Source organism: Erythrobacter sp. JK5 (assembly GCF_018205975.1).
GTDB lineage: Bacteria > Pseudomonadota > Alphaproteobacteria > Sphingomonadales > Sphingomonadaceae > Erythrobacter.
Window position 1 is genome coordinate 3,215,771 of record NZ_CP073577.1, and the last position, 54,108, is coordinate 3,269,878.

The window sequence follows — 54,108 nt, forward strand, 5'->3', positions numbered from 1 at the left end:
GCGATCTCTACCGCGCCGATCTGCGACAGGTAGGACTGGCCGAGCAGCGATACCCCGAGACCTTCGGGTATGATCACCGCCGAAACGTCGCGGCGAGTCATGCCGCCGATCTCGACCTCGTCGAGCCGGGTCGGAACGCCGAACACCGCGCCGTTGGCGCCCTGGCCGATATGGGTGACGTCGTCGTCGTCCCAGTACAGCCCGATTGCGGAAGCATCGCTGCCGGTCAGCGCAATCACGCTCGCTCCGGTATCGACCATCATCCGCACCGGCACTCCGTCGATCGTAGCCGAAGCGTAGAAATGCCCGTCGGACTGGCGCCGCAGCGTGTGGTCGCCAGCGAACCAGTCCGCGCTGGCGCTGGCACCCGAGGCCCCGGCTTGGGTCAAACCATCGCCCGCCGCGTCGTCCGCTTCCTCGTCGGACATCGGAACGACCAGCGCGACGAAGCCGAATACGGCAGCGGCAAAGATGAGCGTACGCCCGAGCATGCCCGGTGCCTATACCTTCAACCTTAAGGCTCCCTAAAGGGCGGGTGAAATCGCCGAGAGGCGGGCGTTTTCTTCCGCCATCGCCAGCATCGAGCGCGCGTGACGCTGGGCGACTTCGCGCTGGTCATCGCCGTATCCGCCGCCGAGCGCAGAGGCGATCGGAAGGCCCCGCTTGCGGGCCTGCGCAACGACGAAGCGGTCGCGCGCGGCAAGGCCTTCATCGGTCAGCGCGAGCCGCCCCAGCTTGTCGTTGACATGCGGATCGACGCCGGCCTGATAGAGGACGAGGTCGGGCGCAAATCGCTCGACCACGCCGGGCAGGTGGCGGTCGAGCATCTCCATGAAGCCATCGTCGTCCAGCCCGTCCGGCAGATCGACATCGAGGCTGGAGCGCGCCTTGCGCACGGGGAAGTTCTTCTCCGCGTGGAGAGACAGGGTGAAGATGTCCTCGCGCCCGGCGGTGAGGCTGGCGGTGCCGTCGCCCTGGTGGACGTCGCAATCGACGATCAGGATGCGCCTGGCGTCGCCTTCGGCGATCAGGCGGTTCGAGGCGACCGCGAGATCGTTGAACACGCAATAGCCCGCGCCGGTATCGTGCAGCGCGTGGTGGCTCCCGGCGGCGGAGTTGGCAGCGTAGCCGTGGCGTTTCGCGAGCTGGGCCGCGAGCCACGTCCCGCCATTGGTGTGGCGCACACGGTCGCGGATACGCTCGGTCACCGGGAAGCCGATCCGCCGCTCCTTGTCGCGTGGGACGTCGGCGCGGAACACCTCGTCGACATAGTTCGGGCAATGCACCGCCTCGAGCCATTCGCGCGGCATCGGCTCGGGCGCATGCTCGGTGATGGGAGAGCCGCTCTCGCGCAGCGCCTCCATGACGAGGTAGTACTTGTCGAACTTGAAGGTCCCGCGCTCGGGGCGGGGAGCCATGTAATCGGCGTGATGGACGACGTGAAGCAGGGTCAGACCGCCTTGTCCGACAGCATTGCAAGCTCGTCGTAAATCGCATCCTCCTCGCGGCTGGCCGCATCGCGCCATGTCGTGGCGGTTTCGGCGTTCACCAGCTTGCCATCGCCCGTCAGCACCAGAAGGTTGGGTGTGCCGGGCAGCTCCTTCAGCCCAAATCGCTGTGCGATGCCGAGATTGTGCCCGTCGCCCCGCTGCGGCATGCCGATATTGACGAAGACCAGTTCGTATTCGCGCTCGATCAGCGCCGTGAACCGCTCGGTGCTCAACCAACCGGCAAGCGCCCGGCTGTCGTGGCACCAGTTGGCGCCCATCACCAGCAGCACGCGTTTGCCGTTCTCCGAAGCGCGGGCAAGCGCGGCGTCGACATCGGCTTCGGCGTCGTCCGACACGAGATAGGATTCTGCTTCCGGGTAATCGTGCGCGCCGCCTGCGACCTTTCCCGCTACGGTCGCACAGCCCGCAAGCAAGAGTGCCGCGAATACGCCAGACAACAGCGCCTTGATCACTCGGCGATGGTCCCTTCGTCGATTTCCAGCCTGCCGACGCGAAGGCGGTCGATCCGGGCCTCGCGAATGCGCAGCCTGCCGATCGTCAGGCGACCGATAGCCAGCGCGCCGATTGCGAGCGCGCCCAGTGCCAGCGCCCCGACAGCCAAGGCTCCGACTGCTGCCGCGCCACTCGAAACGGCACCTGTCGAGACACGTTTCAGCACCGGTCGATCGCTCTGCACCAGCAGCGCTTCATCGCCGTTCTCCGGCTTGGTCGCAATCACTGGCGAAGCGGTGTCGGTGATCATGCTACTCTGCCGCCTCCGCGGCCCGCGCATGCGGATCGAATGCCACGGCCTCGCCCGCCTCGATCGCTGCGGCCTTCTCCTCGACCAGCTTGACGATGTGGTCGAGCATGTCCTCGTCCTCGATCGCGTGCGCCTTCAGGCCCGAGAGGTAGACCATGTGCTTGCCATTGCCGCCGCCGGTAAGGCCGATATCGGTCTCGCGCGCTTCGCCCGGCCCGTTGACCACGCAGCCGAGCACCGAAAGGCTCATCGGCGTCTTGATGTGCTCGAGCCGTTTCTCAAGCGTTTCGACTGTGCGGATCACGTCGAAGCCCTGTCGCGAGCAGCTGGGGCAGGACACCACGCGGACCCCGCGCGTGCGCAGGCCCAGTGCCTTGAGCATCTCATAGCCTACCTTGACCTCTTCCTCCGGCTCGGCGGAGAGCGAGACGCGGATCGTGTCGCCGATCCCGGCCCACAGCAGGCTGCCCATGCCGATCGAGGACTTGACCGTCCCGCCGATCAGCCCGCCTGCCTCGGTGATGCCGAGATGCAGCGGGCAATCGACCGCGTCGGCCAGCCCGTGATAGGCGGCAACCGCGAGGAATACGTCCGAGGCTTTCACCGCGACCTTGAATTCGTGAAAGTCGTGATCCTGCAGCAGCTTGATATGGTCGAGCGCGCTTTCGATCAGCGCTTCGGGGCAGGGCTCGCCGTACTTCTCGAGCAGGTCCTTTTCGAGCGAACCGGCGTTGACCCCGATCCGGATCGCGCAGCCATTGGCCTTGGCCGCACGCACCACTTCGGCCACGCGGTCCGAGGAGCCGATATTGCCCGGATTGATGCGCAGGCATGCCGCGCCGCCATCGGCGGCCTCGAGTGCGCGCTTGTAGTGGAAGTGGATGTCGGCAACGACCGGGATGTTCGACGCGCGCGTGATCAGCGGGAAGGCGGCGGTCGCTTCCTCAGTCGGGCAGGAGACCCGGATGATGTCGCAGCCGACTTCTTCGCAGCGGCGGATCTGGTCGATCGTCGCGGCGGCATCCTCGGTCGGGGTGTTGGTCATGGTCTGCACCGTGATCGGCGCATCGCCGCCCACCGGCACATTGCCGACCATGATCTGGCGGCATTGCCGCCGTTCGATATCGCGCCAGGGTCTTACGGACATGTGCCGCATATAGGCCCCGGCGCATCAAGGGGCAATGACACGGGCATCGGGTTGAGGCATGAAGCGCGGATGGAACAGCTCGCAACCGATGCAACCGAGGGGATGGACCCGCTGATTTTCGGCCGGGTGCTGGATGGCAAGGGCGGGGGGCGTGCGATCGGACGGCACGAGGTCGACGACTGGAAACCGGCGGCTCCGGGAGAGGTCCTGTGGCTTCATCTGCGCCGCCATGCGCCAGAAGTGCTGCCGTGGCTGGAGAACGACCTCGGCATACCGGAGCCGACCGCCGAATTGCTGGTGTCGAGTTCGACCCGGCCGCGCGCGCTGCGCGAAGGCGATTCGCTGGTTGCGACCCTGCGCGGCATCAACTTCAATCCCGATGCCCAGCCCGAAGACATGATCTCGCTGCAATTGTGGTCCGACGGCACGCGCCTGATTACCCTGCGCAAACTGCCGATGCAGACTCCGCGCGATGTTCTGGCGATGCTCGATCGCGGAAAGGGGCCGACCGATGCGGGCAGCGCAATCACCGAAATCGTCGAGCAGCTGGTGGTGCGGATGAACGAGACGATCGTCGATATGAATACCAAGATCGACGAACTCGAGGAAATGGATGTCGAGGAGGATTACGAGCAAATCCTGCCCAAGATCACCACGATCCGCCGCAATTGCCTCGCGCTCAAACGCCACATGTCGCCGCAGCACGAAGCGCTGGAGCGGATTGCGCGCGACGCGCCTGACTGGTTCGAGGAACACGACCGGCGCGAGATTGCCGAATCGATCGACCGGCTGCGACGCTATCTCGACGATATCGATATCAGCAAGGAAAGCGCCTTGGTCCTTCAGGACGAGCTGCGCGCGCGCAGCCTCGCGTCGAACGAGCATGCGACCTACATGCTGACGATCGTCGCCGGGATCTTCCTGCCGCTCGGCTTTCTGACCGGTCTGATGGGGATCAATGTCGGGGGGATGCCGGGAGTGAACGACGGGCAGGCGTTCTGGGTGGTCGTCGCCATCTGCCTCAGCATCATGGCCTTGCAGCTGTTCCTGTTCTGGCGCTGGAAATGGTTGTGAGCCCGCGCGCAGGCGGGCTCGCTCTCTTTACCAGCGGATCAGCGGCGGGACCGCGATACGGCCCAGGATCGCACCGATCGCGACCGGCGCGATATGGACGATGCCGACGTGGGTCACGGTATCGAGCGGGCAGGTGATACCGTAGGCGAGCGATCCGAGAGAACCAGCGGCGATACCCGTCAGCCACCCCGCACGCTCCAGTGAAACCGGCGCTCCGCGACGCAGGAAATGCACCGCAGCCCCGGCCACCAGCAGGCCCGCGACCAGGCCATAGGCCGAGCATTCCCAATACCACATGACGGGTCCGGCGCGCCTGCTCGTCACGGTCGACAGCAACGAGAGCAGACCCGCAACCGGCAAAACGCCGATCATCGCGGCAGCCCAGACGGTCGATTCCGCGCGCGAACCCACGCGCGGCAGAGCCGAAGCGACCAGCGCCGCCGTACTTGCCGCGCCCAATACGGTCAGCAGCCCGTTGGCGATCCAGAAGTATCCCGATGCTTCGCCCGAAACCATGCCGGTCCAGAACCCGAAATAGGCGATTGAAGCGACCCCCGCGATCAACGTCGCAAGGCCGACAAACGTCGCTCCCTGAACCGGTTTGACCCGTACGACGGGGGTCAGATCATCCGTCAGAGCGGCAATCAGGTCTTCCCTGCTTCCTGTACGGTATGCGTGCTTTTCCATATCAATCTGCTTTCTCGACCAGGGTGGCCAGTTTCTTGAGGCCACGATGGATATTTACTTTGACCAAGCTCTCGCTCTGGCCGGTCTTTTCTGCGGCTTCGCGGATCGACAGTCCCGCGATCTTGACCAGCTCGATTACTTCGGCCTGCTTTTCGGGTATGAGGCCAAACAGGCGATCGAGACTCACGCGCGCCATGACGAGTTCTTCCTCGCTGTCTTCGACCGCATCGTCTTCCATCAGCTCCTTGCTGTCGTGCTTGTAGACCTTGCGCAGGTGATCGACCCAGCGATAGCGCGCGATGGCCGCAAGCCACGGCAGGAACGGGCGGGCCGGATCCCAGGTCGCGCGCTTGGTGTAGAACGCGGTCAGCACCTCCTGAACCAGATCGTCGATCTGGTGATGCGGGACCCGGCGGCTGAAATACCGTTCGAGCCACACCCCCACCTCGGTCAGCAGCACGTTGGCAGCGGCCTTGTCGCCACCTTGCGCTGCCACCATGAGGCGGGACAATGTGGGTTCGTCGGCGACCATCTACGCGGCCTTCGGCCCCGCGAACCTGGCAACCAGCGCATCGAGCGAGAACATCCCGCCGCCGCGGCTGATCAGGATCGCGGCGAGCGCGATCACGGTGATGGCCCAGCCGAAGAAGTGTGCCGCATCGGGAAACACGAACAGCTGAATGACGATCGCCATGATCATCAGGGCAAGCGCCGAGAACCGCGTGGCGAGACCTGCGACCAGCAGGATCGGAAACAGGAATTCCGCATAGGTCGCCATCGGCACCGCCAGATCGGTCGGGATGGGCAGCCCCGAAAATTCGTTCTCGAAGATAAAGTACTGGGTTTCATCGATCTGCAGCCACGTGCCCTCGATCACCTTGGTCTGGTACGAGCGCCAGAAGATTCCTGCCAGCGCAACGCGGGTGAAAAGCAATGCGATGCTCTCCGCAAGCCTGCCGGACAGAAACCCGGTCAGGCGCTCGTACATTGAAACGATACCGCTCATAGTGTCCTCCTAATTTGCCTGAGTGCGCGTCCTAGCGCTCGATCGGCTTGAGCGATCCTTTGCCCTTGGGCGTTTCGATCGTCACGCAAGTGCCCTTGTCGACGTATTTCCACGCGTTGCCCTGATAGTCGCGGGTCGACGTGCCGGAGCAGCTGGTGCCCGGACCTGCGGCGCAATCGTTCTTGCCGGCCTTGGCAACGCCGTAGCATTTTTCCTTGGCTGGCGCCTTCTGCGCGGCGGCGGGGCTGGTGGCGAGACCCGCGGCGATTCCCGCAGTAAGGGCAACGCCGGCGAGATTGGCGAAAGTCTTGGCATTCATGTCGTGTCTCCAGAAAACTCTGTTGGGTGTCGTCCGGTTCTTTGCCGGAACTGACCGGTGGTTCGCATGCGATGGCCACGTGGTTACAAACTTTCGCAATTTGTCGCCGCCGAACCGCCTCAACTCTCAACTGTAACCCGTCATAAGGAAATGACGAACCCGTCAGCGTGAGTTTGGACACCGGTTGGAGCGACCCCGTTCGGATCGGTCAACGCATATGGCGGCGCGCGAGATTCATGCTGCGCTCGTCAAGACAGTCCGGAAATGCCGATCGCGACGTGGTCACGATATCTGACCCCCTCCAGTGGACGCGGCACGAAAAGCATTCCGGACTGTCAACCATTTCGCCCGACTTCTGCTATGGAGACCCCGATGACGCAGCAGCATGATTCCATCGAGCCTTTCGGCGGTTTCGGTCTCGGCCTTCGGCGTACGCATTACGAGGATTTTCTCGAGCACGACGTAGCGGTCGATTTCGTCGAGGTGATCAGCGAAAACTACATGATCGAGGGCGGGCGGCAGCTGCGCATCCTCGAAGCCGTGCGCGCCCGGTTTCCCGTCATCATTCACGGCGTGTCGATGTCGATCGGATCTGCGGAAGGGCTCGATCCCGACTACCTCTCCAAGCTCAAGCGGCTGGAGCGGCGGATCGATCCGCTGTGGGTCTCCGACCACCTGTGCTGGACCCGCACCAGCGCGCACAACAGCCACGATCTGCTGCCGATGCCGCTGACCGAAGAAGCACTCACGGCAGTGTGCTCCAATATCGACCAGGCTCAGGAAACGCTGGGCCGCGCGATGCTGTTCGAAAACCCTTCGAGCTACCTGACCTTCCCGGAAGACGAACTGACCGAGTGGGAATTCCTGACCGAGATGACCCGGCGCACGGGTTGCTACCTGCTGCTCGACGTCAACAATATCTATGTCAGCGCGGCCAATCACGGATTTTCGTCGGAGAAATACCTCGCCGGATTGCCGCTCGACCGGGTGCGGCAGATTCACCTCGCCGGCCACGATCCGGCAACGCCCGAACGCGACATCATCATCGACACGCATGACCGAGAAGTCGCCGACGATGTGTGGGCGCTGTATGCAAAGACGCTGGCGATGCTGGACGAGCCGGTCGCGACGATGATCGAGCGCGACGCCCACATCCCGCCACTTGCCGAATTGCTGACCGAGCTTGACCGGGCGCGCGGCCTTGCCAGCGAAGCGCGCGAACCCGTCCCGGCATGAGCGCAACGACGCTCGCAGAGCGACAGGCCGCATTCATGCGCGCGATCCTCGACGAGGGCGCACCGATGCCCGAGGGCTGGGGCAATTCGCAAGCCGCCGGGATGGGCGTCTATCGCGGCAATTATCGCAGCGCCCTGATGGATGCGCTCGCCAGCACCTTCGAACGCACCGCGCGCTATGTCGGCGAAAACGCATTCAAGCGGGCCAGCGCGCACCACGCGATCTCGCATCCCCCCTCGGGCTGGACGATCGACGAGGCAGGCGCGGGTTTCGATATGACCTGCGCCGAGCTTTTCGGGGAGAATCCCGAAGTGGCCGAGCTTGCCTGGCTTGAATGGACGATGCTGCAGGTTTCGACCGCGGGCGATGTCTCGCCGCTCGATCCGATCGGTTTTGGAACGCTCACGGCGGACTTCGGCGATGAGGACTGGATGGGCTTGAAGTTTGATTTCCAGCCTCGTGCGACGGCTACAGTGGTCGAATACGATCTCACCGGCCTGTGGAGCGCGCTGGAACACGACGGGCCGGATCTGCCACCGTTGCGCCTCCCGGCCCCGCGCGGATGCGTGGTTTCGCGAGAAGGCGAGCGCCCGGCCTTCATGTTGGTCGATCTCGACCGCGCCAACGCCTTCACCGCGATGCAGGCAGGGGCGAGTTACGGCGAGATAATCGCATTGCTGGCGGGCGATGACGCAGGCGAGGACGAGGTGCAGAGGGCCGCGATGCGTGCGGGCGAAATGCTGGGGGAATGGCTTCAAGAGAAATTGATCATAGGCCTGAAAGCTTGACTCCGCGCTTCGGTCCGGCAGGTCTTTCTGCAAGGAGAGAGCCATGCTGACCGATACATCGATCGAATTGCGCACCACCCGGGCGAGCATGCTGTTGCGCGCCGTCGTCTGGCTGATGAGCAAGCGCAAGCCGGTCTTCCCGAAGCAGGCGAGCGAAGCGAAAACCTATCTCGAACTGCGCGACCCGCCGCGCGATGCCGCCATGCCGGAAAGCATGGAGCAGCGATTCACCGTGGAGCACTGGACGGCAGCAGAGCAGCAGGTCGTGACGATCCATCCGAAATCCGGCCCGGGCGAATGGCACATGCTGTACTTCCACGGCGGCGGCTTCGTATTGCCGATGTTCAAGGAACACTGGCCGCTCGCCGCAGCGCTGGTCGAGAAGTGCGGTATCAGCATCACCCTGCCGCTTTACAACGTCGTTCCCGAAAGCAGCTACGCCGATCAGGACGCGGTGGCCGATGCGGCATTCGCCAGACTGGCGGCAGAACACGACCCGGCCAGAATCGTCCTCAACGGCGACAGCGCGGGCGGGCACATGGCGTTGAGCCTGGCCTTGCGGCTCGCGCGCGCCGGAGGTCCGCAACCGGGCAAGCTCGCGCTGTTCGCGCCGTGGCTCGACGTGACGATGCAGGACGAAGCGATGCGGGCGGTCGAACCGCACGATACCATGCTCAGGATCGACGCTTTGCGGGAGCTGGGGCGGGTCTGGGCCGGCGATCGCGACCCGGCTTCGCCGGAATGCAGCCCGCTCTACACCCCACCCGAACAGTTGGCGCAGCTGCCGCCGACGCGTATCTGGACCGGACGGCACGATCTCTTCATCATCGATTCCCGTACCTTCACCGCAAGGCTGCGTGAAGCCGGGGTAGACGCCCGGCTTTATGAATACGCAGGCGCTCCGCATGTCTTCATGGCGGTTACTCCCACGCGCGAGGCAAAGGATGTGTTCGCGTTGCTGGAAGAATTCCTCGCCAGCTAGGCCGCGAAGCTCTCGCCCGCCATCGCCTCGCTGATTGCCCACAGCCGGTCGGCCCTGGCCTGGTCGAGCGCGTAGCTGCGCACCCCGCCTTTGGTCGATTGATCGTCGACCGGCGCGACATGGCAATCCTCGCAATAGACGCCGCCCTTTCCTTCCAGTTGTTCCGCCGTCGCAGCCCACACCGATGTGGCCGCGCCCTGCGGTATCGACTTCCATTGAAAGCTTGGATCGCTGGTGGTGACGCGTTCGACAAGCGCAGCGGCCTGTTCTTCGGAAAGATGCCGACCAAGGTTGGTGTCGATCCCGCCCGGATGCACCGCGTAGGCGTGGATGCCCTTGCTGCCAAATCGCTGCTCAAGCCCGACACTGAACAATACGTTCGCGGTTTTCGACTGGCCATAGCTGAGCCACGGATCGTACGGTGCATTCTCGAAATTGGGATCGTCGAGGTTGGCGGGCGCAATGTGGTGCCCGCGGCTCGACAGGTTGACGATCCGCTTGTCTTCCCCGGCTTCGATCAGCGGCATCAGCTGCTTCGTCAGCAGGAAGTGACCGATGTGGTTGGTGCCGAACTGCAGCTCGAATCCGTCGGCGGTATGGGATAAGGGGCAGGCCATCACACCGGCATTGTTGATGAGCATATCGATCTTGTCGAAGCGCTTGTTCGCCTCCGTGCCGCAGGCGCGCACGCTATCGAGCGACGAGAGATCGCACACGATCGTCTCGACATGGGCGTCGGGGTGATCGGCTGTGATGTTGGCCGCCGCCTCGTCGAGCCTGGCCCGGTCGCGCCCTGCCAGCACCACGCGTGCGCCCTTCGCCGCCATCGCCCGCGCGGTTTCCAGCCCGAGCCCGGAGTTGCCGCCGGTCACGAATACCGTCTTTCCCGACAGATCCTTGCCCGCCAGCACCTCGTCGGTCGTCGACGCCCAGCCAAACTCGCTCATTTCCGTTCTCCTCGCACCCTGTGTTGCGCTGGGCAGTAGCTTGGCGGGGCCGATTGATCTAGAATGCAGTGACAGGGGAGGAGACCATGAGGCACCTATTTCTGCTGGCGCTAACCGCGCTGTTCACCGCCGCCGCGCCTGCGGCCGCACAGGATACCGAAGCGCGCTGGTCGATCGCGATCCACGGGGGAGCGGGCACGCTGGATCCCGACGCGATGACGCCTGCGCGCCGTGCAGCCTACGAAGCGGCGCTGCAGAACGCGCTCGATGCCGGAGCGCGGGTGCTGGCCGCAGGCGGCAGTGCGACGGACGCGGTCAAGGCGGCGATCGTTCCGCTGGAGGATGAGCCGCTGTTCAACGCCGGTCGCGGCGCGGTGTTCACCTGGGAAGGCGAGAACGAGCTCGACGCGTCGATCATGGACGGACGCGATCGCAGCGCGGGCGCAGTGACGGGTGTGAAGAGCATCAAGAACCCGATCCTGCTTGCCGACACGGTCCGGACCGATAGCCCCCATGTGTTTCTGACCGGCGCCGGTGCGGAGGAATTCGCCGCCGAACACGGGATCGAGACCGCGCCGCCCGAATGGTTCGCGACCGAGCCGCGCCGGGAATCGCTGGAGCGGATGAAGGCGCAGGAGCTGTCGTCGCTCGATGTCGATCACAAGTTCGGCACGGTTGGCGCGGTGGCGCTCGACATGCAGGGCAATCTCGCGGCGGGCACCTCTACCGGCGGGATGACGGGCAAGCGCTGGGGACGGGTCGGCGATTCGCCCGTAGTCGGCGCGGGCACCTATGCCGACAACCGTGCCTGCGCGGTCTCGGCAACCGGCTGGGGCGAATATTTCATCCGCGTCGGCGTCGCGCACGAAATTTGCAGCCGTCTGCGGTTCCTGCGTTCGACCAACTGGCTGACCCTGGGCAACAGGCGCGTACCGTCCGGCGAAACCCAGGCGATCTCGCAGCTGGCGGCGGACGCGGTGATGAACGAAGTGAAGGAACTGGGCGGCGATGGCGGAGTGATCCTTGTCACTCCCGAAGGCCACGCCCTCTACAGCTTCAACACCACGGGGATGTATCGCGCGCGCGCGACCAGCGAAGGCGTCAACGAAGTGGCGATCTTCGCCGACGAGTAGGAGCTAGAGCGGAGCTCCGCCATCGATCCGGGCAAGATCGGCGATCACCGCGCCGATTCTGGCCAGAACCGCTTCGGAAGCTGGATCGATCGTGTCGTGGGTCTCCCGCGCACGGAAATACGCGGCGAAGGTGATCGGCGCGCGCTCCGGCGGCTCGACGAAGCCGATATCGACATAGAGACCGCCCATCCCTGGCCAGATCGAGGTGCCGGTCTTGTCACCCGCACGCCAGCCTTGCGGCAACCCGGTGCGGACTCGGCGCGCGCCCGTGGTGGTGTCGGCCATCCATTGCCTCAACATCGCGCGCTCGGCTTCGGGAAGGATATCGCCGAAGCACAGGTTCGCGACCGTCCGCGCCATCGCTGCCGGGGTGGTGGTGTCGCGGATCTCGGTGGGCGGAACGTTGTTGAGCGACGGCTCGATGCGGTCGAGCCGGCTGCTGGCGTCCCCGATTTCACGCCAGAAGCCGGTCAGCGCCGAAGGCCCGCCAAGCTCGCGCAACAGGATATTGGCCGCGGCGTTGTCCGAAAATTTCTGCGTCGCTTCGGCGAGTTCGCGCAAGGTCGCGCCCTCGCTCAACCGCCGAGTGGTGAAGGGCGATACCGACATGAGATCGTCTTCGCTCCAGCTCACCCGCCGGTCCGCGTCGATGGTGCCCGCGACATCGCGCGCCAGCACCAAAGCCGCCAGCGACAGCTTGAACGACGAGCAGTGCCCGAACCGCATCGTCTCGTTCAGCCCAAGCGAATTGCCGCTCCCGGTGTCGAAGATCTCCGCGCCGAGAGTGCCGCCCGATGCCGCCTCGATAATCCGCAGCCGGGCATCCAGCCGTCCGGCCGGGGATCGATCGAGCGGCACGCAGGCGCCTGCCGCCATCGCCGCCGCTCCGGCCAAGACCATCCGCCGCTCGAACGTCACAGGTGCTTCTCCATGCACAGGCTGAATTCGTCGGAGACGTAATCGCCGAACGCCGGGCATTCGGCAAAGCCGTGCTTTTCATAGAGGCGCTGGGCGGGAGCGAATTCGGCCGGGCGACCGGTCTCGAGACCCAGCCAGGTGTAGCCGCGCCGCTGCGCCTCGCCGATCAGGTGCTGCAGTAGGGCTTCGCCTGCGCCTTTCCCGCGATATTTGGGCGCGGCGCGCATGGATTTGAGTTCGCCCCGGCCATCGCCGAGCTCCTTGAGTGCGCCAACGGCTGCGAGGCGGTCAATGTCCCACACCGCGAAGAACGAAACGTCGGGTTCGCGCAGCCGCTCGGGCGGCATCGCATGGACTTTGCAGGCCGGGGACCATTGGTGCATTTCCGCGAGATGCAGCCGCAACAGATCGAGCACCGCTGCTCCGGTCAGATCGTCGGGCGCAATCCGATACCCGGTCATGAATGCTTGTCCGCCTTGCGCTTGCCGAACCGCATGTCGCTTTCGAGCTTGTGGCGCAGCTGGGAATAGAACGCTTCGAGAAAGGCGCGTTCGTCCCCCGCGCCCGGATCCCAGCCGATCTTGCGGCAGATCGTCTCGTGCACGGCCGAAAGCGCATCGGACTGGTTTTCGCGCAACACCCGCTCGAGCGTCTGGAGTTCGCGCTCGCCATAGACGGCGAGCTCGGCCTCGCCAAAATCGTAGCGCGCCCCGGTCAGCGTGCTGGTTCCCCGGGAAGCGCCCTGGGTCGACAATGCATCGGCCAGCTTGGTTCGCGGTGCTTCGACCACCCAGGTGCCGGCAATGATGTCGCCTGCGCGCAGGGCGTCCTTGTTGAGAAACGGAATGGCGAGGATCACCAGCAGCCAGGCGAGGCCGGCATAGCCGAAATTGCCCATTTCGCCGCTCGGCGCGACCATCAGGAACACGAGCGGCATGAACAGCTCGATATCGCGCAGCAGGTTGCGCGCGATCACCGCCTCGGGCGTGAGCCTTCCGCCGTCGCGCGCCGCCACCCGGATGCCGACCGCGCGCTTGCCGAGCGTCGCTCCGCGCGGGCCGAGCTCGAGCCCGAGGAAATATCCGTAGCGGGCAAGGAACAGGAACAGGATGAAGACGATCAAGATGAACTCGCCCGCGCCTTCGACATTCTGGTCCGCGTTGTCGACGATCTCCTCGAACAACCCGCCCGCGATCCATCCCAGCAGGAGCACGAACACCGTCAGGCCAACATAAAGCAGGATGAAATCGAGGATCAGCGCGCCGATCCGCGATCCGCGCGAGGCGACCGTAATCGGCACCGCGATCCCTTCGGGCGTGATCAGCACCCGCTCGCGCTTGTTCGCCGCATTGGCATTGGGCAGGGAGGGCGCTTCGGCCAGAGCGGGGTTCATGCCTCGTCTCCGATCCGTTTCGGGCGGTACAGCAGGAAATAGGCCAGCCAGAACACCAGCATCCCGCCGCCGATCATCAACCGGTTCTCGGTCCCGCCGACGAGCTGGCGCGGAAACGCCTCGAGCAGCGCCGCGACCACCATCATCAGCACCACTCCGACCATCACCATCGCCCCGCGCCGACCGCTTTCCGCCGCGGCAGCGAGCACCGACTTGTCGCCCGGAAAGGCCATCGACCGCCCGATATGCATGCCCGCTGCGCCCGCCAGCAGGATCGCGAACAGCTCGGTCGTGCCGTGCACGCTGAGCCACGCGGCGAATTCCCATCCCAGCCCCTGTCCGGCGAACAGCCAGAACATCGCGCCGAGCACAGCGAGGTTGTAGACCAGCAGCAGCAGCGAAGGGATGCCGAACGCGAAACCCAGCGCGAAGGCGAGGATCGCCACCCCGGCGTTGTTGCTGAACAGATAGGCGGCGAAGGACGACAGCCCGCCCGCGTTCTCTTCGACCGCCAGCGTTTCGAGCAATTGTTCGCGGCTTGCGCCGGGCACGCGGGTATCGGCGAACTGGGTCGGGACCAGCCGATAATACCAGTCGCGGTCCTGCTCCACCAGCAGCCAGCCCACGATCGTGCCCGCGACCATCACGAACAGCGCGACGCACATGTCGAGCCAGATCTCTCGGATCGAGCGGCTCCAGCCGCCCAGCAGGAATTCGCGCAACCACCCGAACAGCCCCTTGCGCGGGCCGTAGACCTGGAACCAGGCACGCTGGACCAGGCTTTCGAGATAGCGCAGCGTCGCCGCGTCGAGCGAGGTTTCGCGCGCGACCGAGAGGCTGGAGGCCGCGGTGCGATACAGCGTGGGCAGCGCCAGCAGTTCGTCGTCGTCGACCCGGCGCAGCCCGCCCTTTTCCATCCGCTTGACGATATCCTCGAGCCGTCGCCAGTCGCCCTCGCGCTCCAGTCGGAAGCGGTCGGAGCGCAGCGCCGCGCTCTCGATATCGGGCGGTGCGGCGATCTCGCCGCGCCCGAACCAGGCAGACAGGGACGGCGCCTTCATTATCCTATCGCCTCGCTGTTCTTGATGATGAAGTAGCGGTCAATCAGGCGATAGCCGATCGACTCCCACGGGGCCTCGATCACGTCGACGCCCATGCGGCGCAGGCGCTGGAGGACGATGCTGCGCTGGTGCGCCAGTGTCTCGGCGGTGACGCTGCGTGCGAGCGTGGCGATATCGCCGGGTTCGTCCGCGATAAAGGTTTCGAGCTCGCTGTCGGCGATGGTGACGAACAGCACGAGGTGTTTGTGCACCAGCCGCCCGATGCTCTCGACCATCATTTCGGCGGCGGTCGGATCGGTGAAATCGGAAAACAACACGATCAAAGATCGGCGTTTCAGCTTGGCCGTCAGCGTCGCGAGGGCGAGTGTGAAATTGGGTTCGTTGGCGGTGTAGTCGAGCCCGGCGGCAGCGCTTTGCAGGCGGTGGAAGGCGCGGGCATCGCCGACGAAAGGGGTCATCACCTGCGGGCGCTGCGAAAAGCCGAACAGAGCGACCTTGTCGCCGCCCTTGAGCGCGACATAGGCGCAGGTGAGCGCGGCAGAGACCGCGCGGTCGATGCGCGGCATCCCGTCGACCGGTTCGCACATCGCCTGTCCGCAATCGAACGCGAAGACGATCTGGTTGTTGCGTTCGCTTTCGTTCTCGCGGGCGTAGAGGTGGTTGTGCCGCGCGCTGGCTTTCCAGTCGATCCGGCGGCGGTCCATGCCCGGCTCGTATTCGGACAGCGCCTCGAACTGCGTGCCTTCGCCGCGGATGCGCCGGGCGATCAGCCCGGTCTGGGCATCGCGCAGGAAGGTCTGCAATTCGCGGCTGCGCACTGGCGAGAGATCGGGCCAGATCCGCACCTCGTCGGCGAGGCTGCCGGAGACCTGGCGCGAGCCGAGGCCGAGCGGCCCGGTCCAGCGCAGCCACGCGCGCGTCACCCTCGTCGTGCCCCGCCGCGTAGGATGCGCGACATGCGCCCCGCGAACGTGTTCGTCGAATTCGACCGGTTTCAAAAGAAAGCGACCCACTCCGCGATCGCCCATGCGCGGGTCGAATTCGAGCGCGCCCTCGACCCTCGAGATCGCGCGGGATGGCAGCACGGCCTGCATCGCGAGCTCGGTCGGCTGGCCGACTTCGGTGTCGCTGGGCACGAAGATGCGCCAGTCCCTGCGAGCGCCGGCAAGCGCGCCGTCGAGCAGCACCAGCGCGATCAGCGCCAGTGCGGCGATCGGCGCGACGATCCATGTTCCCGGCGCGATCGCCGCGATCAGCACCGCGACCGGCGCCGACGCGGCGGCGAGCCACGCGGTGCGTTCGGTCGGGACGATCGGCAGCGTCCAAGAGATCTCGCGCAGCTTCATCCGGTCAACGCGGCGCCTCGGTGCTTTCGACCAGCTCCGCCACGAGCGCTTCGATATCGCGGCCCTCGATTTCCGCTGCCGGGCTCAGCGTCAGCCGGTGGCGCAGCACCGGCACCGCCAGGGCTTTGACATCGTCGGGGATCGCATAGGCGCGGCCATCGAGTGCAGCGCGCGCGCGCGAGGCATTGGCGAGCATCACGGCGGCGCGCGGCGACGCCCCGACCGCGAGTTCGGCATGGTCGCGGGTCGCGCGCACCAGCCGGACCACGTATTGGGTGATCTCTTCGGCCACGGTCACCTGATCGAGCGCGGTGCTGGCGGCGGCGAGGCTCGCCGCATCGGCGACCGCCGAGACGCCCAGATCGGCAGGCTTTGTCGGCCCCTGCCGCTTGCCGTAATCGGTCACGATGCGGGTCTCCTCGGCCTCGTCGGGATAGGGGACCAGCAGCTTGAACAGGAACCGGTCGAGCTGCGCTTCGGGAAGCGGATACACCCCCTGGTTCTCGATCGGGTTCTGGGTCGCGACCACCATGAACCGGGTTGGCAGTTCGTGGGATTCGCCATCCAGCGTCACGCGGCGTTCCTGCATCGCTTCGAGCAGCGCGGCCTGCGTCTTGGGCGGGGTGCGGTTGATCTCATCGGCCAGCAGCAACTCGCAGAAGATCGGCCCGCGCGTGAGGGTGAACGAGCTGGTCTGGAAGTTGAACAGGTTCGATCCGAGGATATCACCCGGCAGCAGATCCGGCGTGAACTGGATCCGCCCGAAATCGAGGCCGAGCGCGGTCGCGAACGTGTTTGCGAGGAAGGTCTTGGCGGTGCCCGGCGGGCCTTCCAAAAGGACGTGCCCTTCGCTCACCATCGCGACCAGCAATTGCTCGATCATCTCGTCCTGGCCGATGATCGCCTTGGCGACCTCGGCGCGGATCGCATCCGCGAGCGCGCGCAGTTCTTCGAGGCTCATGCTCATCTGTGCAATTTCCCTTCAAGTTCCTTGAGCGCCTGTGCGGCGCGCAGAATTTCCATCGGTGTCCGGGCGTCGCGCAGACGGGCTGCGCGTCGCGAATAGGGCTCATCGTTTGGCAGGCGCACGGCCAGCGCCTTGTCGATCGCTTCGGGATCGTGCCGCGTCAGCCCCAGCGCCTCCGCGAGCCGCCGGGCCGACAGCGCGGCATAGGGTTCCGCGAGCAGCCGCAGCCGCCCCGCGCGGACGATCAGCGCCGCTCCGTTGCGCACCAGCCGCGACTTGCCGAAAGCGATCGCCGGACCATGGGCGACCGGCGGGCCGAAGCGCTGGAATGCGCGCCAGCCGACGATCAGGATCGCCAGGATCAGGCACAAGGTCGCAGCCAGGAACGGGGGCCGAAATGCCAGCGTCAGCAGGTTGATCGAGCCGCCAAAACCGTTGAGCGTCAGGTCGAAGGTAACCGGGTAGCTGTCGCCATACCCCGCGTCTTCGACTAGCTTGAGTGCGAGCGCCGCCCGTTCCTTGTCCGCCAGGCCGTAATTGTTGACCAGGTCCGGTTCGAGCACGAACGTGACCCATTCGGTGTCGTCGCCGTAGCCCATCTCGTCTTCGACCGGGAGCGACACCGCCAGCCGACGGGCGGCACCGTCGACGACGAGCGCGGTGTGGTCGGTGTCAGGGTTTGCGCCGATGACCCGGGGGTGGGGTAGCGTTCCCCCGTTGCCGAATCCCGCCCATGTCGGCGTTTCGTCGGTCGTCAGCTCGGCGCTGAACGCATAGCGGCCTTCAAGTTCGCCGAGCCATTCGGGCACATAGGCATCGCCGAGCTGCACCCATCCGTCCTTGACCTTCGCGCGCACCTCCTCGGGAAGGTCCTGTGGGAGACCCAGTGCCAACCATTTCGGCACGATCACCATGGTCGGGCCGACATAGGCCCGCCGCCGGAGGATGTCGGTCAGTTCCTCGGCTTCGAAATAGGGCGGCGGGGTGATCACGAGCAGGTCGGGCGTGTCGAGACCGCTCTGCAGTCGCGAGCGGGATACCTCGTAGCCATTCGCCTCGAGCAGCTTCGCCAGCCCCGAATAGCCGTTGAGCGCATTGGACGCGGCGTGCGCTGCCCCGTCGTTGTCCCTGCGCCCGGTGTCGCCGATGCTGAGAAAATACAGCATCGCCACGAACGCGACAAAGCCGATCAGCACCATGCCGAGCACCGCGCCGCGGCCGAACGGACCGGAACCGCGACCGGAGCCGGCAGCCGCGCTCAAGCGACCGCTCCCACAGCGCGGCTCTGGTCGATCCGCGCGAGCGCGAACTCGGCATAGGCGGCGCGCGCGGCCTCCCAGTCGGCATGGTCGAGCGTACGCAGCGCGAACAGGCTGCGTTCGACCCGCTCCGAGATCACCCGGAATGCGCCGCGCGCCGCCTCAGAAAGCGCGGGCAGGGCGGCCAGCTCGCGCGCGGTGCTCGATGGTTCGACCCAGTCCGGGCGCGCTGCGGCGATCTGCCCGACGCTGCGTTTCAGCAGCAGGTGTGTCGCCTCGTCGAAGCGGCCTTCGGCAGCGAGCCGGTCGGCCTCCTCGAGCAGTGCGAGGCTTTCTTCGCGCCCAGGCTGCCATTCCTGTTCGTCGGGTTCACCCGATTGCGAACGGCGCCAGCGCCAGGCGGGATCGACCAGCCGATAGATCAGGTACACCACGAACAGCGCGAGCAGCCCCAGCAGCACCCATTGCAGCACCGGCCACGACAGCCCCAGAGCCTGCCCTATCGGCGCAAACAGGTCGGCGAGAAAATCGATCACGACCTGCATCGCGCGTTCGAACCAGTTGGGTTCGCGCGGCGGCTGGTCCGGAATGACGATCTGTTCGAACTGGATATCCGGATTGCGTCGCAATTCCTGCCAACCCTCCGGAGCCGGAGAACCGGCCAAGGCAGTGGTTGGCGCCGCAGGAGATTGCATCACGGTGGTCATGCGAGCGCCGTGGTGGCACGGTCCATCGCGCGGTGCAACTCCCCAGCGTCGGGGATCGTCCACAGCGCCGGATCAGCCGCGTTCGCGCCCCTGTTCATAGGTGCCCAGCAGCCGCAATTCCTTGGAATGAAACGCGCATTCCTCAAGCGCGCGATCGACCGCCGGATCGCCCGGCGCACCGGTGATATCGGCATAGAACATCGTCGCGGCAAAGCTGGTGCCTTGCTGGTAACTTTCCAGCTTGGTCATGTTGACGCCGTTGGTCGCGAAACAGCCCAGCACCTTGTAAAGCGCGGCGGGTATGTTCTTCACTTCGAAAATGAAGGTCGTGACTGCATCCCTGCCCGCCAGCGATGCAGGCGCGAGAGGTTCACCTGCGAGGATCACGAACCGGGTCATGTTGTCGGGACTGTCCTCGACGTGTCGCTCGGCGATGTCGAGGCCGTAGAGTTCGGCTGCGATGGCCGGTGCGATCGCGGCGATTTTCGGGTCGCCGCGCTCCGCCACAAAGGCTGCCGCGCCGGCGGTGTCGGCATGGCTGAGCGGCACGATCCCGCGGTCGCGCAGGAACCGCCGCGACTGGCCGAGCGCCTGCGGGTGGCTGTAGGCCGCTTCGAACGGACCGGGGCCGATCCCCATCAGCGCGTGATGGATCGGCATGAAATATTCGCCGACGATCGACAGTCCGCTTTCGGGCAGCAGGAAGTGGATATCGGCAACGCGGCCGTGCTGCGAATTCTCGATCGGGATGATCGCCTGCCCGGCGCGGCCATCCTTCACCGCGTCGAGTGCATCCTCGAAGCTGAAGCACGGCAGGGGCAGGGCATCGGGCCGTGCTTCGGTGGCGGCCCGGTGCGAATTTGCGCCCGGCGATCCCTGAAACGCGATCGCGCGCGCCGGGTCCGCTTCGGCCGCTTTGCGCAGCTGGTCGACAATTTCGAGAGCAGGCCCGGGGAAACTTCGCATCGAGCGAGACTGCTAGAGCGGGGAAGCACCTGCGGCAAGCCCACTTGCAACCTGTGCAAGGAATGATGATGCGATCGCCCTTGCGCCCGGCGTGACGCCCCATTAATGGGGCGCCGGGATGACACAGGAAAACTCTTCGGAAACGACGCCCAAGACTGAAACCGGTTCGGGCGATTTGTTCAACACCGCTGCGGGCTGGGTTTTGTTCGCGGCAGGTCTCGGCCTCGGCCTTTCGATCCTGTCCGGGAAATATTTCCACGGCGACAGTCCGGAACGTCCGGAGCAGCTCGGCTACGTGATCGAAGGCGTGATCGAGGAAGGCGGCGGCGAAGCCGAAATGACCATGGCGGCGGCGCTCGCGATGCCGGATACGACGGTCGCTGCGGGCGAGAAGATCTATGCCAAGTGCCAGGCGTGCCACACGATCAACCAGGGCGGCGCCAACGGCGTTGGTCCGAACCTGTACGGGATCATGGGATCGCCGATCGGCAAGCATGCGGCCGGCTACGATTACAGCGCGGCCATGGCGTCGTTTGGCGGCCAGTGGGGCTGGGAAGAAATGAACGCCTGGCTGAAGAATCCCAAGGGCTACATCGAAGGCACCAAGATGGGTTTTGCCGGTCTTTCGAAGATCGAGGATCGCGCCGCGCTCGCCTTGTACCTCAACTCGCAGGGCTCGGGCCTGCCGGTTCCCGAATATGTGGAAGCCGTGGCCGAAGGCGCCGAGGAAGCGGAAGCCGAGACAGACGAGGTTGCGGCAGCCGAAGCCGATCAGGGCGAACTCGCAGCGTCCGAAGAAGCCGCCGCCGCACAATAGCCGGCCTGCCAAGGGGCGTCAGTCGCGCCCCTTGAACCCCTGCGCCACGACATACCATTCGGACGAACCCTTGCGGCTCGCCGGGGGCTTGGCGTGCTTGACGCTGGCAAAGTGCCTCTTCAGCAGCGCGAGCAGTTCCGCGTCGGTTCCGCCGGCCAGCACCTTGGCGACGAACGCGCCGCCTTTTTCCAGCGTTTCGACCGCGAACCACGCGCCCGCTTCGACCAGCGCCATGGTGCGCAGGTGGTCGGTCTGTTTATGCCCAACGGTGTTCGCGGCCATGTCCGACAGGACGAGGTCCGGCGGTCCGCCCAGCGCTTCCTCGAGCGCGGCGGGTGCCGCATCGTCCATGAAGTCCATCTCGAAGATGGTCACGCCCTCGATCGGCTCGGTCGGCAGCAGGTCGATCCCGACCACGCCGGCCCTGGGTGCCCTGGCGCGCACCACCTGCGACCAGCCGCCCGGCGCTATCCCTAGGTCGACCACGCGTTTGGCTCCGCGGATCAGCCCGAACCGCTCGTCGAGCTCGATCAGCTTGTAGGCGGCGCGGCTGCGATAGCCATCGGCCTTGGCCTGCTTGACATAGGGATCGTTGAGCTGGCGTTCGAGCCAGCGCACCTGCGACGCGGTGCGCCCTTTGGCGGTCTTGACCCGCCGGTCCGAATTGCGCCCGGACCTGCTCATTGCGGAGGGTTTTCCGCGCGCAGGCCCTGCAGGGTCCTGAGCGCGCGTTCGCTTTGGCGTTCGGCCGCCATCAGGCTGCGCAGGATGCCTTCGCGAATCCCGCGATCCGCGACTCCCAGCCGCTCGGCAGGCCACAAGTCCAGGATCGATTCGAGGATGGCGCAGCCCGCGACCACCAGATCGGCGCGATCCTGGCCGATGCACGGCAGTTCGCTGCGCTGGGCGGGCGACATCCCGGAAAGCCGCGCGCTGATTTCGCGCATCGAATCCGAAGGAACGATCAGCCCATCGACCGCCTTGCGATCGTAATGCGGCAGTTCGAGATGCAGGCTCGCCAGCGTCGTCACCGTGCCGCTCGTACCCAACAGACGGATATCGTCGCACTCGGCCGCATCGGCGATCCGTTGCGCGAACGGAGCGAAGCTTTCCGAGACCACCCGGCGCATCTCGCGGTATCGTTCGAGCCGCGCTCCTTCGGTATTTTCCCTGCGCCCGACCGTGTCGGTGAGCGACACCACCCCCCACGGCACGCTCTGCCAATCGAGAATCCGCGGAACCTTGCGCGATTCGGGGCCGCTCGGTTCGAGCAGCACCAACTCGGTCGAACCGCCGCCGATATCGAAGATGACCGCCGGACCTTCGCCCGCTTCAAGCAGAATGTGACACCCCAGCACCGCAAGCCGGGCTTCCTCTTCGGCGCTGATGATGTCGAGCACGATTCCCGTCTCGCGCCGGACCCGCTCGATGAAGGCCGGGCCGTTGGCTGCGCGGCGGCAGGCTTCGGTCGCCACCGACCGGGCGAGCCTGACCTTGCGACGGCGCAGCTTGTCCGCGCAGATCGACAGCGCTCCCAGCGCACGGTCCATGGCGTGATCGGACAGGCGGCCAGTCGTGGCGAGATCCTCGCCCAGCTTCACCACGCGGCTGAACGCGTCGATCACGGTGAAATCCCTGCCCGAAGGCCGGGCGATCAGGAGACGGCAATTGTTGGTCCCGAGATCGAGCGCAGCATAGGCTTCGCCGGGGCGGGCGTGGTGGCCGGGCGTGCGCAGCGGAGCCGGTTTTGGCCCCCGGGCATCGCCGTTGGGTCGGGTGGTTTCCAGATTTGCAGACGGAGTATCCGCGCAATTCTGGCGCGAACCCTTGCGACGCTCCCGGTCCCTGCGGGGTCGCGGTGCTTCTTGTGGCTGGGAGGAGCGCTTGTAGCGAAAATCGGCTACCTTGCCGGACCTGCTGCCCCTCTTTGTACCAGCGCTCCTGTTCTCGTCCGGCGGAAACGCGTCCGCCATACTCACTCTTTCTTTTCCTCTCGCACGTCCGCGGTGCGAGGACCTGAGCAAAAACTAACCGAACCATGGCGATAGGGCAAGCGAACGGCGCGCGACGGGTGTGCGGCTCGCATCGCGGCCTTGACCTTCATCGGCGGCAAACCTAGATGCGCGGCTCGCCCGGCGCAGCCGATTCTGCGGCGCGCGGGCCAATGCCCCGTCGTCTAATGGTAAGACTACGGACTCTGACTCCGTCAATTGAGGTTCGAATCCTCACGGGGCATCCAATCCTCCCGGTTGCAGCTCTTCGCCATGCGGGTGATCTCGACCATTGCAGGACCGCGGGCGGAGCCCTAGGGCGAAGCGATGACCGAAAAGCAATCCGATCACGACCTTACCGACCGCAAGTTCTACCGCGCCGGAGAGGAAAGCCGGTTCGCCGCCGAAGCGCCCGAGCGCACGCCGCAGACCCAGCATCCGGCCTACAAGCTGGCGTTCAACGATCACGATTTCATGCTGCGGGACGAGTTGCGCCCCGTCCGTTTCCAGCTCGAGCTGCTGAAACCGGAAATGCTGCTCGACGAGGCGCGGGTCGGTTCGACGCTGGTGATGTACGGCTCTGCGCGCATTCCCGCTCCGGAAGAGGCGCAGGCCCGGATCGATGCAGCCAAGACCGGTGACGAATACGAACAGAAGGTCGCCGCGCGGCTGGCCGAAAAGGCGAAGTACTACGAAGAGGCGTACAAGCTCGCCCGGCTGATCTCGGAAAAGGCCATCATCGAAGACGGCAAGCGGCAGTTCGTCGTCACCACCGGTGGCGGGCCGTCGATCATGGAAGCGGGCAATCGCGGCGCGAGCGATGCCGGGGCCGAGTCCATCGGGCTCAACATCGTCCTGCCGCACGAGCAGGCGCCCAACGGTTACGTCACGCCCTATCTCAGCTTCCAGTTTCACTATTTCGCGCTGCGCAAGATGCATTTCCTGCTGCGCGCGCGGGCAGTCGCGGTGTTTCCCGGCGGGTTCGGGACGTTCGACGAATTCTTCGAATTGCTGACGCTGATTCAGACCGGCAAGATGAAGCCAATCCCGATCCTGCTGTTCGGCAAGGATTTCTGGACCCGCGTGGTCGATTTCGAGGCGATCGCCGAGGAAGGCACGATCTCCAAGCAGGACCTCGACCTGTTCCACTGGTGCGAGACCGCCGACGAGGCGTGGGGCCACATCGCGGAATTCTACGAGCTCGAGCCCTGACAAGCGTCGGGGACTGCCAAGATCCGGCTAGTCGAGACTCCGCACCGCGTGGTGACCGAGCGGGCCGTTGCCCGCGCCGAAACCCGGCGCCGCCTTGATCGCGGCAAGGACGAATTTCCGCGCCAGCCGCACCGCGTGTTGGAGCGGCTGGCCGTGTCCGATCAGCGTCGCGATGGCCGCCGACAGGGTGCAGCCCGTCCCATGCGTGTGCGGCGTATCGATCCGCGCGTGATCGAACGAGACCGCGCGCGCATGGTCGCCCGGCTCGTACAGGATATCGATGATCCGCGCGTCGGGAGTATGGCCTCCCTTGGCGAGGACAGCGGCGCCCGACATCGCTGCCAGCTCTTCCGCGGCGTCCGCCATCTGCGAGGAATCGGCCAGGCTGCGCCCGAGGATATGTGCCAGTTCGGGCAGATTGGGGGTGATCAGCGTCGCGAGCGGGAACAGCTTCTGCCGCAGGGCATCGATCGCGGCGGGATCGATCAGCGCCGCACCTGAGGTCGCGATCATCACCGGGTCGAGCACGATCGGTGCCACGACGCCGTGCAGGGCCTCGGCCGTGTGCGCGATGATATCGGCATCGTGCAGCATGCCGATCTTGATCGCATCGACGCCGATATCGTCGATGCAGGACCTGATCTGCGCGCCGACGAATTCGCCCGACAACGGAGCAATGGCCTGCACGCCAATGCTGTTCTGCGCGGTTGCCGCCGTGATCGCGGTCATCGCATAGCCGCCGAGCATCGCAATGGTCTTGATGTCGGCCTGGATTCCAGCGCCGCCGGACGAGTCCGATCCGGCGATGGCAAGAATCCGGGGCGGGGATCGTGTGGTCATCCCTTGAACTTGCGCTCCGTAGCGGGCGGAAACTTCTGGTGCAGCGATCTTGCCCGCGTCGGCCGGTCCATCAGTTCTCCGCCGCAATTCGGGCAGCGATCGTCGAGCTCCTCGGCGCAGGACGCGCAGAAAGTGCATTCGAAGCTGCAGATGAACGCGCCCGGCGCTTCGGCGGGCAGATCGGTGCCGCAGCGTTCGCAATCGGGTCGCATGTCGAGCATGTCCTTGCCTTCCTAGGCTGCCGCGCGCACCGCGTCGCATACCCGGTCGACCACCGCTTCGACCTGGGCGGAATCGTCGCCCTCGGCCATGACGCGGATCACCGGCTCGGTGCCCGACGGGCGTATCACCAGCCGGCCCTTGCCCTGCAGTTCGCCTTCGGCATCGGCGATCACCGCCTTGACGGTGTCGTTTTCGAGCGGTTTGCCGCCTTCGTAACGGACGTTCTTGAGCAATTGCGGAACCGGATCGAACAGGTGCAGGATCTCGCTCGCAGGGCGTCCGGCACGCACCAGGCTGGTGAGCACCCGCAGCGCCGCGACCGTGCCGTCCCCGGTGGTCGCGTGGTCGAGCAGGATCATGTGCCCGGACTGCTCGCCGCCGACATTGAAGCCGCCTTCCTTCATCCGCTCGAGCACATAGCGATCGCCGACCTTGGTGCGTTCGAGCGTCAGATCCCTGCCAGCCAGATAGCGTTCGAGGCCGAGATTGGACATCACCGTCGCGACCACGCCGCCGCCGGTGAGTGCGCCCTTTTCCTGCATGCGCGTGGCGATCAGCGCCATGATCTGGTCGCCGTCGACCGCGCGGCCCTTTTCGTCGACCACGATCAACCGGTCGGCATCGCCGTCGAGAGCGATCCCGATATCGGCGCTTTCCTCGACCACTCGCGCCTGCAGTGCCTCGATCGCGGTCGACCCGACGCCGTCGTTGATGTTGGTGCCGTTGGGCGTGACGCCGATTGTCACCACATCCGCGCCCAGTTCCCAGATCGCCGAGGGTGCGACCTGGTATGCTGCACCGTTGGCGCAATCGACCACCACCTTCAGCCCATCGAACCGCACTTCGGACGCCACCGAATCCTTGACCGCGTGGATATAGCGCCCGCGCGCATCGTCGATCCGCCGCGCGCGACCGATCCTTTCGGCGGGGGCGAGCGGAATGTCGGTTTCCATCAAGCGCTCGATCTCCGCTTCGGCTTCGTCGGACAGCTTGAAGCCGTCGGGCCCGAACAGCTTGATGCCGTTGTCGGGAAACAGATTGTGGCTGGCGGAAATCATCACGCCCATGTCGGCGCGCATTTCGCGGGTGAGCAGCGCAATGGCAGGGGTGGGCAGCGGCCCGGTCATGATCACGTCGATCCCGACGCTGGTGAACCCGGCGACCAGCGCGCTTTCCATCATGTATCCCGAAAGCCGCGTGTCCTTGCCGATAACCACCCGGTGGCGGTGCCCGCCGCGGACGAAGTGACGGCCCGCCGCCTGCCCGACCTTCATGGCGGTGGCCGCAGTCATCACCCCGGCATTGGTGCGGCCCCTGATCCCATCGGTGCCGAAGAACTTGCGTGACATATCGGGCTGTGCCCCTTTCATCCCTGCGTCCGATTGTCAGGCGCTTGTGGCGCGGTTATCGCGCGAAGGGAAGGGCGCAGCGCATCACGAGGGGCACGAATTGTTGACTGAACAGGCCGACACGGCACCGACATCGCGTTTCGAGCTGATCACCATCCGTTTGCCGGTGGTCGCGACCTTCGCCGCGCTGATCGTCGGGCTGGGTCTGGGCGTCGCCGCATCCGGCGCGGCGCTGCCCGATTGGCTTCGCGATGCGATCGCGGTGGTCGGGACACTGTGGTTGCGCGCCTTGCAGATGACGATCATCCCGCTGGTCGCGGCGCTGCTGGTTCTGGGCCTGGCGCAGATGGCGCAGGCGGCGCGTGCGGGTGCGGCGGCGCGACGGTTTCTCGCGCTGCTTTTCGGAGTGCTGATAGCAGGGGGGTGTTCACCGCCATCGTGTTGCCGCTGGTGCTGACCGTCTTTCCCATCCCCGACAGCGCGAGCGGTTTCCTGGCCGAAGTGCCCGGGGGCGAGCAGCAGGTGCCGGGCATCCTCGATTTCCTCGCGTCGCTGGTCGCGCCCAACATCATCGCGGCGGCGGCTGAAACAGCGATGCTGCCGCTCACGATATTCTTCGCACTGTTCGCGATCGCGATCACCCGCCTGCCGGAGGAGCAGGGCGAGCGGTTGCTCGGGTTTTTCCATGCGCTCGCCAATGCCATGCTGATGATCATCGGCTGGGTGCTGTGGGTCGCACCGGCAGGGGTGCTGGCGCTTGCCTTCGGGGTCGGACTGAGGAGCGGAGGCGGAGCGTTCGCGGCGCTGGCGCACTATATCCTCGTCGTTTCCGCGATGGGCGGCTTCGTCCTCGTGCTCGCCTATCTGGTCGGCTGGCTGCTGGGAGGGATCAGCCCGCTGAGGTTCGCCGTTGCGCTGCTGCCGGCGCAGGCGGTGGCGGTTTCCACCCAGAGCTCGCTGGCGAGCCTGCCCGCGATGCTGGACAGCGCCACGCGGCTGGGCTTGCGCCAGACCACCAGCGAGTTCGTCTTGCCATTGGCGGTGGCGATCTTCCGCGCGACCAGTCCGGCAATGAACATGGCGGTGGCGCTTTACGTCGCGGCGCTGGCCGGAGTGGAGATTTCGCCGACGCTGGCGTGTGCCGGGATCGTCGTGGCGCTGATCATCAGTGTTGGCTCGGTCAGCCTGCCCGGTTCGATCAGCTTCGTCGTGTCGATCGGCCCGATCGCGCTGGCCATGGGCGTGCCGATAGAGCCGCTAGCGCTGCTGGTCGCGGTCGAGATGCTGCCCGATATCATGCGGACGCTCGCCAACGTGACGATGAATGTGGCGGTGACGAGTGCGGTCGATCGCGGCAATCGCTAGCCGGGCAGGCTAGGGTTTGGCTGCGGCGATCCCGTTTCCTGCGGCGACCTGGTCTAACTCTTCGAGAATCGCGCGATGCGCGCTCGCGTCATCGATCGAACGCTGCGGGATATCGTCGTCTGCGAGCATCGAATTGAGGGTCGCGCGCGCGCGACCGACGCGGCTCTTGATGGTCCCGACGGCGCAGCCGCAGATTTCCGAGGCTTCCTCGTAAGAAAAGCCCCCTGCGCCCACGAGCAGCAGCGCCTCGCGCCGTTCGGGCGGCAAGGTCAGCAGCGCGCGATGCATGTCGGACAAGTGGATCGGCTCTTCCTGGCCTGCCGGAGCGGTCAGGATGCGCTCGGCGACGCCCTCGTCGTATTCGCCGCGAAACCGGTTGCGGCGCATGTCGGTGAGATAGGCGTTGCGCAGGATCACGAACGTCCATGCCCGCATCGATGTGCCCGGTTCGAATCGCTCCTGCGCCGCCCACGCCTTGAGCATGGTTTCCTGTACGAGATCGTCGGCCATGTCGGGACGGCCGCACAGACCGCGTGCGAAAGCGCGCAAATGCGGGACGACTTCGGTAAGTTCGCGTTTGAATTCCGCTTTTTCGGCTGGCGTGCGCTTGGTTTTCTGCTTTTCGGTCATCAGCCGGGTGCGCCTTTGCCCGATGTTCCGGCATCGCCGTTGGATACCGGTGGATCTTCATCGAGCTTGTCGAGCAGATCCTTGAACGCATCGGGCAGCGGCTCCTCGACGACGGCGTCGTAGAGCTGCTTGAGGCCATCGGCCCAGTCCGGATTTGCAGGGGGCACCGCAGCGGTTCCCGAGGCGGGCTTGACTTGATCAGATCGCTTGTCGAATGCCATTCGCTTGGTTGACCACCTAATTCCCGTTTATCGATTCCCGCCAACACCGTTAGCCGAACGGAGCGGGCGGTGATAGCTGTGAGGATGAAGCGGGAACGATCGGTATCGCGTGTGGTTCCCTTCAACACACGAAATGCGTTGGGGGCGGATGTCTAACAAAGCCGGATCAAGCAGCCAATCACCGGCAGTCAGCCGCGCGCGGCGATGGCTGGTGAGTTATCCGCGGGCGGTCCCTTTGGCGATTTTTCTGGCCATTGCTGCAATCACCGCGCTCAGCGTGTATGTGATCGAAAGCAATTCCCGCGTGCGGCAACAGGCGCAAATGACGCAATACGCGCAATCGATCGCCACCGCGCTCGATCGCGGCGGGACCAGCTTTTCGTCGTATCTGAGGGCAGGTGCTGCGCTGTTTTCCAGCTTCGATCAGGTCACGCCCGAACTGTTCCGCCAGTTTGGCGCGGAACTGCGCCTCGATGTCGAATACCAGGGCGCCGAAGGGATCGGCTGGATCGAGGTCGTTGAACCCGGCGATATCGATGCATATCTCGCGCGGACCCGGGCGGCGCAACCGGGCTTTGCGGGGATCCGGCCCGAACCCGCAAGCAGCGGGCAGGGGATCGCCCCGGTCACGTATTTTGCCCCCGATACCGTTCGCAACCGCCGTGCGCTCGGCTACGACATGGCCTCCGAACCGGTCCGCGCCGCAGCGCTGGAGGAAGCGCGCCGCACGGTCCGTCCGACCGCATCGGGTCGGGTCGTTCTGGCGCAGGAAGGCGCCGGCGACGCGCCGGGGCTGGTCATTTTCATGCCGGTCTACAAGGCAGTCGGCAACGAGCGCCGGTTGTCCGGCTTCGTCTACAGCCCCTTCAATGCCGGGCGCTTTCTCGACTCGGCGATCGACCTCGCCGAACCGAACGAAAACGGTGTGCGGCTATACGATGGGGAGGCCGATGCCGCGAACCTGCTGGTCGCGCGGGGGTTCGACAATGCCCGTGCCGCGAAGGTCGAACTGCCGGTAACCATCGCCAACCGGCAACTGCTGCTGGTGGTCGAGACCGCAGCACCGCGAACGCTCGCACCGCTGTCGATGGCAACACTGCTGTTCGGCTTTGCGGTGGCAAGCCTGCTGATGCTGCTCGCACGATTGCTGACGCAGCAGGCATTCGAAGACCAGCGCCGGCTCGCGTTTTTCGAGGAACAGCACTCGATCCGCAACTCGCTGACCCGCGAACTCAATCACCGGGTCAAGAATACTCTCGCGAATGTCCTGTCGATCCTGTCGTTGACCCGGCGCCGGGCTACCGATCTCGATGACTTCGCCAACAGCCTCGAAGGGCGCATTCGCGCGCTGTCGGCAACACACGACCTGCTTACCAATTCCGACTGGGGTACGATCCCGATGCGCGCGGTGATCGAGGCGGAGATGCAGCATTTTCGCGCCGCGCGCGAGCGGCCGGTCACCCTCGAAGGCCCGATCGTCGAACTGGCCCCCAACGATGCGCTGTCGTTCGGGCTCGCGATCCACGAACTGGCGACCAACGCCGCCAAGTTCGGATCGCTGAGCGTTCCAGGTGGAACGGTATTGATCCGTTGGAACACCGTTTCCGACGATCTCGCCGAAGTCGAATGGTCCGAGAGCGGCGGCCCGCCGGTGGCGGAAACGCGGAGCCGCGGCTTCGGAATTGAACTCATCGAGAAGATCGTGGCGCACGAATTGCGGCAGCCGGTCGAACTGGTGTTCGAACGCGAGGGCGTGCGCTGTCTCATGCGGGTGCCAATCCGGCGGCTGAGCCAGTTCCGAATGCGCGAAACCGACGTCGCGAATTGACGGCTTTAGCCCAGGGGCTTGCTGGATCCGAAGAAGAGCGCCTGTCCGATTGCCGCGCGCACCGTGCTTTCTTCGAACGGCTTGGTCACGAGATAGGTCGGCTCGGTCCGGTCGCCGGTCAGCAGCCGTTCCGGATAGGCCGTGATGAAGATCACAGGCACTTCGGCAATGTCGAGAATATCGTCGACCGCGTCGAGCCCCGAAGAACCGTCCGCCAGCTGGATGTCGGCCAGCACCAGACCCGGCGTTCCTTCGGCCACCAGCTTCTGAGCCTGCGTGCGGGTTGCGGCGGTGCCGTAGATGTCGTGTCCGAGCGATGTCACCAAGTCTTCGAGCTGCATCGAAATCAGCGGCTCGTCTTCGATAATCAGCACTTTGGTTGCCTGCTCGGCATCGATTTCGCTCACCGCTTCACTGACGAGCGCCTCGATCTCGTTCGCTTCGAGATCCATGATCTGTCCCGCCTGCGCCGAAGAAAAATCTTCGAGTGTGGTGAGCAGCAGGGCCTGGCGGTTGAGTGGGGTGATCGCACCGAGCCGATGCTGGGCTCCAAGCTCGTGTTCGCCCACCGCGTCGCTTTCCGCGTCGATCTGCAGGTAAGCGCTCGACCATACCTTGTTGAAGGCCCGGTAGAGCGGGATCCGGCCGCCATCCAGCGAACGCTTCAGTTCTTGATCGGCGAGCACAGCTTCGAGTGTGGCGCGCACGAAAGCGTCGCCGGTCGCCTGCGAGCCGGTAAGTGCGCGCGCGTAGCGACGCAGGAAAGGAATGTTGGCGGCGACTTGCTGGCCCAGTGACATGCGGTGGCTCCCTGCGGTGCATTCCCGATATTGGGATGCCGGATTATGTAATGATTCGGGGCCATAGCGGTTCCCCCTTCGGACGTCGCCCCCATCGCTACCGCAAGATCAAGAATGGGATGGCGCGACAAAAAACTTCAGTTGGCGGGAACCGGGCTCCGGGCAGTGCATTTTAAGACTGTCACCGCCGAGACCCCCCCTCCCGTCCAAGCGGCTGGTGATACGATCCCGAAAGGCCTCCACTTACCCAAGTGGAGGCCTTTTTTCCTGTGGCCAAAGGCTACGTGCGGTCAGCCGATCGGCTTTTCGTAAATCGCGTATTCGCGATTGATCGTGCTCTGGATCGTGTCGGCGATGGCCACCATCCCCTGATTGTCTTCGAGGATCCAGCCGATCTCGCCCCGGTTTGCATCGAATTTGTGGTACGCCTCCTTGCGGATCTGGCTGATCATCATGAAGGCGAGCTGGCTGGCGAGGCGCGAATTGTGCAGCTCCTTGAGCACCCCCATCAGTGGCACCCGCATGTCGCTGCCGCGCGGTTTGCGCAGCCACCGCAGGATGTGGAACCAGCCGAACGGGAACAGCTTGCCGCCGGTTTTTGCCAGGACATGATTGATATCGGGGAAGGTCAACATGAACGCGACAGGCCGGCCGTCGAGCTCCGCGATCATGTTGAGTTCCTCGTGGATGATCGGCTTCAGCTTCACGCCTGTGTAGGCGACCTCTTCGGCCGTCAGCGGGACAAAGCCCCAGTTGTCGGACCAGGCATCGTTGAGGATCGAAAGGATCGTTGCCGCTTCCTCGTCCCAGCGCGACTTGTCGACCTTGCGAACGTTGATGCGCTCGTTGCGCTCTCCGGACTGGACGATCCGCTGGACCAGGGGCGGGAAATCGCCGGCTATGTCGAGATCGTAGGTGTAGAGCGTCTTGGCGCGCGCATATCCGGCACCCTCGATCCAGCCGGCGTAATGGGCGGGGTGGTGCCCCATCATGATGATCGGCGGATGGTCCTGCCCGCGCACCAGCAGGCCGGGTTCCTCCCAGATCGAAAGCGATATCGGTCCGATAGCCCGGGTCATGCCCTGGCTGCGCAGCCACGTTTCGGCAGCGGTGAGGAGAGCGTGCGCGGAGGCCTCGTCCTCGGCATCGAAATAGCCGAACATGCCTGCTCCGGGTCCGAAACCCTGTTCGGGTGGCACGGCGAGTGCCAGATTGTCGATATGTGCTGAAATCCGTCCCACCGGCCTGCCCGCACGGCTTGCGATGAAGAATTGCGCCTTGGCGTGTCCGAAAAACGGATTCTTGCCAGGATCGACCAGCTCGAGCTGTTCGCTGCGCAATTGCGGAACCGCATTCTCCAGCCGCGCGGCGAAGGCGCGCCCGAGGTCGACGAACCGCGCCCGGCCACGCTTGTCGCTGATGGCTTCGATTACTATATCCGCGTCCGTCACAGCGGTTGCCCCGTATTGTTCTATGTCAATGCGTGTGTGTCGCGCCGCGCCGATACGCGCAACCCAGTCGATCACTCTTGCCAACAAGACGCATTTGTCCCGGACCCGTGCTATGCGGTAAGGGCACATTCGAGTTTGAAGCCATGAACGTACAGTCCAAGACCGTCCAGCAGGGCCTCGACCCCGCGACCGCCGCTGCCCGAGAGGGCGGCCCGGCGACGCGCGCGCAGTTCCAGACCGAGGACGACAAGGCGATGCTGCGCGCGGCCCGCGACCTGACTAAGGATCTGGGCGAGGCGAAGCCGCAAATCTACTGGACCGACATGCTGGTTTCGACCGGAATCGGGTATGGCGGCATCGCGACCGCAATCGTGGTCGACAATGTCGCGCTGGCAGCGGCGGCCGGACTGGTCGCGGCGCTCGCGCTCTACCGCGCGCTGATGTTCATCCACGAGCTGACCCACATTCACAAGAATGCGCTGCCCGGCTTTCGCACCGGCTGGAACCTGGCTGTAGGCATCCCGCTGCTGACGCCGAGCTTCATGTACGAAGGCGTGCACGTGATCCATCACAAGCGCACGCAATACGGGACGATCGAGGATCCGGAGTACCTGCCGCTGGCTCTGATGAAACCGTGGAGCCTGCCGGCGTTCGTGCTGGTGGCGCTGCTCGCGCCGGTCGCGCTGATCTTTCGCGCGGCGATCCTGGTGCCGCTGGGGCTGGTGATCCCGGCGATCCGCCGGCTGACGTGGGAGCGGGCCTCGTCGCTGTCGATCAACCCCGATTTTCGCCGCAAGCTCCCGGAAGGCGACTTTCGCAAGCGGGTTGCATGGCAGGAATTCGGCGTGTTCGTGTGGTCGTGGACACTGCTTGCCAGCACGCAGGTGCTGGGGTGGAAGCCGCTGCTGGTGGCGCTCGCCATCCTTTCGCTCACGGCAACGCTCAACCAGCTGCGCACGCTGGTTGCGCATCTGTGGGAGAACGAGGGCGAGCCGATGACTGTGACCGCGCAATATCTCGACAGCGTCAACGTGCCGCCGCCGGGCCTTGCCGCGGAAATCTGGGCGCCGGTGGGCCTGCGCTATCACGCGCTGCACCACCTGATGCCGTCGATGCCTTACCACGACCTGCCCGAGGCGCACCGCCGGTTGGCGAAGGAGCTGGGCATGGGGTCGACCTACGAAGGGGCGAACCATGGTGGGATGTGGCCGCTGGTCGGACGGATCGCGCGCAGCACCATGATGCGCGGCTGAAGCCATTGGCTGGCCTCTATTGCGGGTCGGCCTTCAGCAGTTTCGATCCCTTCGGCGGACGCGCTCCGTCCGGGTTGCTGCCGCTTTGCATGGTGTCCGAACCGGGCGAGCTCGCAGCCGATGCATTCGATCCGCTGCGCCCTCTCGCGCTCGAACTGCCGCCCGATCCACCGGTGGTGCCGGTATAGGGGGTGGCATCGTCGGTTGGACCTTCGCTGACGATTTCATCGCCGCCCGCCGTTTGCGGAGCGACCGGGGCGATGCTGTCCTCGCTCGATCCCGCTTCGCCTTCCTCGGGCTCGTTTCGGCATCCGGCCAGCGACAGGCCGAGAGCAAGGGCGGCGGCGAACGCGAAACGGTTCATGCGTGTTTCCATGGAGACCATCATAGCCCCTGTTGGATAACGCGCCAAACCCCGCAGTCGGGTCAGTCGAGAAAGCAGATCATCGCGCAGCGCCTGTCGCGCGGGAGGCCGAATTCGACGGCGGCCTCCAATCCGGCTGCGAGCCGTGGATAGGCATCGAGGTCTTCGACAGTGACGAAGCCGTGGCGCTCATAGAATGGCGCATTCCAGGGAATGTCGCGATAGGTGTGCAGGGTGATCGCGCGCACTCCCGCGTTGCGGCAGTCCACCTTCAAGGCGTTGATCAAGGTGGCACCGATACGTCTGCGCTGGAACGCGCTGGCGACGCTCAACTCGTGCAGATGCACTTCGCGCCCGATCCGCCGCGTGGCTGCGAACCCAACCACGGTATCCTCGCTCAACGCCGTCAGGCAGTGGCGCTGGCGGATCATCTCACGGTATTCTTCGGGGCTGCGGCTTGGCGGAACCGGCAGGCCCGCAAGGCTCGGCTCCTCTTTCAAGAGCTGCGCCGCATCTTCCTCGACATCGTGAAACGCCTGCGCATCTTCTGGCCGCGCGAGCCGCAGCGACCAGTCGCTTCGCCCGCTCATTCCTCCGTCCGGATCAGCACCGTCTCACCCACCAGCAAGAACAGGAAGAACGGTGCCCAGGCAGCGAGGAAGGGCGGGTATCCACCGAAACTGCCCATCGCCAACGCGGCATTGTCGATCACGAAATAGGCAAAGCCCAGTGCCATCCCGATAATTGCCCGCACGAACAGCTGGCCCGAGCGTGCGAGACCGAAGGCGGCAACCGAGCCGAGCAACGGCATCAGCAACGCCGAAAGCGGACCGGAAATCCGGTGCCACCATTTGGCGCGCATTTCGGTCGTGCGGCGTCCGACCGCATCGAATGCGTCGATCGTCTCGCCCAGTTCGAAGAAGGATTGCGAATCCGGATCGACCGATTGCAGATCGATCCGTTCGGGTGTCAGCATTTCGCCGACCACCAGCGTTTCCAGCTGTTCGGTTTCGGCACTGCCGACATCGAACCGCACCGGCTCGGCCAGTCGCCAGCCGGGCGCAGCGTATGTCGCCTCGCTCGCCCGCACCTGCTCACGGATTATCCCGCCCGGTCCGCGCAGGTACCAGGTGACATTGCGGAGCCTGATGGCCTCGCCCGAGCCGACTAGCGATGCGGCGGTCAGGATATTCTCCCCATCGGTCAGATAGACGTTGGCTCGCACACCGGTCTCTTGCGGGATCGCGCCGTAATCGACCGCTTCCCACGCCTTGAGCGTCGCATTCGCCCGGGTCACGACGCGCTCGTTGAAGCCGAAGCTGAGCAGCGCGACCACGACGGATGTCAGCAGCAGCGGGGCGAGCACCTGGTGCGCGGACAGCCCCGCGGCCTTCATCGCTACGACCTCGCTGTTCTGGTTGAGCGTTACCAGTGCGATCAGCGTCGCCAGAAGTACCGAATAGGGCAGGAACCGGGCGATCAGCTGCGGGATGCGCAGGCTTGCATATTTGATGATTTCAGCTTGGCCATTGCCTGCCGGCTCCAGAATCTTTCCGGTTTCCCCGAGCAGATCGAGTGCCAGTAGCACCAGCACCAGCATCACCAGCACCGCCAGGATGCGCACGACGAACATCTTCGCGAGGTAAAGGGTCAGCGTGCGCGAGGGAAAGAAGTCGAGCTGCATGGTCGGGTGTCGCCGGGCCTATTCCGCCGGGCTCATCTGCGCGTCGCCTGGAGCCGCGATCGAAGGCCGCGGCGAATTGCGCTTGAACAGTTTTCCGATGCGCTTGGTGAGCTTGGCGAACACGGTCTCGAGCGCCCCGATCGCCTGCCCGCCGGGCACAAAGGCGACACGGTAATACATCCACACGATCAGCGCTGCGAACAGTGCGAAGGGGCCCCACAATGCAAGGATCGGATCGACCCGGCCGAGCGAGGCGATGTCTTCCCCGTACTGATTGACCTTGTGATAGGCGACCACCATCACGATCGAAACGAACACGCCGAGCGCACTGGTCGATCGCTTGGGCGGGATGGCAAGCGATACGGCGAGCAGCGGCATCAGCAGCATCATCACGATCTCGACCAGCCTGAAATTGAAGCTCGCCTGGCTCGCGTCGCGCTGTTCGGCATCGCTGCCGTCGCTCCAGCCGATGCGGAGCAATTCGGGCAAGATGTATTCGCGCGTGGCATCGCCGCGGGCGCGGAATTGCTCGATCGCGGGCAGATCGATCGGCAGATCGTGCCGACTGAACGACAGCACGCGCGGGGTCTCGCTGCCGGTGTCCTGCACGATGGTGCCTTCGCTGAGCCGCAGGATGATCGTGTCGGGATCGTCGCTGGTCGCAAGGAACGAGCCTTCGCGCGCGCTGATCGAGAGCACCTGCCCTTTCGAGTTCGCAACGCGTGCGAAAATGCCGATGAGCTTGCGCCCGTCATCTTCGCTTTCCTCGATCCTCAGCGCCATCCGGTCGGCGAGGGTGGTGAATTCGCCGACCTTGATCGACGCACCGAGCGCGCCCGAACGCAGCTCGTATTCCATCTGTTCGTAATAATAGCGGCTGACCGGCTGAATGTAGAACACCAGCGCGACGTTAACCGCCATCAGGACCAGCGTAATCGCGTAGGGCAGGCGCAACAGGCGCCCGTAAGACAGGCCGACCGCGCGCATCACGTCGAGCTCGCTCGAGGTCGCGAGCTTGCGGAAGGCGAGCAGTATGCCGAGCAGCAGGCCTAGCGGGATCGCGAGGCTGGCATATTCGGGGATCAGCGCGCCGAGCATCTTGAACACGACATCGATCGGACCGCCTTCGACCGCGACGAAATCGAACAATCGCAGCATCTTGTCGAGCAGCAGCAGCGAAGCGGCGAGCGCAAACACCCCGAGCATCGGGAAGATCACCAGCCGGAATATGTACCGGTCAATGCTGGGGATGAAGCTTGTCACGGGATCAGCATTCGGCCTTGGTCTGAACTGGGTCGCGCCGCGCCATAGCGTGAATTTGACGCGCGGTCATGGGGTGATGTGGGCGCGGCTGTTGACCGTGCCTGAACTACCAGAAGCGGCTGCCCGGGACCCCCTTGAACGGGCCGGCTTCATACCGGCTGATCCAGCCGCCGTAGAATCCGCCCGGCTGCGGGGTGATTGCCTCGCCATCGATCAGGCACCGGTCGAACGGTTCCGGGTAGAATGCAAGGCAATCCTTGATCGCCGCAAAAGCGGGCGTCGGATCGGGGTACGACCACGCAGCCGCTTCGATCCGTTCGCCGTCGATCATGACGTCCCAGTAGCGCGCCTGCCCCTTCCATTCGCAGATCGTGCGACGCGAATTGGGCTGCAGATGATCCATCGCGATGTCGGACTGCGGAATGTAATAGGTCGGCGGATGGCTGGTTTCGAGCGTTCGCCATGCCGCACGACTGTCCACCAGTGTGCGGCCCCGGTGAATGATCTGGAGGTGCCGGTCGGTCGGCTCGGCGATGGCAGGGCGGGGGTAGTCCCACACGCTTTCCTGTCCCGGTCCGACCGGATCGGGTTCGGGATGGCCGGCAAACAGGCTCACGCCTTTTCAAGCGTGCATTGCAGCGGGTGCTGGTTCTGCCGCGCGAAGTCCATCACCTGGTTCACCTTGGTCTCGGCAACCTCGTAGGGGAAGATCCCGCACACGCCGACGCCCTTCTGGTGGACATGCAGCATCACCCGCGTCGCCTGTTCGAGGTCCATGCCGAAGAACCGCTTGAGCACCATCACCACGAATTCCATCGGGGTGTAGTCATCATTGAGCATCAGCACCTTGTACTGGCTCGGCTTCTTGGGCTTGGTGCGGGTCTTGGTCGCGACACCGGTCTGGCTGTCGCCGTCCTTGTCCTCGTCATCGCCCGCACCCGTGACAGGCACGAGCGTGAGTTCGGGCGCGTTCGGCGCGGTCGGGATCGGGGCGAAGGCCATCGCGGCTCCATTATGGGACTCGTTTGCGCAATCGCAAGATGTGTCGGCAGGCCATACGACCCACGGGATTAACAACTCCTCGGCGTGGCGGTTGTTTCGGATGAACGAAAAAGGCCGGACGGACCTGTTCTGGTCCATCCGGCCCTGCGCCGCATGGGCGCGGTTTCATAAACCGGGATTGGGGAGAGAGAGGAGAGGCCCGGTTCAGAAATTCAGATGCTTACGCAGCCTTCGAAACCTTCTCGGCAGCGACGCTGACGCGGTTCGAAATCGGGGCGAACGCTTCGTTGTAAAGCTTGACCCAGGCTTCGGTACGCTTCGAGCCGTAGGACACGACCGCGTCGAAGTTGCGGCGAGCCAGTTCGCCCTGGAGCTGCATGAGCTCGGTCGGCGACTTGATGGAAGCCATCTTCTTGGCGTCCTCGGTGACGGTTTCGACCACGGTCTTGCCGGTTTCGACGTTGTCCTTCACGAGTTCCTGCGCACCGGCGAAGAAGATCTTACCGCTGGCAACGACGGCTTCGACGTTGGCCTTGTTGAACTCGTTTGCTTCGGCGGCGAATTCGCCAGCCTTGGCGTAGGCCGTCTTCACGCGCTCTTGCACGTCGGCAGCCATTTCCTTGGCGGTGGCGGTGATGTCGGTGTTCTTGGCAGTAGCCATGATGGTATCCTTGAGCTTGATGACGGGGTTCGTCTGGTTGGCGGGCTTGGCCGCGGCCTTCTTGGGGGCGGCCTTCTTCTTCGCCATGGCCGGGGCTTTCTTAGCAGCCGGCTTCTTGGCGGGGGTCTTCTTGACGGCGGCTTTGGCCGGAGCTTTCTTCGCCGCGGCCTTCTTTTTAAGCGGAGCCTTCTTGGCAGCCGGCTTCTTTGCCGGAGCGGCGACCGCCTTCTTGACGACGCCCGCCTTGGGGGCGGGCTTCGGTTGGCCGGCCTCTACCGCTTCGGCGACCTTGGCAGCGCTCGCGGTCTTCGCGGCAGCTTCCTCGTAAGCCTTTTCGGCAGCGGCATCGATTTTCGATTGGGTGTTGGCGTCAGCCATAAAATCCTCGCTTCATGTTGCAGTGCACAAAATAAGCATTGCAAGTGCGAAGTCAAGGGTTTTTTGTGCAGTGCACAAAAATGGACAAACGCCTGATTAAACAGAGAAAATTCCTGTTCCGACCGTTCGTCATCGCGTTTTCACGTACCGACCCGGCGCGTCTTCGATCACGGAATCGCCTCTTCCACCCGGCTTGCGCTTGCCGGTTGCAGGGACGCGCGCGGAATCCTGCCGCTCGAGCCAGCCGAGCCAGTGCGGCCACCAGCTGCCGGGATGTTCCGTGGCGCTTTCGATATAGGCCTCCAGCGAGAAAGCATCGCTGTCGCCGACCCAGTACTGGTACTTGTTCGCGGCGGGCGGGTTCACCACGCCGGCGATATGTCCCGACCCCGCGAGCAGGAATTCGACCGGCCCGGAGAAATGTTCGGTCGCGCGCCAGACGCTTTCGGCCGGGGCGATATGATCCTCGCGCCCCGCCTGGATGAAGCATGGCGTTTCGATTTTCGTCAGGTCGATAGGCGTCCCGTCGGCAGACAGCGCATCGGGCACCACCAGCTTGTTGTCGCGATAGAGATCGCGCAGGTAATCGTTGTGCCATCTGGCGGGCAGGTTGGTGACGTCGCCGTTCCAGTGCAGCAGGTCGAAGGCGGGGTAGTCTTCGCCCAGCAGGTAATTGTTGACGACGTAGTTCCAGATCAGGTCCTTCCCGCGCAGCGCGTTGAAGGTAGCGGCGAGATAACGCCCGTCGAGATAGCCCTTGGGCGATAGCTGGCCGATCATCTCCAGCTGGCTGTCGTCGATGAAATGCCTGAGCTCGCCGCTCTTCTCGAAATCGACCTGCGCGGTGAAGAAGGTCGCCGACTTGACCTTGTCCGCCTCGCCGCGCCGGGCGAGTATCGCCAGCGTCGCCGCCAGCGTCGTCCCGGCGACGCAATACCCGATGGTATGGACATGAGGCACCCTGAGCCGTTCGCGCACATGGTCGATCGCCCCGATCTGGGCGCGAATGTAATCGTCCCATACTATGTCCGCCATGCTCTCGTCGGCGGATTTCCAACTGACCACGAATACCGTGAGGCCCTGGTCCACCGCCCACTTGATGAAGCTTTTCTTCGGGGTCAGATCGAGGATGTAGAAGCGGTTGATCCACGGCGGAAAGATCACCAGCGGCACCTCGAACACGTCCTTGGTCGAAGGCGAGTATTGCACCAGCTGGTAGAGCGGGGTCTCGTGCACCACCTTGCCCGGCGTCGCGGCCAGGTTTTCGCCGAGAGTGAAAGCGTCGGTGTCGGTGTGGGTGAGCTGCCCGCGTTTCAGATCCGCGATCAGGTGCTGCATGCCACGCACCAGGTTCTGCCCACGGGTTTCGATCGTGCGCTTCATCACCACCGGGTTGGTGAGCAGGAAATTGTCGGGACTCATCGCTTCGGCGAGCGCGCTGACCGCGAATTCGAGCTGCTTGCGCTTCTCCTTGTCGAGCCCGCCCATCGCCTTGACCGATTGCTGAAAGTATTCGGTCAGCATCAGATAGGTCTGGTGCAACAGCGCAAATGCCGGGTGCTCGCGCCAGGCCGGGTCGGCGAAACGACGGTCCTCGCGCGGCAGTTCCGGCGCGTCCTCTCCGGAGGGCTTATCGAGGTATCGCCCGAGCACATTCTGCCACAATTGCAGCGATTCCTGTGCCAACCGCGTCGGAGCGGAAAACGCATCGACCGGCAATTGCTTGAGCATGCCCTGCGAAATCGTCAACCATTGCGCCGGATCGAACAGGTTGGCGTCCTGTGTCGCCTTGTCCGCAGCCCTGGTTGTCTGGAGCGCAGCGAATTCGAGCCACATCTGCTGCAGCTGGGTGCCAGCCTTGGCCCATTCCGCCATGTCACCGGGGCCGATCATCGATCCAAAGAGGCCCGCAGTAGCCCCGTCTTCGCCGGGTCGCGCGGCGGCGGAACCTGGCAAGGACCGGGCAAACATCTCGCGCATCGTCTCCCCTTGGACGTCGAACAAGGCGCGAAACGGCTGCATCGCGTCAGATGCGAAAGTGTCGTCTTTATCGGCCATGGCGAACTCAATTCTCCCGAAGCAGGATCGTGATTGTGGCGAAGCGAGCGACCGCGCCGACGCCGTCCTAGCGAAAAGCCGGCCGCACTTCGACCCGTTTCAGGCGATCTCGACCGTTGCAGGTTCACGCCTTGGACCCTAGACTGATCGTTGCGTTCGCCATCATCATGATTGCGCGGACCGGGGCAGGGAAGGCAATGAACGACCAATTCTATCGGATGAAGCGGCTTCCGCCCTATGTCATCGCGGAAGTGAACGCGATGCGCCATGCCGCTCGTCAAGCCGGCCAGGACATTATCGATCTCGGCATGGGCAACCCCGATCAGCCGCCTCCGCAGCACGTGATCGACAAACTGTGCGAAGTCGCGCGCAAGCCCGACGCTCACGGCTATTCGCAGTCCAAGGGTATTCCCGGCCTGCGCCGGGCGCAGGCGAATTATTACGGGCGCCGGTTCGGGGTCGATCTCGACCCGGAAACCGAAGTCGTCGTCACCATGGGATCGAAAGAGGGGCTGGCCAGCCTTGCCACAGCGATAACCGCGCCCGGAGACGTGATCCTGGCGCCGAATCCCTCCTACCCGATCCACACCTTCGGGTTCATCATCGCCGGGGCCACAATCCGCTCGGTCCCGACGACGCCCGACGAGCGGTATTGGCGCTCGCTTGAAAGTGCGATGAATTTCACCGTTCCGAGGCCCAGTGTTCTGGTGGTGAGCTACCCGTCGAACCCTACGGCCGAAACCGTCGATCTCGCCTTTTACGAGCGGCTGGTCGCATGGGCGCGCGACAATGGCGTGTGGCTGCTGTCCGACCTGGCCTATTCCGAACTGTATTATGATGGTAACCCGACCCCGTCGATCATGCAGGTTGACGGAGCGAAGGATGTGGCGGTCGAATTCACCAGCATGAGCAAGACCTATTCCATGGCCGGATGGCGCATGGGCTTCGCGGTCGGCAACCGCAAACTGATTGCCGCGCTCACACGGGTCAAATCCTACCTCGATTACGGCGCCTTCACTCCCATCCAGGCCGCCGCCTGCGCCGCGCTCAACGGGCCGCAGGACATTGTCGAAACCAACCGCGAGCTGTACCGCAAGCGGCGCGACGTGCTGGTCGAGGCGTTTGGGCGCGCCGGATGGGACATCCCCTCGCCAGCAGCTTCGATGTTCGCGTGGGCTCCCTTGCCCCCGCGTTGGCGGAGATGGGAAGCTTGGAGTTCTCGAAGCAGTTGCTGACCGAGGCACAGGTCGCGGTCGCCCCGGGTGTCGGCTATGGGGAAGAGGGAGAAGGCTTTGTCCGGATCGCGATGGTCGAGAACGAACAGAGGCTGCGGCAGGCGGCGCGCAACGTGAAGCGTTACCTGACGTCGCTGGGAGTGAACAGCTCCGCCGCATGATACCAGCCGCTGCGAGCCAGCGCCGTTGTCGGCGCGGTTTCGGAGCCATACAGATGGTAAAGCGTTAGTGATGAGTACCGAAAAGACAACTTAGGAGGAAGAGATGCCGCGCGCGGCCCAGCGGTCGCTGACCGAACGTCAGCGCGCTGTGATGGAGCGAATCGATCGGCGCGTACCGATCAAGTTGATCGCGCAGGACCTTGGCGTGTCCGAGACGCGAATCAACCAGCATATCCGTGCGCTGAAGGATATCTACGAAGCCGGCAGCCTGGGCGATCTGGTCGAAAGATACCGGGCCGCGAGGGGCCCGGAAAAACCCTTACTAGGCGCAGAGTCCGCCAATATAACCAAGAACTTCGAGCGCAACGGGGCTTCCGGCAAGGGCTTCAGCGAACCTGCATATAGCAAAAATCAGGTCCCCCAACCGGCGCTGGTCGGAAATAACGGTGGCCGGGTCGACCAGGGCCAGCTCGTGATGAGCGATGTCTTGCCCCTCATCGAACAGGCGCCCTGGCTGCGCCCCGGTGAGCCCAGGGTCGTCCCCGGGGTGCTCGATGGCGAACACGCCGTCCTGTTCCGCCTCGCGGCCATCGTGGGCATCGCTTTCGGCATCCTGTCGGCGGTGGTGCTGACGGTCACCGCAGGTGTCGCATTGAGCGAAGCGATGGATGGCAGGGCGCAGATCCCCGAAGAAAACACTCAGCCCACCGTTTGAGCGCGGTCGGGCTCGGAGAAACACTGTGACCGACCGCATCCTCAACGACGCCTACAACCTCAAGAAGCTGATTCGCGAAGCCGAAGCGCTGGCCGACGAATCGATGATCGCCTTTGCCCGGCTCAAGCAGGCGATGCTCGCCGCGCGCCAGAATCCGGGCGTCGAAGTCCACACCGGGCAGCGTGCCCTGATGCGCCTCAACCAGGCCGAAACACAGGCGATGGCGATGTCGACCAGCCTGCTGCGCGTGCATGACGAGCTGAGCCAGGTGGCGCGCGAGAAGATGGGTGGCGACACTGGTGTGCCGACCGAGATTCCGGAGAATGCCACGCTGGACAGCGAAACCGCCGAATTCTCAGCCGAAATGGCCGGTTAGGTCTCCCGACCTCAATGTTCGAACTGTTCGTTGAATATCGCGACGTAGCTCAATGGCTTATCAGCATTGTGCTGGGGTTTGCCATGTTCAGATGGGGCAGCGCTCCAGAACGGTTCGTCGCGGCTGTGTTTGTCGGGCTGTTCACCCTACCCATCATCGTCTTCGAAGTCATTTTAGGGATCCCCCTGCTGTACGCGGCAGGGGGACTCTATTACGCATCGATAGACATCGTCGCTGCGATTGCCTTCACCGTTATCGCCGTAAACGCCAATCGCAATTACACATTGTGGATTGCCGGCTTCCAGCTTGTGGCGATGTCGGCCCACGGCGTCCGCTTCGTCACCGAAGCGGTCACGCCGCTGGCGCATGCGGTGATGGTCATCGGTCCGTCCTATTTCCAGCTTGCGCTGATGGCTGTCGGCCTCTTCCGCCACGTAAGTCGCAGCAAGCGCTACGGCGAGTATCGCGACTGGCGTGTGCCGCGGCGCGAGATCAAGCTCGCCATGGTTGCTGGCGGAGAGGGTTGACCGATGCAGCGCTTCACACCTGCCGATAACCTCAAGGGTGCTATGCAATGATCCTAACCACGGAACGGGTCCGGACTCCCCACAGCGATGTGCGGGAGGCTCAACTGACCGCGATGATCGAATACCTGCGGTCGATGGTGCTTATGGCCCCGGGCGGCGGCGAGCGCTTTCACGCGGTTTTCGTCGATTCCCGCAAGGCCTATCTCGGCGACGAATCCATGGGCCGGGGCGAACGCGACGCCTTGTCCCTGCGCTTGCGCGATCTGTTCGGCAAGGCGCTGCGCTACGGTGCCAGCGGCATAATCATCGCGCACAATCATCCGTCGGGCGATTGCCGTCCGAGCCAGTACGACATCGACGCCACGCAACGTGTGGCTGCCATTGCGCAGGCTCTGGACATCGAGCTGCTCGACCATCTCATTTTCAGTGATTCCGCGGTCTATTCGATGCGCGCAGGGGGCGATCTGTGAAGGCAACCGCGGCTACGGCATCATTTCCCGACGGCAACACGCTGATCCCCCGCTTCCGCGAGGCTGGCGACGTCACGCTCGACCTGTTCCATCGCGATGGCCGCGTCGAGGATCGCTGGCTGGGCCTTCACCCGCGCGAATTCGAACTGGTGTGGCGGCTGGCCGAACAACCCGGCGAACGTCTCACCCGCAAGCAATTGCTGGCCGACGTCTGGCGCATCACCTTCGAGCCGGAGACCAACAGCCTGGCCGTGCATGTCGCCAGGGTTCGCGCCAAGCTCGCGCCGTTCGGTCTCTCGGCCATGCTCGCGACGCACCCGGAGGGCGGCTACCTGCTCGATACTCCGCCGGGCCCGAGCGCCTATGCCTTCGCCAGCTGCACGGAGCGCTGAATCGGCCGCTGCGCCGCCGGGAGCACGTCTGGCTCGGCGGCGGTGGCAGATGAAACTGGACACCCGTGCCCCCATCAGCCATTCGTCGGCCATCCGGAAACCTGCAATGATTGAGGATTGCGATGCCGATGCCAGCCAATGACAGGGTTTCGATCGATCTCGGCAACAATGGCGTTGCCCAGGTTCGGTTGACCCGCGGCGACAAGATGAATGCGCTCGACCCTGAAATGTTCGCGCGGATCATCGAAGCGGGCAGCGTGCTCCAACGCATGAAGGGCCTGCGAGCCGTGGTGCTTTCGGGCGAAGGGCGCGCTTTTTGCGCCGGGCTCGACACGTCGAGTTTCGCGCGTACGCCGAGCCCCGATGAGCCCGAGTTGACCGAGCGCACCTACGGCAATTCGAACAAGTTCCAGCAGGTCGCGATGCAATGGCGCAAGCTGCCGGTCCCGGTGATCGCGGCAGTGCACGGGGTGTGCTTCGGCGGCGGTTTGCAGATCGCAAGCGGGGCCGACATTCGCGTGGTTCACCCGGACACGCGGATGGCGATCATGGAACTCAAATGGGGTCTGGTGCCCGACATGGGCGGGTACGCATTGTGGCGCGGGCTTGTGCGCGACGACGTGCTGCGCGAACTGATCTATACCAACCGCGAATTCAGCGGAGCCGAGGCGCAGGCGCTCGGCCTGGCGACCCATGTCGACGAGGATCCGCTGGCCCGCGCGACGCTGATCGCGGGCGAGATCGCCAATCGCAATCCGCATGCGATCCGCGCGGCGAAACGGCTTCAGGCCGGGATGCTTGAGCGCAAGACAGACGCGATCCTGCTCGAAGAAAGTATCGAGCAGCACGCCATCATGCGCAGCAGGAACCAGGTCGAAGCGGTGATGGCGGGCATGGAGCAGCGCGCGCCGAAGTTCGAGGATATTTAGGCTCTCGCCGGATAGCGATTTCGACTAGCCGAACACAGCAACGCACTGGAGCCCGTCGAGCACCTGGCGGCCCTGCGTGTCCCACATTCTCAGCCGTTCCGAAGAATACCCGGCATCGGCATGCTGGCTGGTGTTTTCCGCGAGGTACCATCCGCCTTCGGACGCGTTGTCCGGATCGAGGACATTGAAGGACCAGTTGATCGAGCTGATCGGCCCCATCCGCTGCATGATCCGCATCGCGCCCGGCGGCATGACATCGCCCATCAGCACCAGTCTGGCGACCGGATCGAGCGCGTGATCCTCCGTCAGGCGGGCCCAGCGCCTGATTGTCGCGCCATGGTCTTCGTTCTTTGCCTGCCCGAACCGGAGTTCGAAGTTGTTCTGGATGAAGGACGGACCCTGGCCCTTCATCGCCACTTCGTTGTCGTCCGGCGTTCCGGGCCAGCGTTCGGGTGCGTCGGCGGGCCGCAGGGCATTGGCACTGCGCGCTGCCCCGAACAGCCAGAATGCAGTCAGCGCGACCGTGCCGCCCGACCGGATCTCGCTGCGAACCTGAGTGACGTTGCGCCCCTGCCGGACCATCTCGGCGGACAGCTCGATTTCCTCGCCCACCGGTGCCACGAACCCGATCTGAGCAGCGCGCAGGGGCGGGAGATCGGGGAAAGCGCGGGTGGCCATGGTGTAGGCGACCAGCGCCGAGGCACCGCCGTAGAGCGTGCGCCCCTGCATCCAGTCTTCGGCGTTTTCGAGCCGGGTGGCACCAGGCTTTCCAGTTATGGGTTCGAGCAGGCTGGCGATTGTCATGGCACGCCCTGTGCCCGCGCTGAGCCTGCGGGTCCAGACTGACGTTGCGTCGCCTTGCGAAGATGCCGGCCGAAATCAGGCGGTGTGCAGCGACCCCGCCGCAACCGCGAATGTCCGATTGCGTTTGCGGCGACGAATCGCTAGTGCCCGCGCTCCGTCCGCTTAAGCGGGCGGCTCGGCCCGATGGCGGAGTGGTTACGCAGAGGACTGCAAATCCTTGCACGCCGGTTCGATTCCGGCTCGGGCCTCCATTTTCCGATTGCGCGCTGGCGCAATCCGCAGTGCCGCTTTAGCTCAGTTGGTAGAGCACATCATTCGTAATGATGGGGTCACGTGTTCGAGTCACGTAAGCGGCACCACCTGCCTGTTCGCAATTGCACGCGAAAGGTTGCAAGAACCCCGGAAAACTGCCAAAAATGAGGCTGGCTTTACCGCCGGTGCTCGCCATTGTTCGCTGAAATTCGGACCAGATTGGGGGCCTGCGTGGGGGCCTATCGGAAACGCACAATCGAAAAGGCCCCCAAATGGCACTGACAGATTCCGGATTGAAAGCTCTCAAGCCCCGCGCCAAAGCCTACAAGGTAAGCGATGAGAAGGGCTGTATGTCCAAGTGACCCCGGCTGGCAGCAAGCTCTGGAAATTCAAATTTCGCAACAAGCTGGGGGCAGAAAAGAAGCTCTCGCTCGGGGCCTACCCAGACCTCTCCCTCAAAGAGGCGCGGGAATTGCGGGACGCGGCTCGAAACAAGGTTGCGAGAGGGATCGATCCAGCCGAGCAAAAGCAGCGCGATAAGCGGGCGGCAAAGATCAGTGCGGCCAATTCATTCGAGGCGGTCGCAAAGGCTTACATCGCCAAGAATGAACGCGACGGCCTAGCTGAAGCAACAGTGCGCAAGCGCAGGTGGTTTTTGGACATCGTGCGCAAGCCGCTGGGAGCGCGACCGATTGCCGAAATCGAGCCTTACGAAATTCTGGACGCTGTTCGCCCGTTTGAAGCAGCGAAGAATGACGAGAAGGCTCACCGCACCCTACAATTCATCGGGCAGGTCTTCCGCTATGCCGTGGCAAACCAGATTGCTGGATCAGACCCGACCCGCGACCTGCGCGGTGCCTTGTCGAGCCGAAAGCCAAAACACCACGCGGCAATTCTGGAGCCGGTTAAGGTTGGCGGCTTGATGCGGGCTATTGACGGCTACGATGGCCAGCCGATCACACAGTTTGCATTGCGCCTTTCGCCTTATGTCTTCGTGCGCCCCGGCGAGCTTCGCCGCGCCGAATGGAGCGAAATTGATCTGGAAGGGGCAGTCTGGCGCATTCCGGCTGCCAAAATGAAGGGGCGGCAGGAGCACGCTGTCCCGCTGGCCTCTCAATCGCTGGCTGTCCTAAAGCAAGCCCAAGAGCTGACCGGAGATGGGCAATATGTGTTTCCGTCAATCCGTTCACGTCGAAATCCGATGTCAGAAAACACGGTCAACGCAGCATTGCGACGGCTCGGCTTTGGCAGTGACGAAATGACCGCGCACGGCTTTCGGGCGATGGCCAGCACCTTGCTCAATGAATCCGGCAAGTGGTCTGCGGACGCAATCGAGCGCGCTCTCGCGCACAAGGACAAGGATCATATCCGCGCGGCCTATCATCGCGGGGCTCACTGGCAGGAGCGCGTGGAGATGGCCCAATGGTGGGCCGACTATCTGGATATGCTCAGAGACGGTGCGGACGTTATCCCGATTTCCAACAATGTGGCGGCTGGCTAAGACTCGACAAGTACATGAAACGCGGACCATTGTCCGCGCATGGACGAGGGCGAACGCCAGCAAATAACTCTCTTAACCGAACGCGCCCTTCAACGAGGGCAGGAAAGATACGGTGCCGAACAGCGACAACTGTTCGCTGAACACTCTGCAAAAGGCATGCTTGGTAATAGCGCAACGATCACGCGCGCAGTCGCGCTTATGGGAGAAGTAGCGTCCGCAACACTCGATCAGCTCCTTACCGAATGCGGTGGGGTAAGCAAAACGAGTGAGGCATTCGATCAGATAGACAAGACGCTGACAGTCTTGCTTGACGCCTTCCACCAGCGCCTGCCGGAAGCAATAGGGATGGGCACTCGTGGTACGCCTAGTGAGTCGATAACGAAAGCATCAGAAGACCTATTCGCGAAAATGCGGGCTGACATCGAAGCTGATGTGAAAGTCGCCCGGTTTGGGTTTCTGAAGAGCAGCCAGACTGAGAGGCTAGATTCGTCGACCCCCAAACCAACAAAGAAGAACACAGGAGGCAAACCTTTAGCGAAGCACTGGGATGCTATGTGGGCTGATATAGCTACGCAGCTTTGGACGGGTGAACTCGTTCCGAAAAGCCAAGCAGACATAAAGCGCTCAATGTTTGACTGGCTGAACACCAATGGAATTGAAGTTGGCGACACGGTTGTTACGGGACGCGCCCGCGCGCTCTGGCAACGAATGCAAACCGAAACTTAGTTTCCGAACCTTTCCGAACCTTACCGCGCGATTCAAACCCCGGAGTCGCCGATGCATGTTTGCGCCCGCTGGTGATTGCCAGCTCAATTCTGGAGCACAAACATGGAAGTCCTACTCGTGTCGATCAACGAAGCCGCCACGGCTCTGAACCTCGGTCGCACATCCGTTTACAAGTTGATCGACGAAGGCAAGCTGGAAAGCCGCAAGATGGGGCGGCGGCGCATGGTGACGACTGCTTCGATTCGGCGGCTGGTCGACGACGAAGGGTAAGGCCGATGCCCTCGCGCCGGGTCAATCCCAATCGAGTGAAGACCAACTACAGCTACACAGTGAGCGAACTGGCCGAATGTCTTGGCACACATAAGAACACCGTGCGCCATTGGCAGCGCAAAGGCTTGGACCCAATCGATGACCGCCGCCCGTATCTTTTCCATGGCGAGGATGTGCGCGCATTCCTGAAGGAACGTCGCGCCAGCCGTAAGCGCCCCTGCGCTCCTGGCACACTCTACTGCGTGTCCTGTCGCAAGCCGCGTCGCCCTGCGCTTGGCATGGTCGACTATCTTCCGATGCGCGCCGCAAGCGGCAATCTGCGCGGCATTTGCGAGGTCTGCGAAACTGTCATGCACCGCCAAATCCGTTTCGCGGACCTGCAAACGAAAATGCCGGGATGCGAGGTCAAAATAGCGGAAGGCCCTTCAAGCCTAAATGGGCAGGCGTCCCCCTCCCGTAATTGTGATTTGAAGAAGGAAGGCTAGACCATGGCGAAACACAGTCCCGCAAATGAGCGCGTGAAGCGGGATTACTTCGCGTTCCTGAGGGAAGCGAAGGGCCGCGATACAGTGACAATCGACCGGGTGGCGCAATCACTCGCAAAGTTCGAAAAGTCGACCCGGCACAAGGACTTCAAGAGCTTCCGCAAAGAGCAGGCAATTGCCTTCAAAAAGCGCGTTGGAGAGGCTGTGAATGCGAAATCGGGCGAGCGTCTGAGCAAAGCAACCGTGCAGTCTACGCTGCGCGACCTGAAAGCCTTTGTCGAATGGCTTTCCCGTGAACCGGGCTATCGCTCGCATCTATCGTATTCCGATGCCGAATACTTCAACGTGAAGGAGAAGGACGCAGCTATTGCGAGGGCACGGCGGGAAAAGAAAGTGCCTACGCTGGAACAGGTACGCCGTGTGCTGGAATCCATGCCAGCCGAAACGGTGCTGGAGCGCCGCGACCTGGCGCTTGTCGCCTTCGCAACGATCACGGGAGCACGGGTCAACGCATTGGCCAGCTTCCGGCTGGAGCACGTCGACATTGAGAGGGGCTTTGTCGAACAGGATGCGCGGACGGTGCGAACGAAGTTCGCGAAGACCTTCCGAACCTATTTCATGCCGGTCTCCGAAGGCGCGTTGGAGATAGTCTCCGATTGGGTGCGCGAGCTGCGTGAGGACTTGCTCCGGGGTCCAGTCGATCCGCTGTTTCCGGCAACCGAAGTGGGCGTGAGCGAAGCTGGGATATTCGAGCCGACTGGCCTTGCTCGCAAAGGCTGGGCGTCGACCGGGCCTGTGCGCGATGTATTCCGCAAAGCCTTCGAAGCGGCTGGCTTGCCCTATTACAACCCGCACAGCTTTCGCGACATGCTGGTGCGCCATGCGATGAAGTTGGACCTGACACCTGAGGAAATGAAGGCTTGGAGCCAGAACCTCGGTCACTCTGACGTGATGACCACACTTTCCAGCTACGGTCCCGTGCCGACCCATCGGCAGGGCGAGTTGATCCAGGAACTTGGGCAGGGGAAAGCAAACGACGAGGAGGCTCGCATAGCTAAGATTGTGGCTGAGACGATACGTCGGATGCAGGAAAAGGACTGAATAGCCTTCTCGAGTTAGTTCCAAGACTTGTTGACCCGAATAGAGCTTTGCCAGATGAGTCGCTCCGTAACAGAGGGAAATCATGGCAAAGTCAGTTAACAACAATGAGACCATCGAAAAGGCCATGTGGGCAGCGGCGGACAAGCTGCGCAAGAACATTGACGCGGCGGAATACAAGCACGTCGTCCTTGGCCTGATCTTCCTCAAATACATCTCGGACGCTTTCGACGAGCTCTATGCCAAGCTTGTCGCAGGAGAAGGCGAATACGCGGGCGCAGACCCTGAGGATGTGGACGAGTACAAGGCCGAGAATGTCTTCTTCGTGCCGCCATCCGCGCGCTGGAAGTTTCTGCAAAGCCACGCCAAGCAGCCGACTATCGGCAAGACCGTTGACGAGGCGATGGACGCCATCGAGCGCGAGAACCCCAGCCTGCGCGGCGTGCTGCCCAAGGTCTATGCGCGAGGCAATTTGGACCCAACCAATCTCGGCGGTCTGATCGATCTGATCAGCAATTCCGAAAGTCAGCACGGCAAGGAAGGCAACGCCGACTTCCTCGGCCAGACCTTTGAATACTTCCTCGGCCATTTCGCGCTCGCAGAAGGCAAGAAGGGCGGCCAGTTCTATACGCCTGAAAGCGTGGTGCGCGTGCTGGTCGAGATGCTGGAGCCCTATAAGGGCCGCGTGTTCGATCCGTGTTGCGGGTCTGGAGGGCTGTTCGTGCAGTCGGAGAAATTCGTCGCCGCGCACCAGGGCAAGGTCAATGACATCTCGATCTATGGGCAGGAGAGCAATCAGACGACGTGGCGGCTGGCAAAGATGAACCTTGCCATTCGTGGGATAGACTCCAGCCAGGTCAAATGGAACAATGAGGGTTCATTCCTCAACAACGCGCATCCGGACCTAAAGGCCGATTTCGTGATTGCGAACCCGCCGTTCAACGATAGTGATTGGGGCGGTGACCTGCTTCGCGACGACGCGCGATGGACCTTTGGAACGCCGCCAGCGGGCAATGCCAATTACGGCTGGATTCAGCACTTCCTCTATCACCTGGCACCGGGCGGGAAGGCGGGCTTTGTTCTTTCCAAGGGGGCGCTTACAACCAAGTCATCGGGTGAAGGGGAAATCCGCAAGGCCCTGATCGAAGCGGGGCTGGTCGATTGCATTGTCAACCTGCCTGCCAAGTTGTTTCTGAACACGCAAATCCCGGCGAGCTTGTGGTTCCTTAGTCGGGGAACGACTTATCGCCCCAATGAAATCCTGTTCATCGATGCGCGCAACCTGGGTCACTTGATCAATCGCCGCACGCTGGAGTTTTCGGATGATGACATCGCGCAGATCATCGGCACCTACCACGAGTGGCAGAAGGGTGACGAGGGTAGCTACGAGGACGTGAAAGGCTTCTGCAATTCCGCCTCGCTGGAGCGTGTGCGCAAGCTAGACCATGTGCTGACTCCGGGGCGCTACGTCGGGCTGGCTGAGGAAGAAGACGATTTTGACTTTGCCGCGCGGTTCAAGAGCTTGAAGGCGGAGTTCGAGGCACAGTTGGAAGAAGAGGCGAAGCTGAATGCACGGATCGCGGAGAACTTAGCGAAGGTGCAGCTGCCGTGATCGAGGGGTGGCGAGAATACAAAATCGAGGACTTAGCTGAAATCAGGAATCAGTCTCGCGTTCCGTTGAGCAAACTTGAGCGGTCGCAACGGAGCGGGCCGTATCCGTACTACGGGGCTTCGGGGATCATCGATTATGTCGATGGCTTTCTGTTTGAAGGAGAGCACGTTCTCATCTCGGAGGACGGGGAGAACTTAAAATCTCGAAAAACTCCGATTGCGTTCAAGGCTGATGGACGGTTCTGGGTCAACAATCATGCGCATATTTTGAAGGGTAAGAAGGCTTTTCACAATGATCTGATCTGCCACTATTTCAGTCAGTTGGACTTGAGCGCTCACATCACAGGCGCTGTCCAGCCGAAGCTAAGCAAGGCAAGCCTAACCAGCATTCCGATACTCCTTCCGGAAGATGAGGGCGAACAAGAAACGATTGCGGAGGTCCTTTCATCGCTAGACGACAAGATTGATCTGCTTCGCCGCCAGGACGCCACTCTGGAGGCGCTTGCCGAGACCCTCTTCCGACAGTCTTTCATCGAAAACGCACAAGATGATTGGGAAGAGGGCACTCTTGATGATGTGCTGACAGTGAAAGGCGGAACGACGCCGAGCACGAAGAACGAAGCCTTCTGGGATGGGGACATCCATTGGACTAGTCCGAAGGACTTGACCGGAAACAATGGGCTTTTCTTGCTAGACACAGCACGCAAAATCACACCGGAAGGGCTCGCAACGATTAGTTCTGGCTTGCTTCCGGCTGGGTCACTCTTGATGTCTTCAAGGGCACCCGTTGGCTGTTTGGCGTTCTCGGTAAATCCTGTGGCGATCAATCAAGGATACATAGGCATTCTGGATGAAAAGGGTTTCTCGAAAGAGTTTCTAATTCTTTGGCTCAAAACTCACATGGATTACGTCAAGAGCTATGCCAACGGTTCGACGTTCCAAGAGATCAGTAAGTCGACTTTCAAGAGGTTGGAAATC

The 54,108-nt window shown here is 63.6% G+C and carries 61 protein-coding genes, 3 tRNA genes and 1 pseudogene (2 of these 65 only partly in view); 28 read left to right on the forward strand and 37 right to left on the reverse strand.

The window, feature by feature from the left end:
• The 5 genes in view from KDC96_RS15715 to ispG are tightly spaced (at most 33 nt apart) and all read right to left on the reverse strand, a layout consistent with a single transcriptional unit that may run on beyond the window.
• Window positions 1–491, reverse strand: partial view of a TIGR02281 family clan AA aspartic protease gene (locus KDC96_RS15715; RefSeq protein WP_212449427.1) — the 5' portion only. 31 nt of this gene lie to the left of the window's left edge; 491 of the gene's 522 nt are visible here — the first part of the coding sequence; its start codon is at window positions 489–491; its stop codon lies off the left edge, out of view.
• A 33-nt stretch (window positions 492–524) separates the two neighbouring features.
• Window positions 525–1,418 (reverse strand): histone deacetylase, encoded by an 894-nt coding sequence (locus KDC96_RS15720; RefSeq protein ID WP_212449429.1) that lies wholly within the window; start codon window positions 1,416–1,418, stop codon window positions 525–527.
• 32 nt (window positions 1,419–1,450) lie between these two features.
• On the reverse strand, window positions 1,451–1,963 hold the full coding sequence (locus KDC96_RS15725; RefSeq protein ID WP_212449431.1) for a thioredoxin family protein: 513 nt from the start codon (window positions 1,961–1,963) through the stop codon (window positions 1,451–1,453).
• Entirely contained in the window at window positions 1,960–2,253 is a 294-nt protein-coding gene (locus KDC96_RS15730; RefSeq protein WP_249171832.1) for a hypothetical protein, read from the reverse strand. Before KDC96_RS15730 ends, KDC96_RS15725 begins: the two co-directional genes overlap by 4 nt.
• Before the next feature lies 1 nt (window position 2,254).
• A complete protein-coding gene (ispG, locus tag KDC96_RS15735; RefSeq protein ID WP_212449433.1) occupies window positions 2,255–3,400 on the reverse strand; it encodes a flavodoxin-dependent (E)-4-hydroxy-3-methylbut-2-enyl-diphosphate synthase in 1,146 nt (381 codons plus the stop codon).
• Between the two features lie 69 nt (window positions 3,401–3,469).
• Between ispG and KDC96_RS15740 the strand changes: the two genes are divergently transcribed.
• Window positions 3,470–4,474, forward strand: a complete 1,005-nt coding sequence (locus KDC96_RS15740; protein WP_212449435.1) for a zinc transporter ZntB — start codon at window positions 3,470–3,472, stop codon at window positions 4,472–4,474.
• A 27-nt stretch (window positions 4,475–4,501) separates the two neighbouring features.
• On the opposite strand, the gene KDC96_RS15745 is transcribed toward KDC96_RS15740, so the two are convergent.
• Genes KDC96_RS15745 through KDC96_RS15760 form a run of 4 tightly spaced genes read right to left on the reverse strand, consistent with a single transcriptional unit; the run spans window position 4,502 to window position 6,486 of the window.
• Window positions 4,502–5,161, reverse strand: coding sequence for an NrsF family protein (locus tag KDC96_RS15745; RefSeq protein WP_212449437.1), 660 nt, complete (start codon window positions 5,159–5,161; stop codon window positions 4,502–4,504).
• 1 nt (window position 5,162) lies between these two features.
• Window positions 5,163–5,693, reverse strand: coding sequence for a sigma-70 family RNA polymerase sigma factor (locus tag KDC96_RS15750; RefSeq protein ID WP_212449439.1), 531 nt, complete (start codon window positions 5,691–5,693; stop codon window positions 5,163–5,165).
• Window positions 5,694–6,167: a DoxX family protein gene (locus KDC96_RS15755; RefSeq protein WP_212449441.1), complete on the reverse strand. Its 474-nt coding sequence runs from the start codon at window positions 6,165–6,167 to the stop codon at window positions 5,694–5,696. It abuts the gene before it with no gap.
• Window positions 6,168–6,198: 31 nt separating this feature from the next.
• The gene (locus KDC96_RS15760) at window positions 6,199–6,486 is read right to left on the reverse strand and encodes a DUF2282 domain-containing protein (protein WP_212449443.1); all 288 of its coding nucleotides are present in this window, start codon (window positions 6,484–6,486) and stop codon (window positions 6,199–6,201) included.
• Window positions 6,487–6,858: 372 nt separating this feature from the next.
• On the opposite strand from KDC96_RS15760, the gene KDC96_RS15765 reads away from it, so the two are divergent.
• From KDC96_RS15765 to KDC96_RS15775, 3 genes are read left to right on the forward strand one after another with little or no spacing between them, the layout of a single operon-like run.
• A complete protein-coding gene (locus KDC96_RS15765; protein ID WP_212449445.1) occupies window positions 6,859–7,722 on the forward strand; it encodes a DUF692 domain-containing protein in 864 nt (287 codons plus the stop codon).
• Window positions 7,719–8,510 carry a DNA-binding domain-containing protein gene (locus tag KDC96_RS15770; protein ID WP_212449447.1) on the forward strand — a complete coding sequence of 264 codons (792 nt, stop codon included), beginning with the start codon at window positions 7,719–7,721 and terminating at the stop codon, window positions 8,508–8,510. The genes KDC96_RS15765 and KDC96_RS15770 overlap by 4 nt, the downstream gene beginning before the upstream one ends.
• A 43-nt stretch (window positions 8,511–8,553) precedes the next feature.
• Window positions 8,554–9,492 carry an alpha/beta hydrolase fold domain-containing protein gene (locus KDC96_RS15775; protein WP_212449449.1) on the forward strand — a complete coding sequence of 313 codons (939 nt, stop codon included), beginning with the start codon at window positions 8,554–8,556 and terminating at the stop codon, window positions 9,490–9,492.
• On the opposite strand, the gene KDC96_RS15780 is transcribed toward KDC96_RS15775, so the two are convergent.
• On the reverse strand, window positions 9,489–10,439 hold the full coding sequence (locus KDC96_RS15780; protein WP_212449451.1) for an SDR family NAD(P)-dependent oxidoreductase: 951 nt from the start codon (window positions 10,437–10,439) through the stop codon (window positions 9,489–9,491). The two genes, KDC96_RS15775 and KDC96_RS15780, sit on opposite strands and share 4 nt — an antisense overlap.
• Window positions 10,440–10,525: 86 nt before the next feature.
• Between KDC96_RS15780 and KDC96_RS15785 the strand changes: the two genes are divergently transcribed.
• Window positions 10,526–11,572, forward strand: coding sequence for an isoaspartyl peptidase/L-asparaginase family protein (locus KDC96_RS15785; RefSeq protein WP_212449453.1), 1,047 nt, complete (start codon window positions 10,526–10,528; stop codon window positions 11,570–11,572).
• A 3-nt stretch (window positions 11,573–11,575) separates the two neighbouring features.
• Here KDC96_RS15785 and bla read toward each other — a convergent pair whose 3' ends face one another.
• The 9 genes from bla to KDC96_RS15830 form a co-directional block, all read right to left on the reverse strand.
• Window positions 11,576–12,490, reverse strand: coding sequence for a class A beta-lactamase (bla, locus tag KDC96_RS15790; protein ID WP_212449454.1), 915 nt, complete (start codon window positions 12,488–12,490; stop codon window positions 11,576–11,578).
• Complete coding sequence (locus tag KDC96_RS15795; protein ID WP_212449455.1) at window positions 12,487–12,951, reverse strand: GNAT family N-acetyltransferase; 465 nt, start codon at window positions 12,949–12,951, stop codon at window positions 12,487–12,489. Before KDC96_RS15795 ends, bla begins: the two co-directional genes overlap by 4 nt.
• Window positions 12,948–13,883, reverse strand: coding sequence for an RDD family protein (locus KDC96_RS15800; protein WP_212449456.1), 936 nt, complete (start codon window positions 13,881–13,883; stop codon window positions 12,948–12,950). The genes KDC96_RS15795 and KDC96_RS15800 overlap by 4 nt, the downstream gene beginning before the upstream one ends.
• Window positions 13,880–14,944, reverse strand: a complete 1,065-nt coding sequence (locus KDC96_RS15805) for a stage II sporulation protein M (protein WP_212449457.1) — start codon at window positions 14,942–14,944, stop codon at window positions 13,880–13,882. Before KDC96_RS15805 ends, KDC96_RS15800 begins: the two co-directional genes overlap by 4 nt.
• Window positions 14,944–16,290, reverse strand: a complete 1,347-nt coding sequence (locus tag KDC96_RS15810) for a DUF58 domain-containing protein (RefSeq protein ID WP_212449458.1) — start codon at window positions 16,288–16,290, stop codon at window positions 14,944–14,946. Before KDC96_RS15810 ends, KDC96_RS15805 begins: the two co-directional genes overlap by 1 nt.
• A 4-nt stretch (window positions 16,291–16,294) precedes the next feature.
• Window positions 16,295–17,251, reverse strand: a complete 957-nt coding sequence (locus KDC96_RS15815) for an AAA family ATPase (RefSeq protein WP_371815566.1) — start codon at window positions 17,249–17,251, stop codon at window positions 16,295–16,297.
• 2 nt (window positions 17,252–17,253) lie between these two features.
• Window positions 17,254–18,519, reverse strand: a complete 1,266-nt coding sequence (locus tag KDC96_RS15820) for a DUF4350 domain-containing protein (RefSeq protein WP_212449462.1) — start codon at window positions 18,517–18,519, stop codon at window positions 17,254–17,256.
• Window positions 18,516–19,223: a hypothetical protein gene (locus KDC96_RS15825; protein WP_249171833.1), complete on the reverse strand. Its 708-nt coding sequence runs from the start codon at window positions 19,221–19,223 to the stop codon at window positions 18,516–18,518. The genes KDC96_RS15820 and KDC96_RS15825 overlap by 4 nt, the downstream gene beginning before the upstream one ends.
• A gap of 72 nt (window positions 19,224–19,295) precedes the next feature.
• Window positions 19,296–20,189, reverse strand: a complete 894-nt coding sequence (locus KDC96_RS15830) for a prephenate dehydratase (protein WP_212449464.1) — start codon at window positions 20,187–20,189, stop codon at window positions 19,296–19,298.
• Window positions 20,190–20,307: 118 nt separating this feature from the next.
• Here KDC96_RS15830 and KDC96_RS15835 point away from each other — a divergent pair, with 118 nt between their 5' ends.
• Window positions 20,308–21,006 (forward strand): cytochrome c family protein, encoded by a 699-nt coding sequence (locus KDC96_RS15835; RefSeq protein ID WP_212449466.1) that lies wholly within the window; start codon window positions 20,308–20,310, stop codon window positions 21,004–21,006.
• Between the two features lie 18 nt (window positions 21,007–21,024).
• On the opposite strand, the gene KDC96_RS15840 is transcribed toward KDC96_RS15835, so the two are convergent.
• Both KDC96_RS15840 and KDC96_RS15845 read right to left on the reverse strand, forming a co-directional pair.
• Window positions 21,025–21,690 carry an RlmE family RNA methyltransferase gene (locus KDC96_RS15840; protein WP_212449468.1) on the reverse strand — a complete coding sequence of 222 codons (666 nt, stop codon included), beginning with the start codon at window positions 21,688–21,690 and terminating at the stop codon, window positions 21,025–21,027.
• On the reverse strand, window positions 21,687–22,979 hold the full coding sequence (locus KDC96_RS15845; protein WP_212452795.1) for a Ppx/GppA phosphatase family protein: 1,293 nt from the start codon (window positions 22,977–22,979) through the stop codon (window positions 21,687–21,689). Before KDC96_RS15845 ends, KDC96_RS15840 begins: the two co-directional genes overlap by 4 nt.
• A 192-nt stretch (window positions 22,980–23,171) precedes the next feature.
• On the opposite strand from KDC96_RS15845, the gene KDC96_RS15850 reads away from it, so the two are divergent.
• Window positions 23,172–23,245, forward strand: a tRNA-Gln gene (locus tag KDC96_RS15850).
• A 79-nt stretch (window positions 23,246–23,324) separates the two neighbouring features.
• On the forward strand, window positions 23,325–24,209 hold the full coding sequence (locus KDC96_RS15855) for an LOG family protein (RefSeq protein ID WP_212449471.1): 885 nt from the start codon (window positions 23,325–23,327) through the stop codon (window positions 24,207–24,209).
• Window positions 24,210–24,236: 27 nt separating this feature from the next.
• On the opposite strand, the gene thiD is transcribed toward KDC96_RS15855, so the two are convergent.
• The 3 genes from thiD to glmM are packed head-to-tail and all read right to left on the reverse strand — an operon-like array spanning window position 24,237 to window position 26,620.
• Entirely contained in the window at window positions 24,237–25,049 is an 813-nt protein-coding gene (thiD, locus tag KDC96_RS15860) for a bifunctional hydroxymethylpyrimidine kinase/phosphomethylpyrimidine kinase (RefSeq protein WP_212449473.1), read from the reverse strand.
• A complete protein-coding gene (locus KDC96_RS15865; protein ID WP_212449475.1) occupies window positions 25,046–25,270 on the reverse strand; it encodes a DUF1272 domain-containing protein in 225 nt (74 codons plus the stop codon). Before KDC96_RS15865 ends, thiD begins: the two co-directional genes overlap by 4 nt.
• Window positions 25,271–25,282: 12 nt before the next feature.
• A complete protein-coding gene (gene glmM, locus KDC96_RS15870; protein ID WP_212449477.1) occupies window positions 25,283–26,620 on the reverse strand; it encodes a phosphoglucosamine mutase in 1,338 nt (445 codons plus the stop codon).
• Between the two features lie 103 nt (window positions 26,621–26,723).
• Between glmM and KDC96_RS16740 the strand changes: the two genes are divergently transcribed.
• Both KDC96_RS16740 and KDC96_RS15875 read left to right on the forward strand, forming a co-directional pair.
• Window positions 26,724–27,077: a cation:dicarboxylate symporter family transporter gene (locus tag KDC96_RS16740; protein WP_371815503.1), complete on the forward strand. Its 354-nt coding sequence runs from the start codon at window positions 26,724–26,726 to the stop codon at window positions 27,075–27,077.
• Window positions 27,044–27,985: a dicarboxylate/amino acid:cation symporter gene (locus KDC96_RS15875; RefSeq protein ID WP_371815504.1), complete on the forward strand. Its 942-nt coding sequence runs from the start codon at window positions 27,044–27,046 to the stop codon at window positions 27,983–27,985. Before KDC96_RS16740 ends, KDC96_RS15875 begins: the two co-directional genes overlap by 34 nt.
• A 9-nt stretch (window positions 27,986–27,994) precedes the next feature.
• Here the strand turns inward: KDC96_RS15875 and KDC96_RS15880 are convergent, their stop codons facing one another.
• The gene (locus KDC96_RS15880) at window positions 27,995–28,615 is read right to left on the reverse strand and encodes a sigma-70 family RNA polymerase sigma factor (protein ID WP_212449479.1); all 621 of its coding nucleotides are present in this window, start codon (window positions 28,613–28,615) and stop codon (window positions 27,995–27,997) included.
• Window positions 28,615–28,782, reverse strand: a complete 168-nt coding sequence (locus KDC96_RS15885; protein ID WP_249171834.1) for a NepR family anti-sigma factor — start codon at window positions 28,780–28,782, stop codon at window positions 28,615–28,617. Before KDC96_RS15885 ends, KDC96_RS15880 begins: the two co-directional genes overlap by 1 nt.
• Before the next feature lie 289 nt (window positions 28,783–29,071).
• Here KDC96_RS15885 and KDC96_RS15890 point away from each other — a divergent pair, with 289 nt between their 5' ends.
• Window positions 29,072–30,664, forward strand: a complete 1,593-nt coding sequence (locus tag KDC96_RS15890; protein WP_371815505.1) for a CHASE domain-containing protein — start codon at window positions 29,072–29,074, stop codon at window positions 30,662–30,664.
• Between the two features lie 5 nt (window positions 30,665–30,669).
• Here the strand turns inward: KDC96_RS15890 and KDC96_RS15895 are convergent, their stop codons facing one another.
• On the reverse strand, window positions 30,670–31,464 hold the full coding sequence (locus KDC96_RS15895) for a response regulator (RefSeq protein ID WP_212449482.1): 795 nt from the start codon (window positions 31,462–31,464) through the stop codon (window positions 30,670–30,672).
• A gap of 290 nt (window positions 31,465–31,754) precedes the next feature.
• Entirely contained in the window at window positions 31,755–32,915 is a 1,161-nt protein-coding gene (locus KDC96_RS15900; RefSeq protein WP_212449483.1) for an N-acetyltransferase, read from the reverse strand.
• Between the two features lie 143 nt (window positions 32,916–33,058).
• On the opposite strand from KDC96_RS15900, the gene KDC96_RS15905 reads away from it, so the two are divergent.
• Window positions 33,059–34,168, forward strand: coding sequence for a fatty acid desaturase (locus KDC96_RS15905; RefSeq protein ID WP_212449484.1), 1,110 nt, complete (start codon window positions 33,059–33,061; stop codon window positions 34,166–34,168).
• Between the two features lie 16 nt (window positions 34,169–34,184).
• Here the strand turns inward: KDC96_RS15905 and KDC96_RS15910 are convergent, their stop codons facing one another.
• The 8 genes from KDC96_RS15910 to KDC96_RS15945 all read right to left on the reverse strand — a co-directional run bounded on the left by KDC96_RS15910 (window position 34,185) and on the right by KDC96_RS15945 (window position 41,578).
• Entirely contained in the window at window positions 34,185–34,532 is a 348-nt protein-coding gene (locus KDC96_RS15910; protein WP_212449485.1) for a hypothetical protein, read from the reverse strand.
• A gap of 62 nt (window positions 34,533–34,594) precedes the next feature.
• Window positions 34,595–35,122 carry a GNAT family N-acetyltransferase gene (locus KDC96_RS15915; RefSeq protein WP_212449487.1) on the reverse strand — a complete coding sequence of 176 codons (528 nt, stop codon included), beginning with the start codon at window positions 35,120–35,122 and terminating at the stop codon, window positions 34,595–34,597.
• Window positions 35,119–36,216 carry an LPS export ABC transporter permease LptG gene (gene lptG, locus KDC96_RS15920; protein WP_212449489.1) on the reverse strand — a complete coding sequence of 366 codons (1,098 nt, stop codon included), beginning with the start codon at window positions 36,214–36,216 and terminating at the stop codon, window positions 35,119–35,121. The genes KDC96_RS15915 and lptG overlap by 4 nt, the downstream gene beginning before the upstream one ends.
• 18 nt (window positions 36,217–36,234) lie before the next feature.
• Complete coding sequence (locus KDC96_RS15925) at window positions 36,235–37,422, reverse strand: LptF/LptG family permease (RefSeq protein WP_371815567.1); 1,188 nt, start codon at window positions 37,420–37,422, stop codon at window positions 36,235–36,237.
• Between the two features lie 163 nt (window positions 37,423–37,585).
• Window positions 37,586–38,095: a DUF427 domain-containing protein gene (locus KDC96_RS15930; protein ID WP_249171835.1), complete on the reverse strand. Its 510-nt coding sequence runs from the start codon at window positions 38,093–38,095 to the stop codon at window positions 37,586–37,588.
• Complete coding sequence (clpS, locus tag KDC96_RS15935; RefSeq protein ID WP_249171836.1) at window positions 38,092–38,481, reverse strand: ATP-dependent Clp protease adapter ClpS; 390 nt, start codon at window positions 38,479–38,481, stop codon at window positions 38,092–38,094. Before clpS ends, KDC96_RS15930 begins: the two co-directional genes overlap by 4 nt.
• A gap of 220 nt (window positions 38,482–38,701) precedes the next feature.
• The gene (locus KDC96_RS15940) at window positions 38,702–39,520 is read right to left on the reverse strand and encodes a phasin family protein (RefSeq protein ID WP_212449492.1); all 819 of its coding nucleotides are present in this window, start codon (window positions 39,518–39,520) and stop codon (window positions 38,702–38,704) included.
• Between the two features lie 129 nt (window positions 39,521–39,649).
• A complete protein-coding gene (locus tag KDC96_RS15945; protein ID WP_212449494.1) occupies window positions 39,650–41,578 on the reverse strand; it encodes an alpha/beta hydrolase in 1,929 nt (642 codons plus the stop codon).
• A gap of 197 nt (window positions 41,579–41,775) precedes the next feature.
• On the opposite strand from KDC96_RS15945, the pseudogene KDC96_RS15950 reads away from it, so the two are divergent.
• The 7 genes and pseudogenes from KDC96_RS15950 (at window position 41,776) to KDC96_RS15980 (ending at window position 46,383) form a co-directional block, all read left to right on the forward strand.
• Window positions 41,776–42,974: pseudogene (locus tag KDC96_RS15950) on the forward strand (LL-diaminopimelate aminotransferase).
• A 103-nt stretch (window positions 42,975–43,077) separates the two neighbouring features.
• Complete coding sequence (locus KDC96_RS15955; RefSeq protein ID WP_249171837.1) at window positions 43,078–43,689, forward strand: hypothetical protein; 612 nt, start codon at window positions 43,078–43,080, stop codon at window positions 43,687–43,689.
• A 25-nt stretch (window positions 43,690–43,714) separates the two neighbouring features.
• Entirely contained in the window at window positions 43,715–44,065 is a 351-nt protein-coding gene (locus KDC96_RS15960) for a hypothetical protein (protein ID WP_212449496.1), read from the forward strand.
• 14 nt (window positions 44,066–44,079) lie between these two features.
• On the forward strand, window positions 44,080–44,592 hold the full coding sequence (locus tag KDC96_RS15965; protein WP_212449498.1) for a hypothetical protein: 513 nt from the start codon (window positions 44,080–44,082) through the stop codon (window positions 44,590–44,592).
• Between the two features lie 113 nt (window positions 44,593–44,705).
• The gene (locus tag KDC96_RS15970; protein ID WP_249171838.1) at window positions 44,706–45,062 is read left to right on the forward strand and encodes a JAB domain-containing protein; all 357 of its coding nucleotides are present in this window, start codon (window positions 44,706–44,708) and stop codon (window positions 45,060–45,062) included.
• On the forward strand, window positions 45,059–45,454 hold the full coding sequence (locus tag KDC96_RS15975) for a winged helix-turn-helix domain-containing protein (protein ID WP_249171839.1): 396 nt from the start codon (window positions 45,059–45,061) through the stop codon (window positions 45,452–45,454). Before KDC96_RS15970 ends, KDC96_RS15975 begins: the two co-directional genes overlap by 4 nt.
• Before the next feature lie 122 nt (window positions 45,455–45,576).
• Window positions 45,577–46,383: a crotonase/enoyl-CoA hydratase family protein gene (locus KDC96_RS15980; RefSeq protein WP_212449502.1), complete on the forward strand. Its 807-nt coding sequence runs from the start codon at window positions 45,577–45,579 to the stop codon at window positions 46,381–46,383.
• Between the two features lie 24 nt (window positions 46,384–46,407).
• Here the strand turns inward: KDC96_RS15980 and KDC96_RS15985 are convergent, their stop codons facing one another.
• Window positions 46,408–47,187 (reverse strand): thioesterase family protein, encoded by a 780-nt coding sequence (locus tag KDC96_RS15985; RefSeq protein WP_212449504.1) that lies wholly within the window; start codon window positions 47,185–47,187, stop codon window positions 46,408–46,410.
• 177 nt (window positions 47,188–47,364) lie between these two features.
• Here KDC96_RS15985 and KDC96_RS15990 point away from each other — a divergent pair.
• From KDC96_RS15990 to KDC96_RS16030, 9 genes are all read left to right on the forward strand, one after another.
• Window positions 47,365–47,438 (forward strand) — tRNA-Cys (locus tag KDC96_RS15990).
• Window positions 47,439–47,470: 32 nt separating this feature from the next.
• Window positions 47,471–47,546 (forward strand) — tRNA-Thr (locus tag KDC96_RS15995).
• Between the two features lie 251 nt (window positions 47,547–47,797).
• Entirely contained in the window at window positions 47,798–48,940 is a 1,143-nt protein-coding gene (locus tag KDC96_RS16000; protein ID WP_371815506.1) for a tyrosine-type recombinase/integrase, read from the forward strand.
• 39 nt (window positions 48,941–48,979) lie between these two features.
• Entirely contained in the window at window positions 48,980–49,666 is a 687-nt protein-coding gene (locus KDC96_RS16005) for a hypothetical protein (RefSeq protein WP_212449506.1), read from the forward strand.
• A gap of 102 nt (window positions 49,667–49,768) precedes the next feature.
• Window positions 49,769–49,936: a helix-turn-helix domain-containing protein gene (locus KDC96_RS16010; protein ID WP_212449508.1), complete on the forward strand. Its 168-nt coding sequence runs from the start codon at window positions 49,769–49,771 to the stop codon at window positions 49,934–49,936.
• Window positions 49,937–49,971: 35 nt separating this feature from the next.
• Window positions 49,972–50,421 (forward strand): helix-turn-helix domain-containing protein, encoded by a 450-nt coding sequence (locus tag KDC96_RS16015; protein WP_212449510.1) that lies wholly within the window; start codon window positions 49,972–49,974, stop codon window positions 50,419–50,421.
• 3 nt (window positions 50,422–50,424) lie between these two features.
• Window positions 50,425–51,522, forward strand: coding sequence for a site-specific integrase (locus KDC96_RS16020; protein ID WP_212449512.1), 1,098 nt, complete (start codon window positions 50,425–50,427; stop codon window positions 51,520–51,522).
• A 124-nt stretch (window positions 51,523–51,646) separates the two neighbouring features.
• Window positions 51,647–53,131: a class I SAM-dependent DNA methyltransferase gene (locus tag KDC96_RS16025; protein WP_249171840.1), complete on the forward strand. Its 1,485-nt coding sequence runs from the start codon at window positions 51,647–51,649 to the stop codon at window positions 53,129–53,131.
• Window positions 53,128–54,108, forward strand: partial view of a restriction endonuclease subunit S gene (locus KDC96_RS16030; RefSeq protein WP_212449514.1) — the 5' portion only. Its footprint extends 165 nt past the window's final position; 981 of the gene's 1,146 nt are visible here — the first part of the coding sequence; it begins with the start codon at window positions 53,128–53,130; its stop codon lies beyond the right edge, outside the window. The genes KDC96_RS16025 and KDC96_RS16030 overlap by 4 nt, the downstream gene beginning before the upstream one ends.

What these genes read in the sequence shown, in the direction of transcription:
- KDC96_RS15815 (WP_371815566.1), bottom strand. Translation starts at nt 17,251, where the DNA reads ATGAGCCTCGAAGAACTGCGCGCGCTCGCGGATGCGATCCGCGCCGAG.
- KDC96_RS15785 (WP_212449453.1), top strand. Translation starts at nt 10,526, where the DNA reads ATGAGGCACCTATTTCTGCTGGCGCTAACCGCGCTGTTCACCGCCGCC.
- thiD (WP_212449473.1), bottom strand. Translation starts at nt 25,049, where the DNA reads ATGACCACACGATCCCCGCCCCGGATTCTTGCCATCGCCGGATCGGAC.
- KDC96_RS15880 (WP_212449479.1), bottom strand. Translation starts at nt 28,615, where the DNA reads ATGACCGAAAAGCAGAAAACCAAGCGCACGCCAGCCGAAAAAGCGGAA.
- KDC96_RS15905 (WP_212449484.1), top strand. Translation starts at nt 33,059, where the DNA reads ATGAACGTACAGTCCAAGACCGTCCAGCAGGGCCTCGACCCCGCGACC.
- KDC96_RS15840 (WP_212449468.1), bottom strand. Translation starts at nt 21,690, where the DNA reads ATGAGCAGGTCCGGGCGCAATTCGGACCGGCGGGTCAAGACCGCCAAA.
- KDC96_RS15945 (WP_212449494.1), bottom strand. Translation starts at nt 41,578, where the DNA reads ATGGCCGATAAAGACGACACTTTCGCATCTGACGCGATGCAGCCGTTT.
- KDC96_RS15730 (WP_249171832.1), bottom strand. Translation starts at nt 2,253, where the DNA reads ATGATCACCGACACCGCTTCGCCAGTGATTGCGACCAAGCCGGAGAAC.
- KDC96_RS15720 (WP_212449429.1), bottom strand. Translation starts at nt 1,418, where the DNA reads ATGGCTCCCCGCCCCGAGCGCGGGACCTTCAAGTTCGACAAGTACTAC.
- KDC96_RS16020 (WP_212449512.1), top strand. Translation starts at nt 50,425, where the DNA reads ATGGCGAAACACAGTCCCGCAAATGAGCGCGTGAAGCGGGATTACTTC.
- KDC96_RS15940 (WP_212449492.1), bottom strand. Translation starts at nt 39,520, where the DNA reads ATGGCTGACGCCAACACCCAATCGAAAATCGATGCCGCTGCCGAAAAG.
- KDC96_RS15925 (WP_371815567.1), bottom strand. Translation starts at nt 37,422, where the DNA reads ATGCTCGGGGTGTTTGCGCTCGCCGCTTCGCTGCTGCTGCTCGACAAG.
- KDC96_RS15755 (WP_212449441.1), bottom strand. Translation starts at nt 6,167, where the DNA reads ATGAGCGGTATCGTTTCAATGTACGAGCGCCTGACCGGGTTTCTGTCC.
- ispG (WP_212449433.1), bottom strand. Translation starts at nt 3,400, where the DNA reads ATGTCCGTAAGACCCTGGCGCGATATCGAACGGCGGCAATGCCGCCAG.
- KDC96_RS15800 (WP_212449456.1), bottom strand. Translation starts at nt 13,883, where the DNA reads ATGAACCCCGCTCTGGCCGAAGCGCCCTCCCTGCCCAATGCCAATGCG.
- KDC96_RS16010 (WP_212449508.1), top strand. Translation starts at nt 49,769, where the DNA reads ATGGAAGTCCTACTCGTGTCGATCAACGAAGCCGCCACGGCTCTGAAC.
- KDC96_RS15810 (WP_212449458.1), bottom strand. Translation starts at nt 16,290, where the DNA reads ATGAAGCTGCGCGAGATCTCTTGGACGCTGCCGATCGTCCCGACCGAA.
- lptG (WP_212449489.1), bottom strand. Translation starts at nt 36,216, where the DNA reads ATGCAGCTCGACTTCTTTCCCTCGCGCACGCTGACCCTTTACCTCGCG.
- KDC96_RS15760 (WP_212449443.1), bottom strand. Translation starts at nt 6,486, where the DNA reads ATGAATGCCAAGACTTTCGCCAATCTCGCCGGCGTTGCCCTTACTGCG.
- KDC96_RS15835 (WP_212449466.1), top strand. Translation starts at nt 20,308, where the DNA reads ATGACACAGGAAAACTCTTCGGAAACGACGCCCAAGACTGAAACCGGT.
- KDC96_RS15855 (WP_212449471.1), top strand. Translation starts at nt 23,325, where the DNA reads ATGACCGAAAAGCAATCCGATCACGACCTTACCGACCGCAAGTTCTAC.
- KDC96_RS15805 (WP_212449457.1), bottom strand. Translation starts at nt 14,944, where the DNA reads ATGAAGGCGCCGTCCCTGTCTGCCTGGTTCGGGCGCGGCGAGATCGCC.
- KDC96_RS15865 (WP_212449475.1), bottom strand. Translation starts at nt 25,270, where the DNA reads ATGCTCGACATGCGACCCGATTGCGAACGCTGCGGCACCGATCTGCCC.
- clpS (WP_249171836.1), bottom strand. Translation starts at nt 38,481, where the DNA reads ATGGCCTTCGCCCCGATCCCGACCGCGCCGAACGCGCCCGAACTCACG.
- KDC96_RS15915 (WP_212449487.1), bottom strand. Translation starts at nt 35,122, where the DNA reads ATGAGCGGGCGAAGCGACTGGTCGCTGCGGCTCGCGCGGCCAGAAGAT.
- KDC96_RS15970 (WP_249171838.1), top strand. Translation starts at nt 44,706, where the DNA reads ATGATCGAATACCTGCGGTCGATGGTGCTTATGGCCCCGGGCGGCGGC.
- KDC96_RS15895 (WP_212449482.1), bottom strand. Translation starts at nt 31,464, where the DNA reads ATGTCACTGGGCCAGCAAGTCGCCGCCAACATTCCTTTCCTGCGTCGC.
- KDC96_RS15745 (WP_212449437.1), bottom strand. Translation starts at nt 5,161, where the DNA reads ATGGAAAAGCACGCATACCGTACAGGAAGCAGGGAAGACCTGATTGCC.
- KDC96_RS15955 (WP_249171837.1), top strand. Translation starts at nt 43,078, where the DNA reads ATGCCGCGCGCGGCCCAGCGGTCGCTGACCGAACGTCAGCGCGCTGTG.
- KDC96_RS15965 (WP_212449498.1), top strand. Translation starts at nt 44,080, where the DNA reads ATGTTCGAACTGTTCGTTGAATATCGCGACGTAGCTCAATGGCTTATC.
- KDC96_RS15780 (WP_212449451.1), bottom strand. Translation starts at nt 10,439, where the DNA reads ATGAGCGAGTTTGGCTGGGCGTCGACGACCGACGAGGTGCTGGCGGGC.
- KDC96_RS15845 (WP_212452795.1), bottom strand. Translation starts at nt 22,979, where the DNA reads ATGGCGGACGCGTTTCCGCCGGACGAGAACAGGAGCGCTGGTACAAAG.
- KDC96_RS15770 (WP_212449447.1), top strand. Translation starts at nt 7,719, where the DNA reads ATGAGCGCAACGACGCTCGCAGAGCGACAGGCCGCATTCATGCGCGCG.
- KDC96_RS15775 (WP_212449449.1), top strand. Translation starts at nt 8,554, where the DNA reads ATGCTGACCGATACATCGATCGAATTGCGCACCACCCGGGCGAGCATG.
- KDC96_RS15830 (WP_212449464.1), bottom strand. Translation starts at nt 20,189, where the DNA reads ATGCGAAGTTTCCCCGGGCCTGCTCTCGAAATTGTCGACCAGCTGCGC.
- KDC96_RS15765 (WP_212449445.1), top strand. Translation starts at nt 6,859, where the DNA reads ATGACGCAGCAGCATGATTCCATCGAGCCTTTCGGCGGTTTCGGTCTC.
- glmM (WP_212449477.1), bottom strand. Translation starts at nt 26,620, where the DNA reads ATGTCACGCAAGTTCTTCGGCACCGATGGGATCAGGGGCCGCACCAAT.
- KDC96_RS15980 (WP_212449502.1), top strand. Translation starts at nt 45,577, where the DNA reads ATGCCGATGCCAGCCAATGACAGGGTTTCGATCGATCTCGGCAACAAT.
- KDC96_RS16025 (WP_249171840.1), top strand. Translation starts at nt 51,647, where the DNA reads ATGTGGGCAGCGGCGGACAAGCTGCGCAAGAACATTGACGCGGCGGAA.
- KDC96_RS16005 (WP_212449506.1), top strand. Translation starts at nt 48,980, where the DNA reads ATGGACGAGGGCGAACGCCAGCAAATAACTCTCTTAACCGAACGCGCC.
- KDC96_RS15795 (WP_212449455.1), bottom strand. Translation starts at nt 12,951, where the DNA reads ATGACCGGGTATCGGATTGCGCCCGACGATCTGACCGGAGCAGCGGTG.
- KDC96_RS15750 (WP_212449439.1), bottom strand. Translation starts at nt 5,693, where the DNA reads ATGGTCGCCGACGAACCCACATTGTCCCGCCTCATGGTGGCAGCGCAA.
- KDC96_RS15910 (WP_212449485.1), bottom strand. Translation starts at nt 34,532, where the DNA reads ATGAACCGTTTCGCGTTCGCCGCCGCCCTTGCTCTCGGCCTGTCGCTG.
- KDC96_RS15985 (WP_212449504.1), bottom strand. Translation starts at nt 47,187, where the DNA reads ATGACAATCGCCAGCCTGCTCGAACCCATAACTGGAAAGCCTGGTGCC.
- KDC96_RS15740 (WP_212449435.1), top strand. Translation starts at nt 3,470, where the DNA reads ATGGAACAGCTCGCAACCGATGCAACCGAGGGGATGGACCCGCTGATT.
- KDC96_RS15825 (WP_249171833.1), bottom strand. Translation starts at nt 19,223, where the DNA reads ATGACCACCGTGATGCAATCTCCTGCGGCGCCAACCACTGCCTTGGCC.